General features: G+C 66.4%; 54 protein-coding genes (2 of these 54 only partly in view). 25 read left to right on the forward strand and 29 right to left on the reverse strand.

What is annotated here, in order from left to right; translation table 11 throughout:
- On the forward strand, positions 1–1031 hold the 3' portion of the coding sequence (gene yidC / locus ACZ5M6_RS03770) for a membrane protein insertase YidC (RefSeq protein ID WP_464159708.1). Its footprint begins 769 nt before the window's first position; the window shows 1031 of its 1800 coding nt (coding positions 770–1800); its start codon lies beyond the left edge, outside the window; its stop codon occupies positions 1029–1031.
- Complete coding sequence (gene yihA / locus ACZ5M6_RS03775; protein ID WP_464159709.1) at positions 1028–1681, forward strand: ribosome biogenesis GTP-binding protein YihA/YsxC; 654 nt, start codon at positions 1028–1030, stop codon at positions 1679–1681. The genes yidC and yihA overlap by 4 nt, the downstream gene beginning before the upstream one ends.
- Positions 1682–1690: 9 nt before the next feature.
- On the opposite strand, the gene hemW is transcribed toward yihA, so the two are convergent.
- Positions 1691–2863, reverse strand: coding sequence for a radical SAM family heme chaperone HemW (hemW, locus tag ACZ5M6_RS03780; protein WP_464159710.1), 1173 nt, complete (start codon positions 2861–2863; stop codon positions 1691–1693).
- Positions 2856–3473 carry an RdgB/HAM1 family non-canonical purine NTP pyrophosphatase gene (rdgB, locus tag ACZ5M6_RS03785; RefSeq protein ID WP_464159711.1) on the reverse strand — a complete coding sequence of 206 codons (618 nt, stop codon included), beginning with the start codon at positions 3471–3473 and terminating at the stop codon, positions 2856–2858. The genes hemW and rdgB overlap by 8 nt, the downstream gene beginning before the upstream one ends.
- 463 nt (positions 3474–3936) lie before the next feature.
- Between rdgB and ACZ5M6_RS03790 the strand changes: the two genes are divergently transcribed.
- From ACZ5M6_RS03790 to ACZ5M6_RS03800, 3 genes are read left to right on the forward strand one after another with little or no spacing between them, the layout of a single operon-like run.
- On the forward strand, positions 3937–4548 hold the full coding sequence (locus tag ACZ5M6_RS03790) for a DUF2975 domain-containing protein (protein WP_464159712.1): 612 nt from the start codon (positions 3937–3939) through the stop codon (positions 4546–4548).
- Between the two features lie 23 nt (positions 4549–4571).
- Positions 4572–4811 (forward strand): helix-turn-helix domain-containing protein, encoded by a 240-nt coding sequence (locus tag ACZ5M6_RS03795; protein WP_152949355.1) that lies wholly within the window; start codon positions 4572–4574, stop codon positions 4809–4811.
- Complete coding sequence (locus ACZ5M6_RS03800) at positions 4808–5419, forward strand: Smr/MutS family protein (protein WP_464159713.1); 612 nt, start codon at positions 4808–4810, stop codon at positions 5417–5419. The genes ACZ5M6_RS03795 and ACZ5M6_RS03800 overlap by 4 nt, the downstream gene beginning before the upstream one ends.
- 395 nt (positions 5420–5814) lie before the next feature.
- Here the strand turns inward: ACZ5M6_RS03800 and ACZ5M6_RS03805 are convergent, their stop codons facing one another.
- On the reverse strand, positions 5815–6456 hold the full coding sequence (locus ACZ5M6_RS03805) for a TetR/AcrR family transcriptional regulator (protein ID WP_464159714.1): 642 nt from the start codon (positions 6454–6456) through the stop codon (positions 5815–5817).
- Positions 6457–6659: 203 nt separating this feature from the next.
- Positions 6660–8495 (reverse strand): cation:proton antiporter domain-containing protein, encoded by a 1836-nt coding sequence (locus ACZ5M6_RS03810; protein ID WP_054764543.1) that lies wholly within the window; start codon positions 8493–8495, stop codon positions 6660–6662.
- Positions 8496–8650: 155 nt separating this feature from the next.
- On the opposite strand from ACZ5M6_RS03810, the gene ACZ5M6_RS03815 reads away from it, so the two are divergent.
- The gene (locus ACZ5M6_RS03815; RefSeq protein ID WP_054764544.1) at positions 8651–10771 is read left to right on the forward strand and encodes a M13 family metallopeptidase; all 2121 of its coding nucleotides are present in this window, start codon (positions 8651–8653) and stop codon (positions 10769–10771) included.
- A gap of 370 nt (positions 10772–11141) precedes the next feature.
- On the opposite strand, the gene hisS is transcribed toward ACZ5M6_RS03815, so the two are convergent.
- The gene (gene hisS, locus ACZ5M6_RS03820) at positions 11142–12629 is read right to left on the reverse strand and encodes a histidine--tRNA ligase (RefSeq protein ID WP_287105252.1); all 1488 of its coding nucleotides are present in this window, start codon (positions 12627–12629) and stop codon (positions 11142–11144) included.
- A 127-nt stretch (positions 12630–12756) separates the two neighbouring features.
- On the opposite strand from hisS, the gene ACZ5M6_RS03825 reads away from it, so the two are divergent.
- Positions 12757–12984, forward strand: coding sequence for a hypothetical protein (locus tag ACZ5M6_RS03825; protein ID WP_224761157.1), 228 nt, complete (start codon positions 12757–12759; stop codon positions 12982–12984).
- Entirely contained in the window at positions 12981–13562 is a 582-nt protein-coding gene (locus ACZ5M6_RS03830; protein WP_152949359.1) for a peptidase S14, read from the forward strand. Before ACZ5M6_RS03825 ends, ACZ5M6_RS03830 begins: the two co-directional genes overlap by 4 nt.
- A gap of 10 nt (positions 13563–13572) precedes the next feature.
- On the opposite strand, the gene hslV is transcribed toward ACZ5M6_RS03830, so the two are convergent.
- On the reverse strand, positions 13573–14127 hold the full coding sequence (gene hslV / locus ACZ5M6_RS03835) for an ATP-dependent protease subunit HslV (RefSeq protein ID WP_152949360.1): 555 nt from the start codon (positions 14125–14127) through the stop codon (positions 13573–13575).
- Positions 14128–14364: 237 nt separating this feature from the next.
- Here hslV and ACZ5M6_RS03840 point away from each other — a divergent pair, with 237 nt between their 5' ends.
- Complete coding sequence (locus tag ACZ5M6_RS03840) at positions 14365–14784, forward strand: BLUF domain-containing protein (protein ID WP_152949361.1); 420 nt, start codon at positions 14365–14367, stop codon at positions 14782–14784.
- Between the two features lie 51 nt (positions 14785–14835).
- Positions 14836–15573, forward strand: a complete 738-nt coding sequence (locus ACZ5M6_RS03845) for a HesA/MoeB/ThiF family protein (protein ID WP_464159715.1) — start codon at positions 14836–14838, stop codon at positions 15571–15573.
- Between the two features lie 10 nt (positions 15574–15583).
- Here the strand turns inward: ACZ5M6_RS03845 and ACZ5M6_RS03850 are convergent, their stop codons facing one another.
- Positions 15584–15835, reverse strand: coding sequence for a hypothetical protein (locus ACZ5M6_RS03850; protein WP_054764550.1), 252 nt, complete (start codon positions 15833–15835; stop codon positions 15584–15586).
- Positions 15836–15951: 116 nt separating this feature from the next.
- Positions 15952–16938: a 2-hydroxyacid dehydrogenase gene (locus ACZ5M6_RS03855; protein WP_054764551.1), complete on the reverse strand. Its 987-nt coding sequence runs from the start codon at positions 16936–16938 to the stop codon at positions 15952–15954.
- Between the two features lie 63 nt (positions 16939–17001).
- Here ACZ5M6_RS03855 and ACZ5M6_RS03860 point away from each other — a divergent pair, with 63 nt between their 5' ends.
- The 4 genes from ACZ5M6_RS03860 (at position 17002) to ACZ5M6_RS03875 (ending at position 21303) form a co-directional block, all read left to right on the forward strand.
- Positions 17002–17574 carry an SH3 domain-containing protein gene (locus tag ACZ5M6_RS03860; protein ID WP_224761158.1) on the forward strand — a complete coding sequence of 191 codons (573 nt, stop codon included), beginning with the start codon at positions 17002–17004 and terminating at the stop codon, positions 17572–17574.
- A gap of 78 nt (positions 17575–17652) precedes the next feature.
- Positions 17653–18189 (forward strand): 3-hydroxyacyl-[acyl-carrier-protein] dehydratase FabA, encoded by a 537-nt coding sequence (fabA, locus tag ACZ5M6_RS03865; RefSeq protein WP_464159716.1) that lies wholly within the window; start codon positions 17653–17655, stop codon positions 18187–18189.
- Between the two features lie 65 nt (positions 18190–18254).
- The gene (gene fabB / locus ACZ5M6_RS03870) at positions 18255–19472 is read left to right on the forward strand and encodes a beta-ketoacyl-ACP synthase I (RefSeq protein ID WP_464159717.1); all 1218 of its coding nucleotides are present in this window, start codon (positions 18255–18257) and stop codon (positions 19470–19472) included.
- A gap of 103 nt (positions 19473–19575) precedes the next feature.
- Entirely contained in the window at positions 19576–21303 is a 1728-nt protein-coding gene (locus ACZ5M6_RS03875; RefSeq protein ID WP_464159718.1) for an ATP-binding protein, read from the forward strand.
- An 86-nt stretch (positions 21304–21389) separates the two neighbouring features.
- On the opposite strand, the gene dut is transcribed toward ACZ5M6_RS03875, so the two are convergent.
- Complete coding sequence (gene dut, locus ACZ5M6_RS03880) at positions 21390–21848, reverse strand: dUTP diphosphatase (protein ID WP_183216163.1); 459 nt, start codon at positions 21846–21848, stop codon at positions 21390–21392.
- Entirely contained in the window at positions 21845–23068 is a 1224-nt protein-coding gene (gene coaBC, locus ACZ5M6_RS03885) for a bifunctional phosphopantothenoylcysteine decarboxylase/phosphopantothenate--cysteine ligase CoaBC (RefSeq protein ID WP_464159719.1), read from the reverse strand. Before coaBC ends, dut begins: the two co-directional genes overlap by 4 nt.
- Before the next feature lie 129 nt (positions 23069–23197).
- Between coaBC and ACZ5M6_RS03890 the strand changes: the two genes are divergently transcribed.
- Both ACZ5M6_RS03890 and ACZ5M6_RS03895 read left to right on the forward strand, forming a co-directional pair.
- A complete protein-coding gene (locus ACZ5M6_RS03890) occupies positions 23198–23704 on the forward strand; it encodes an S-type pyocin family protein (RefSeq protein WP_464159720.1) in 507 nt (168 codons plus the stop codon).
- A gap of 42 nt (positions 23705–23746) precedes the next feature.
- Positions 23747–24607, forward strand: coding sequence for a haloacid dehalogenase-like hydrolase (locus ACZ5M6_RS03895; protein ID WP_054764558.1), 861 nt, complete (start codon positions 23747–23749; stop codon positions 24605–24607).
- Between the two features lie 2 nt (positions 24608–24609).
- Here ACZ5M6_RS03895 and ACZ5M6_RS03900 read toward each other — a convergent pair whose 3' ends face one another.
- Positions 24610–24957, reverse strand: coding sequence for a PilZ domain-containing protein (locus ACZ5M6_RS03900; RefSeq protein WP_152949368.1), 348 nt, complete (start codon positions 24955–24957; stop codon positions 24610–24612).
- 99 nt (positions 24958–25056) lie between these two features.
- Complete coding sequence (locus ACZ5M6_RS03905; protein WP_054764560.1) at positions 25057–25377, reverse strand: 2Fe-2S iron-sulfur cluster-binding protein; 321 nt, start codon at positions 25375–25377, stop codon at positions 25057–25059.
- A 220-nt stretch (positions 25378–25597) separates the two neighbouring features.
- Here ACZ5M6_RS03905 and ACZ5M6_RS03910 point away from each other — a divergent pair, with 220 nt between their 5' ends.
- Together ACZ5M6_RS03910 and ACZ5M6_RS03915 are read left to right on the forward strand one after the other, a co-directional pair.
- Complete coding sequence (locus ACZ5M6_RS03910) at positions 25598–26605, forward strand: AAA family ATPase (RefSeq protein ID WP_464159721.1); 1008 nt, start codon at positions 25598–25600, stop codon at positions 26603–26605.
- Between the two features lie 19 nt (positions 26606–26624).
- Positions 26625–29084, forward strand: a complete 2460-nt coding sequence (locus ACZ5M6_RS03915) for a S8 family peptidase (RefSeq protein ID WP_464159722.1) — start codon at positions 26625–26627, stop codon at positions 29082–29084.
- 124 nt (positions 29085–29208) lie between these two features.
- Here the strand turns inward: ACZ5M6_RS03915 and ACZ5M6_RS03920 are convergent, their stop codons facing one another.
- The 5 genes from ACZ5M6_RS03920 to sdhC are packed head-to-tail and all read right to left on the reverse strand — an operon-like array spanning position 29209 to position 33090.
- The gene (locus ACZ5M6_RS03920) at positions 29209–29598 is read right to left on the reverse strand and encodes a gamma-glutamylcyclotransferase family protein (protein WP_464159723.1); all 390 of its coding nucleotides are present in this window, start codon (positions 29596–29598) and stop codon (positions 29209–29211) included.
- A gap of 24 nt (positions 29599–29622) precedes the next feature.
- Positions 29623–30420, reverse strand: coding sequence for a succinate dehydrogenase iron-sulfur subunit (locus ACZ5M6_RS03925; protein ID WP_054764563.1), 798 nt, complete (start codon positions 30418–30420; stop codon positions 29623–29625).
- A 12-nt stretch (positions 30421–30432) separates the two neighbouring features.
- Positions 30433–32217: a succinate dehydrogenase flavoprotein subunit gene (gene sdhA / locus ACZ5M6_RS03930; protein WP_054764564.1), complete on the reverse strand. Its 1785-nt coding sequence runs from the start codon at positions 32215–32217 to the stop codon at positions 30433–30435.
- Positions 32218–32224: 7 nt separating this feature from the next.
- Complete coding sequence (sdhD, locus tag ACZ5M6_RS03935; RefSeq protein ID WP_191554881.1) at positions 32225–32629, reverse strand: succinate dehydrogenase, hydrophobic membrane anchor protein; 405 nt, start codon at positions 32627–32629, stop codon at positions 32225–32227.
- A complete protein-coding gene (gene sdhC / locus ACZ5M6_RS03940; protein WP_464159724.1) occupies positions 32626–33090 on the reverse strand; it encodes a succinate dehydrogenase, cytochrome b556 subunit in 465 nt (154 codons plus the stop codon). Before sdhC ends, sdhD begins: the two co-directional genes overlap by 4 nt.
- Before the next feature lie 289 nt (positions 33091–33379).
- Here sdhC and ACZ5M6_RS03945 point away from each other — a divergent pair, with 289 nt between their 5' ends.
- Entirely contained in the window at positions 33380–34246 is an 867-nt protein-coding gene (locus ACZ5M6_RS03945) for a pirin family protein (RefSeq protein WP_464159725.1), read from the forward strand.
- Between the two features lie 43 nt (positions 34247–34289).
- On the opposite strand, the gene ACZ5M6_RS03950 is transcribed toward ACZ5M6_RS03945, so the two are convergent.
- Positions 34290–34592 carry a hypothetical protein gene (locus ACZ5M6_RS03950; RefSeq protein ID WP_152949374.1) on the reverse strand — a complete coding sequence of 101 codons (303 nt, stop codon included), beginning with the start codon at positions 34590–34592 and terminating at the stop codon, positions 34290–34292.
- A gap of 191 nt (positions 34593–34783) precedes the next feature.
- On the opposite strand from ACZ5M6_RS03950, the gene alaS reads away from it, so the two are divergent.
- Positions 34784–37432 (forward strand): alanine--tRNA ligase, encoded by a 2649-nt coding sequence (alaS, locus tag ACZ5M6_RS03955; RefSeq protein WP_464159726.1) that lies wholly within the window; start codon positions 34784–34786, stop codon positions 37430–37432.
- An 85-nt stretch (positions 37433–37517) separates the two neighbouring features.
- Here alaS and ACZ5M6_RS03960 read toward each other — a convergent pair whose 3' ends face one another.
- The 3 genes from ACZ5M6_RS03960 to ACZ5M6_RS03970 all read right to left on the reverse strand — a co-directional run bounded on the left by ACZ5M6_RS03960 (position 37518) and on the right by ACZ5M6_RS03970 (position 40127).
- Positions 37518–38069, reverse strand: a complete 552-nt coding sequence (locus tag ACZ5M6_RS03960; protein WP_054764569.1) for a DUF2939 domain-containing protein — start codon at positions 38067–38069, stop codon at positions 37518–37520.
- 45 nt (positions 38070–38114) lie between these two features.
- A complete protein-coding gene (locus ACZ5M6_RS03965; RefSeq protein ID WP_464159727.1) occupies positions 38115–38696 on the reverse strand; it encodes a DUF2939 domain-containing protein in 582 nt (193 codons plus the stop codon).
- Positions 38697–38906: 210 nt separating this feature from the next.
- Positions 38907–40127 (reverse strand): NADP-dependent isocitrate dehydrogenase, encoded by a 1221-nt coding sequence (locus ACZ5M6_RS03970; RefSeq protein ID WP_183216134.1) that lies wholly within the window; start codon positions 40125–40127, stop codon positions 38907–38909.
- 308 nt (positions 40128–40435) lie between these two features.
- Between ACZ5M6_RS03970 and ACZ5M6_RS03975 the strand changes: the two genes are divergently transcribed.
- Genes ACZ5M6_RS03975 through ACZ5M6_RS03985 form a run of 3 tightly spaced genes read left to right on the forward strand, consistent with a single transcriptional unit; the run spans position 40436 to position 42698 of the window.
- Positions 40436–40648 (forward strand): hypervirulence associated TUDOR domain-containing protein, encoded by a 213-nt coding sequence (locus tag ACZ5M6_RS03975; RefSeq protein WP_183216132.1) that lies wholly within the window; start codon positions 40436–40438, stop codon positions 40646–40648.
- Positions 40645–41793, forward strand: a complete 1149-nt coding sequence (locus ACZ5M6_RS03980; protein ID WP_464159728.1) for a DUF1176 domain-containing protein — start codon at positions 40645–40647, stop codon at positions 41791–41793. The genes ACZ5M6_RS03975 and ACZ5M6_RS03980 overlap by 4 nt, the downstream gene beginning before the upstream one ends.
- Entirely contained in the window at positions 41790–42698 is a 909-nt protein-coding gene (locus ACZ5M6_RS03985; RefSeq protein WP_263596137.1) for an NAD(P)/FAD-dependent oxidoreductase, read from the forward strand. Before ACZ5M6_RS03980 ends, ACZ5M6_RS03985 begins: the two co-directional genes overlap by 4 nt.
- Positions 42699–42708: 10 nt before the next feature.
- Here the strand turns inward: ACZ5M6_RS03985 and ACZ5M6_RS03990 are convergent, their stop codons facing one another.
- On the reverse strand, positions 42709–44544 hold the full coding sequence (locus ACZ5M6_RS03990; protein ID WP_464159729.1) for a DUF885 domain-containing protein: 1836 nt from the start codon (positions 44542–44544) through the stop codon (positions 42709–42711).
- A gap of 248 nt (positions 44545–44792) precedes the next feature.
- A complete protein-coding gene (gene glmM / locus ACZ5M6_RS03995) occupies positions 44793–46142 on the reverse strand; it encodes a phosphoglucosamine mutase (RefSeq protein WP_082382587.1) in 1350 nt (449 codons plus the stop codon).
- Positions 46143–46308: 166 nt separating this feature from the next.
- Here glmM and glmS point away from each other — a divergent pair, with 166 nt between their 5' ends.
- Complete coding sequence (gene glmS / locus ACZ5M6_RS04000; protein ID WP_152949383.1) at positions 46309–48123, forward strand: glutamine--fructose-6-phosphate transaminase (isomerizing); 1815 nt, start codon at positions 46309–46311, stop codon at positions 48121–48123.
- 15 nt (positions 48124–48138) lie between these two features.
- Here glmS and ACZ5M6_RS04005 read toward each other — a convergent pair whose 3' ends face one another.
- From ACZ5M6_RS04005 to ACZ5M6_RS04020, 4 genes are read right to left on the reverse strand one after another with little or no spacing between them, the layout of a single operon-like run.
- Positions 48139–48882 carry a Crp/Fnr family transcriptional regulator gene (locus ACZ5M6_RS04005; RefSeq protein WP_182713353.1) on the reverse strand — a complete coding sequence of 248 codons (744 nt, stop codon included), beginning with the start codon at positions 48880–48882 and terminating at the stop codon, positions 48139–48141.
- A complete protein-coding gene (locus ACZ5M6_RS04010) occupies positions 48879–49142 on the reverse strand; it encodes a DUF6894 family protein (protein WP_054764577.1) in 264 nt (87 codons plus the stop codon). Before ACZ5M6_RS04010 ends, ACZ5M6_RS04005 begins: the two co-directional genes overlap by 4 nt.
- 59 nt (positions 49143–49201) lie before the next feature.
- Positions 49202–50701, reverse strand: a complete 1500-nt coding sequence (locus tag ACZ5M6_RS04015; RefSeq protein WP_464159730.1) for a phosphomannomutase/phosphoglucomutase — start codon at positions 50699–50701, stop codon at positions 49202–49204.
- 56 nt (positions 50702–50757) lie between these two features.
- Positions 50758–51843 carry a glycosyltransferase family 4 protein gene (locus tag ACZ5M6_RS04020; protein WP_464159731.1) on the reverse strand — a complete coding sequence of 362 codons (1086 nt, stop codon included), beginning with the start codon at positions 51841–51843 and terminating at the stop codon, positions 50758–50760.
- 358 nt (positions 51844–52201) lie between these two features.
- Here ACZ5M6_RS04020 and ACZ5M6_RS04025 point away from each other — a divergent pair, with 358 nt between their 5' ends.
- Positions 52202–53056, forward strand: a complete 855-nt coding sequence (locus ACZ5M6_RS04025; RefSeq protein ID WP_082382588.1) for an FkbM family methyltransferase — start codon at positions 52202–52204, stop codon at positions 53054–53056.
- A 70-nt stretch (positions 53057–53126) separates the two neighbouring features.
- Here the strand turns inward: ACZ5M6_RS04025 and ACZ5M6_RS04030 are convergent, their stop codons facing one another.
- Entirely contained in the window at positions 53127–55343 is a 2217-nt protein-coding gene (locus ACZ5M6_RS04030; protein ID WP_227976034.1) for an AGE family epimerase/isomerase, read from the reverse strand.
- Positions 55344–55467: 124 nt separating this feature from the next.
- Positions 55468–55887: the 3' portion of an Lrp/AsnC ligand binding domain-containing protein gene (locus ACZ5M6_RS04035; protein WP_054764580.1), read on the reverse strand. It continues 42 nt past the right edge of the window; the window shows 420 of its 462 coding nt (coding positions 43–462); the start codon falls outside the window, past its right edge; its stop codon occupies positions 55468–55470.

Below are 55887 nucleotides of genomic sequence, written 5' to 3' on the forward strand. Positions count from 1 at the left end.
CGACCGGCGGCTGGCTGGGCATCACCGACAAATACTGGCTGGCGGCCCTGCTGCCGCAGCAGGACGAGGCGGTCGAAACCGAATTCCGGGTCCGCGAGGTTCCGGGCGGCCAGCCGCAGCTGGAAGCCAATATCCTGGGCGCGACCCGCACGCTCCAGCCGGGCGCAACCGCCACCGAGACCCAGCGCCTGTTCGCCGGCGTCAAGCGGGCAGAGGTGCTGAAGACCTATGAGGCGCAGCTCAACCTGCCGCGCTTCGTCTATGCGATCGACTGGGGCATGTTCTGGTTCCTGACGCGGCCGATCTTCTGGATCCTTGAGAATGTCTACGGCCTGGTCGGCAGCTTCGGCGTCGCCATCCTGGCCCTGACCGTCATCGTCAAACTGGTCATGTTCCCCCTGGCCAACAACGCCTACGCCTCGATGTCCAAGATGCGGAACCTCCAGCCCAAGATGGAGGAGATCAAGAAGAAGTTCAAAGACGATCCGCAGAAGCAGCAGCAGGAGACCATGGCCCTGTACCAGAAGGAGAAGATCAATCCGGTCGCCGGCTGTCTTCCGCTTCTGCTCCAGATCCCGGTCTTCTACGCCCTGTACAAGGTGCTGACGGTCACCATCGAAATGCGCCACCAGCCCTTCCTGGGCTTCATCCACGACCTGTCGGCCCGTGACCCCTCTGTGGTGTGGAACCTGTTCGGCCTGATCCCCTGGGATCCGGCGACCCTGCCGCTGCTGGGCGGCCTGTTGGTCGGGCCTCTGGGCATCGGCCTGCTGGCGGTCGCCTACGGCCTGACCATGTGGCTGCAGACGGCGATGAACCCGCCGGCGGCCGATCCGGTCCAACGCCAGATCTTCCAGTTCATGCCCCTGGTCTTCACCTTCATCATGGCGCCCTTTGCGGCGGGCCTGCTGGTCTATTGGGCCTGGTCGAACATCCTGACCATCCTGCAGCAGTACGTCATCATGCACCGCTACAAGGCCGAGAACCCGATCGACGACTTCATCGCCCGTTTCAAGAAAACGCCCGCGTGATCGAGGAAACCGAGTTCAGCCCCGAAGAGATCGAGGCCGCACGGATTCTGTTCGCGCGGCCGGCGACCTTCGTCATGGGGGCGGCCAAGATCGAGCAGCTGCCGGAGCCGGACCTGCCCGAGATCGCCTTCGCCGGCCGGTCCAACGTCGGCAAGTCCAGCCTGATCAACGGCCTGGTCGGCATGCACAAGCTCGCCAGAGCCTCCAACGAGCCGGGCCGCACGCGCGAGGTCAACTTCTTTGATCTGGACGGCCGGCTGCGCCTGGTCGACCTGCCCGGCTACGGCTGGGCCAAGGCGTCCAAGACCACGGTCAAGAAGTTCCAGGACCTGGGGCGCGACTATCTGCGCGGCCGGGTGACGCTGAAGCGGGTCTATCTGCTGATCGACAGCCGCCATGGGCTGAAGAGCGTGGACGCCGAGGCGCTGGACGCCCTGGATCTGGCCGCCGTCTCCTATCAGATCGTCCTGACCAAGGCCGACAAGCTGAAGAAGGGCGAGGGCGAGCGGATGCAGGAGGCCACGCTTAAGGCCATCTCCAAACGCCCCGCCGCCTTCCCCGTGGTGGCCCTGACCTCGTCCGAAAAGGGGCTGGGCCTGCCTGAGCTGCGGGCCGAGATCATGCGCACCACCGGCGCGACCCTGGACTGAGGCGCGGCGTCAGGTCAGCAGGGCCTTCAGCACTCCGTCCAGAACCGGCCGTCCGCGCGGCGTGGCGACCAGCCGCCCGTCCATGACTGCAAGAAAGCCGTCGGCGATCAGGTCCGCGGTCGGTTCCGCCTCGGGCGACAGGCCCAGGTCCCCCAATACGCCGACGGGCGCCCCCTCCACCGTCCTCAACCCCAGCAGCAGCCGCTCCTCCGCCGCCCCGGCGGCGTTCAGCCGTTCGACCTCGGCCCAGGGGGCGCCCGCCTGAACCCCTGCCGCATAGTCGCCGATGCGGCGATGGGCGACGGTTGCGGTGCGAACGCCGTCCAGGGTCAGTCGCCCATGCGCCCCCGGCCCCAGGCCCAGATAGTCCCCGCCGCGCCAGACATGCAGATTATGGGCCGACCGGGCCGCCACGCCCCGCGCATGGTTGGACACCTCATAGGCGTCGAAACCGGCGGCCTCCAGCACGGTCTGGGTGGTCTCGTACAGGGCCGCAGCCTGGTCCTCGTCCGGCGGGACCAGGGTTCCGCGCGCCAGGGCCCGGCCGAAGGCCGTCGTCGGCTCGAGCGTCAGCTGATAGGGCGAGACGTGTTCGAACCCCATGTCCAGCGCCGCGCCCAGCTCCGTCGCCCAGTCGGCGGGCGTCTGGCCCGGCCGGGCGTAGATCAGGTCGATGGACAGCCGGTCGAAGGCGCGTCCGGCCAGGGCGACCGCGCGCCGCGCCTCGGCCGCCGAATGGTCGCGCCCCAGAAACCGCAGGGCGGCGTCGTCCAGGGCCTGCACCCCCATGGACAGCCGATTGATCCCGGCCTGGGCCAGGGCGTCGAACCGGGCCGCCTCCGCATCGGTCGGATTGGCCTCCAGCGAAATCTCGATCGGTCCTGACGGCGGGAACAGGTCGCGGGCCTGGTCGATGATCCGCGCCACCGCCTCCGGCGCCATCAGCGACGGCGTCCCCCCGCCGAAGAAGACCGAGGCCAGCCGACGCGGCCCGATCAGGGCGCGCTGGCCCCGCAGATCGGCCAGGATCGCCTCGACCAGCCGCCCCTGTTCCTCGACCCGCCCCCGGTCGCGCACCACGTTGAAGTCGCAATAGGGGCAGATGCGCGCACAATAGGGCCAGTGGACATAGAGTCCGACGTCCGTTCCCGGATCGACCCAGGTCTGGGCGGGCTCAGTCAATCAGGGCGGCTCTCAGCTTGGCGAAGGCGCGGGTGCGGTGGCTGATCGCCTCCTTGGCCGCAGGCTCCATCTCCCCGAAGGTCAGGCCGCTTGCGTCATCAGGCGCCTCGTCCGGAATGAAGATCGGATCATAGCCGAAGCCCCGGTCGCCGCGCGGCGGAAAGGTCAGCCGGCCCCGCACCACCCCCTCGACCACCACGCTGGGCCCGTCCGGCCAGGCGACGGCCAGGGCCGAGGTGAACCAGGCGCTCATGTCCGTCGCCGCGATCTCCTCCAACCTTTCCTCGACCTTCTTCATCGCTACGGCGAAATCCTTGCCCGGACCGGCCCAGCGGGCGGAATAGATGCCCGGCGCCCCGTCCAGGGCCGCGACCGACAGGCCCGAATCGTCGGCCAAGGCGACCTCGCCCGACCGATCGGCCGCATGGCGCGCCTTCAGCAGGGCGTTGCCGACGAAGGTGGTCTCGGTCTCCTCGGGTTCAGGCAGATTCAGCTGCCCCGCCGTGAGGATCTCGTAATCTTCGCCCAGGAGGGCGGCGATCTCGGGAACCTTGCCTGGATTGTGGGTGGCGAGGACGATCCGCATCCCCTTGAAAAGCTTGAGACTCATTGCCGATCACAGTCCTGAAACAGTCTATTGCCAAAGTTTAATATCGTTAAACGATATGTAACGTGATTTTCCGCAGGACACGGCCTATCTATTGATTGTCAGGAACGAGGCCGCAACGTTCAAGGCGCCGGAAAAAACCGGCATGATCATGCGGAAAAAACACAAACCGGGCGATGATCGCCCAACAGGAAAAACGGAGACACATTATGCACACGATGAACCTCTCGCTGCTGCTGGACAAGGTCGGCGCCGCCTTCGTCAACACGGTTCTGATCGCCGCCCTGCCGACCGCCCTGGTCGCCATCCTGGTCCAAGCCTTCTGATCGTCCTCAAGTCCAGTCCTTATCGATCACGAGAGCTTTGACGACCTTGACGAAGATCGCGATGTATAGGGCTGCGTGCGGGTTCGCCGGACCCCGCGCAGCCGCCGCGTCCCTCCTTCCGGCCTGAGCACCGATCGACCATGCGCCTGCCCCTGCCCCATCTGCTGAAGCGAGGCGAGGGGCGCACGCCGCAGCTGTGGGCCCCGATCACCGCCCCGTTTCGCGCTCTGGGACCGGGTTCGGTCTCCAGCGTGCTGAAGGTGGCCCTGGACGTGGCCTATGTTCTGCTCTGGCTGGTCACCGGCCTTCTTCTTCTGCTGCTGATCGCGGCCGTCTTCATCCCGCTGGACAATGTGAACATCACCGTCAGCGGCGAGACCGGCGGCCGCCAACTGCCCCTGACCCGGCTGCTTCTGCTGTTCGGCCTGGGGGCGGCCACCGCCTATTTCGGCGGCTTCATGCTGATTCTGCGCAGCCTGCGCCTCATCTTCCGCACCCTGATCATGGGCGACCCCTTTCATCCGGCCAATGTGCGCCGCCTGCGCCAGATCGGCCTGATCCTGGCCCTGGTCACCGGCGGGGTCTGGCTGGCCCAGGGCGTCGTCGCCGCCCGCCTGGCGCCCGGCGTCATGGACCCGCAAGGGCTGGGCGAACTGCTGACCCCGGTGTTTTCCGTCCTGATCGTCTTCGTCCTTGCGGAGGTCTTTCGCGAGGGCGCGCGGCTGCGCCGCGAATCCGAACTGACGATCTGAACCGTTTCCGCTAGGACTTCCCCATGGCCATCCGCGTCCAGCTTGATCGCGTCCTTGTCGAACGCCGCATGTCGCTGACCGAGCTGGCCGACCGGGTGGGGGTCACGGTGGCCAATCTGTCGGTCCTGAAGACGGGCAAGGCGCGGGCGGTGCGGTTTTCCACCCTGGACGCCCTGTGCCGTGAACTGAACTGCCAGCCGGGCGATCTCCTGGCCCATGAACCCGGTCCCGCCGACCCGATCGAGGACGACGAAGCGGCATGAGGCGCAAGGGTTCCGGCCGGGACGAGAACGGCCTGACGCCCGAGGACCGTCGCATCTGGAACCGCATCACCGGCACGGTCTCGCCGCCCCGAACGCGCAAGGCCGCGCGGGTCACGCCCGGCGCCGAGGCGCCGGCCCATCTGATCGCCCCGATCCCGGACCGCCCTCTGTCGCGCGCGGAAAAGCCGCCGGCCAAGACCGCTCCGGCGCGGTTCGCCCGCCCCGAACCGACGTCCGAGCCGCGCCCCCCCGTTCGCCCCACGCCCTCTCGCCTCCGGCCCGCGCCCGAGGATCTGGAGCCTCGCCGCAAACAGCGGCTGTCGCGCGAACGCGATCCGATCGAGGCCCGGATCGACCTGCACGGCTTCGGCCGGTTCGAGGCGGAGGACCAGCTTCGGGCCTTTCTGACCGGATGCCAGGCGCGGGGCCTGCGGGCGGTCCTGGTCATCACCGGCCAGGGGCGGCTGGGCGGCGGGGTCATCCGCGCCTCCTTCGCCGAATGGATGCAGTCGCCGGCCCTGCGCGGCGTGGTCTCGGGCTTCACCTCGGCCCATCGGCGCCACGGCGGCGACGGCGCCTTCTACGTCACCCTGAAACGCTGCGGCTGAGGGGCGATCCTCGCAAATTCAAAGACAAGGTCCTGGCTTTTCAAGGGACAGGCTCCCACGGGCGGCTTCGACCCGGCGCCCCTCGAAACCGTGTTAGGCTTGCGGCCCGGTCTTTGACATTGTGCGGCTCTGGACGTCTCTCCACCTCCCGCCCGCCGGACGCCGATCGGACTGTCCGATACGATGCGCCAAAAATCCGCTTTGAAAACAAAGGGCGTCGGACACATCGGACAGTCTTTTTCGATGTCCGAAACCGCGACCGCGGCGTCGGACCGATGGGACTCATCGGACTGTTTTTTCTCGGTCCGATGCGAGGCCCGGCCCCAGACGGACGAAGGCCCGCCGGCGACGGGCGCGGGCGGGCCTGAAGGGCGCTCTGAAAAGGGAAAGGCGGCCTATTTGGCCGACAGGGCCCCGGCCAGGATGACGTCGATCTGGTTGCCCATATGGTCCGACAGGGCGGCTGCGTCCCATTCGTCATAGGCGGCGCGGCGATAGTTGGACAGATAGGCGTCCCAGATCAGCTCGACCAACAGGCGCAGATCGGCATCCTGGCGCAGCTCGCCCTTGGCGACCGCCTCCTGGAGAATATCGCCGATGGTCAGCAGCAGCTTCTTGGTCGCGGCCCGGGCGCGCATCTCGGCCGCCAGGGGCTGGAACCAGGATCGGGCGACGATGGCCTGGAACAGGGGCAGATGCTCCAGCGACGAATGATAGCCGGCGCTCAGCGCGCCCAGCAGACGCTGGCGGACCGGCTCGCCCTCGGGCGCCCCGGCCTCGACCACCTCGGCCAGGCGCGACATGTCCTCGGTCAGGACCGCCTCGAACAGCTCGGCCTTGTCCTGGAAGTTGGCGAAGACCGCGCCGGTCGACATGCCGGCGCCCTTGGCGATGTCGCGGATGGTGGCGGGTTCATAGCCCCGCTCAGCGAACAGGGAGCGGGCGGCGTCCAAAACCTTCTGGCGGGTCCGCACCTTGGCCGCCTGACGACGGTTCAGGCGGGGCGCAGCTTCGGTCGATAGGGCGGATTCGGTCATGAAATCAGGTTGAACTCTACGCAATTTCGGATGCGCCTAGGCGGTCCGAGTTGACTTTGGGTGAAGCGCCTTGAGCTGACGAGAGAGGCGTTGCGGCCCGGACCTCGTCATCGGCGCGATACTGAGGGACGGCTTGCATCACGGAACCATGACGAAAATGGGTCGGCCGATTTTTCTCCTGTGAGGCGAGAGAATATTCAAGGTTAACTTTCAAGCTTGGCTGTATTGATTTGGGACATTCTCAACGCGCGGGTGGTTCTACTGCGTCCTCCTGCGGGCATGGCGGCCTGGAAGGCTTTTCGGAATTGTTCGCGCTTCTCATGGATGGAGACCAGGACGCGGCCCATGGGCACGCCCAGATCGACCAGGGTGTTCTCGGCCAGCTGCAAACTGGCCTCGGTCGTCTCCGGCACGGCGTCCGTAACTCCCAGGGCGTAAAGGCGCGCCGCATGCTGATCGTCGCGCGCTCGGGCGATCAGGATCAGATCCTCGCGCAGGGCGCGGGCCGCCGTCACCACCTCATCGACCTTGCCCGGCGCGTCCATGGTGACGATCAGGGCGCGGGTGGTCTGAACCCCGCAATGGGACAGCATTTCGGGCCGGCCGGCGTCGCCGTAGAAGACGTCGAACCCGTCCCGACGCCCCGCCGCCACGGCCGCAGCGTCCGTGTCCAGGGCGATGAAGGGCTGGTCGTGCGCCTTCAGCAATTCGCCGATCAGGCGGCCGACGCGGCCGAAGCCGACGACGATCACCGCCCCGTCCGCCTGTTCCGGCGGCGCGGCGCCCTCTGGCGTGGTCGGGCGGTCGGGGGCCTTGGCGCGCGACAGCCTCTGGCCCAGCAGGGCCAGAAGCGGGATGGAGAAGATGCTCAGGGTCGCCGACAGGGCCACTGTGCTGGTCAGGGCGGGCGGGGCGATGCCCTCCACCATGCCGGTGGCGAAGACGACGAAGGCGAACTCGCCCGCCGGCGCCAGCACCAGGGCCGTCTCCAGGGCGGGCCGGGCGCCCATGCCCCACAGACGGGCCAGGGCGAAGATGACGCCGGTCTTGACCACTGTGACGGCCAGGGCCAGGCCGAACAGCAGGACCGGATCGGCCGCCACCGCGCCCAGGTCCAGCCCCAGCCCCACCCCGACGAAGAAGACCCCCAGCAGCAGGCCCTTGAAGGGCTCGATCGACACCTCCACCTCGCGCCGGAACTCGGTTTCGGCCAGCAGCACCCCGGCGACCAGGGCGCCGATGCTCATAGACAGGCCGACCGCCTGGGCCGCCAGGCCGGCGCCCACCACCACCAGCAGGCTGGCGGCGACGAACAGCTCCCCGCCCTGGGCCGCCTTGCGCGCCCGCGCCACCGACCGGAACATGGGCCGCAGCACCACCCGGCCCAGCAGCACCAGAAGGCCCAGGCCCATCGCCGCCGGGACCAGGGTGAACAGGGCGCGGCCCAGGACGGCGGGGTCCAGCGTTCCCCCGCCCTGGGCCAGGGCCGCCATCACGCTGACGGTGATCAGAATGGGGGCCACGGCCAGGTCCTGAGCCAGCAGGACGGCGAAGGTGGATCGGCCGACACTGGTCTTCAACCGTCCGCCCTCGGCCAGAACCGGCATCACCACCGCCGTCGACGACAGGGCCAGGCCCATGCCCAGGACGGCCGCGCTGACCAGGCTTTGGCCGAGCAGCATGAACAGGCCCGCCAGCACCAGGGTGCAGGCCGCCACCTGCATCAGCCCCAGGCCGAACACCAGCCGTCGCAGGGCCCGCAGCCGTTCCCACGACAGCTCCAGCCCGATCATGAACAGCAGGAAGGCGACTCCCAGCTCCGACAGCTGGGCCAGCTGGCCGGGGTCGCTGATGGTGAAATAGGACAACCAGGGCAGCCGGTCGGCGAAGCGCGCCAGGCCGTCGGGGCCCAGCACCACCCCTGCGGCCAGGAAACCCAGGACGGGGCTGATCTTCAGACGATTGACCAGGGGCACCATGACCCCGGCGGCCGCCAGAAACACCACCAGATCCTTATAGTCGCCGCCGTGCGTCTGCATTCGCCCTCCGAGCTCTGCCGGCATGTGACCCGGAACCGGCGCCTGTGGCGAGAGGTCGCGGCGCTTTCATGAACTTTTTTTAAGGCGACAGGCCCCGCGTCGGGTCTAGGGTCCGCTCCGACCCGCCCGTGGGGGGTGGAACCGAGGATAGAGTGATGAAAAGACTGCTTATCGGGGCCGCGGTCGGCGCCCTTCTGCTGCCGGCCGCCGCCCTGGCCCAGGACGTCGATCACGACCACGCCTGCCTGGACGAAACCTGCTCCGTCGTCTCGCTCTTCTCGGGCGAAGAGACCGCGGCGGGCTGGCAGGGAACCCAGGCGCCCAAGTACGGGACCTGGGGCTTCGACATGGCCGGCCGCGACACCTCGGTGAAGCCGGGCGACGACTTCTTCCGCTACGCCAACGGGACCGCGATCGACAAGATCGTCATCCCATCGGACCGCACCAGCTACGGCTCCTTCGCCCTGCTGCGCGAACTGTCCGACAACCGGATGAAGGAGCTGGTGCTGGGCCTGGCCGCGCGCACCGATCTGACGCCCGGCTCCGACGAGGCCAAGGTGGCTGACGCCTATCGCTCCTACATCGACGAGGCGCGGATCGAACAGCTGGACGCCCAGCCGCTGCAGCCCTATCTGGCCGCCATCCGCGCCGCCGACAGTCATGAGAAGATGGCCGTCTACATGGGCCAGACGGTCGGCCGTTTCGGCGGCTCCTTCTTCGGCAGCGGCATCACCATCGACGCCAAACAGCCGACGCGCTACGTCGTCTCCACCGGTCAGTCGGGCATCGGTCTGCCGAACCGCGACTATTATCTGGACGCCCGCTACGCCGACAAGAAAGAGAAGTACCAGGCCTATGTCGCCGACATGCTGGGCATGATCGGCTGGGCCAATCCGACCGAGACCGCCGCCCAGATCGTCGCCCTGGAGACCAAGATCGCCGAGGCCCACTGGAGCCCGGTCGAGAACCGCAACCGCGACCGCACCTACAACGAATACACCATCGCTCGCTTGGCTGAAGACGCGCCGGGCTTCGCCTGGCAGTCCTATTTCGACGCGGCCAAGCTGGGCGGCGTTCCGCGCCTGATCGTGCGTCAGGACACGGCCATGCCCAAGATCGCGGCCATCTACGCCGAGACGCCGGTCGAACTGCTCCAGGCCTGGGAAGCCTTCCACACCGCCGACGACATGGCGCCCCTGCTGTCCAAGCGGTTCTCGGACGCCCAGTGGGGCTTCCGCGCCCGCGACCTGTCGGGCCAGCCCGAGCAGCGCACCCGCGAGAAGCGGGCCATCTCCTTCGCCGAGGGTTCGCTGGGCGAAGCGACGGGCCGGCTCTATGTCGCCCAGTACTTCCCCGCCGAATCCAAGGCCAAGATGGAAGAGCTGGTCGCAAATCTGCGCACGGCCCTGTCGCACCGGATCGACAACCTGACCTGGATGGGCGACGAGACCAAGGCGGCCGCGCAGGAGAAGCTGCGCAAATTCACCGTCAAGATCGGCTATCCCGACAAGTGGCGCGACTATTCGGGTCTCGAGATCCGCGCCGACGACCTGGTCGGCAACGCCGAGCGTCGCGGCCTGTTCGAATGGAACTACGATCTGGCCCGCCTGGACGAGCCGGTCGACAAGTCCGAGTGGGGCATGACCCCCCAGACGGTCAACGCCTACTATAACTCGGCCAATAACGAGATCGTCTTCCCGGCCGCCATCCTGCAGCCGCCCTTCTTCGATCCGAACGGCGACCCGGCGGTCAACTACGGCGGCATCGGCGGGGTGATCGGCCACGAGATCGGCCACGGCTTCGACGACCAGGGCTCCAAGTCCGACGGCGACGGCGTGCTGCGCAACTGGTGGACGGCCGAGGACAAGGCCAATTTCGAAGCCCTGACCGCCCGTCTGGGCGCCCAGTACGCCACCTATGAGCCGATCGCCGGCTATAAGATCAATCCGGGCCTGACGATGGGCGAGAACATCGGCGACGCCTCGGGCGTGGCCGTGGGTCTTGAAGCCTATCACCTGTCGCTGAACGGCCAGCCGGCCCCGGTGCTGGACGGCACGACCGGCGACCAGCGCTTCTTCTACGGCTGGGCCCAGGTCTGGCAGTCGAAATATCGCGACGAGGCCCTGAAGCAGCAGGTCGCCACCGATCCCCACTCGGCCGCCCAGTTCCGGGTCATCGGCCCGCTGCGCAACGTCGACGCCTGGTACGACGCCTTCGACGTCCAGCCGGGGACGAAATACTATCTGACGCCGGAAGAGCGCGTCCGCATCTGGTAGGTCGCCGGATCGCAAAACGGGAAAAGGCCGGGGTTCGCCCCGGCCTTTTTTCATGAGCCCTTGGACACATCAGACTGAAAACTGGTCGATGGCCGCGACAGTTTCTGCAAATTTTCGATGTCGGCCTGGACTCCAGACGCGAAAAAGCCCGCTGCGGGGGATACATCGCAGCGGGCTTTCGCGCTCTTTAAAGAGCGGACGTTTCCTCCCCGAAACGCCTTCGAGTGCTGCGCGCTTGAGCAACGCTTGCCCTCGAGTGAGTTCATTTGACGCAACCCCCCCGAGGTCGTCAACGGGCTTCTCGGACGGAATCGAACTTTCTTCGACTTATCGTCGATAACTCACCCTGCTCAGAGTTATTTATCGAAGCTTATTCGATAATGGCTCGAAGGGCGCCGACCAGTGCCGTTCGGGCGACACGCATCTGCCCCGGCCGTTGCGCCTTCCAGGCGTCATTGTCGGCGATGGCGGCGGCGGCGGCGCGCCCGGCGTCCAGGTCCTTGATCGTGACCTCGCCGGCGGCGATCTCGTCCCCGCCCAGGATGACGACCGCAGGCGATCCGCGGCGGTCGGCGTATTTCATCTGGGCCTTCATCCCGGCCCGTCCCAGATAGAGTTCGGCCGCGATCCCCGCGCCGCGCAGTTCGGCGACGGCCGTCAGATAGTGGGCCATGTCCTCTTCGGAGAAGACGATGACCACGACCGGCCCGCGCACGGCGTCCTCCGCGCCGCGTCCGGCCGCGCGCAGGGCGGAGGCGAGGCGCGAGACCCCGAAGGAGAAGCCGGTCGCCGGGGTGCTCTGGCCGGTGAAGCGCGCGACCAGGTCGTCATAGCGGCCGCCGCCGCCGATGGAGCCGAATCGCACCGGCCGCCCCTTGTCGTCGGTCGTCTCCAGCAACAGCTCCGCCTCGAAGACGGCGCCGGTGTAATACTCAAGGCCCCGCACGATGGTGGGGTCGAACTTCACGGCGTTCTGGCCCACCGACATGGCGTTCAGCGCCCGGTCGATCGCCGCCAGTTCGCTCAGCGCCGCATCGCCCGCCGCCCCCAGGTCGCCGGACCGGGCTACGGCCTCCAAGGTCGCCGCCCGGGACAGGCCGGGCGTGTTGGCGGACGCCAGAAAGGCCTCGATTGCGCCCGTGACCTTTGGGGGCAGCCGCGCGCCCTTGGTGTAGTCGCCGGACTCGTCCAGTCGCCCTTCGCCCAGCAGCTGAACCACGCCTTCCCAGCCCAGCCGGTCGAACTTGTCGATGGCGCGAAGGGCCGTCAGACGCTGACCCGCGTCGGTCACGCCCCCCGCGTCGAACAGGCCGTCGAACAGTTTTCTGTTTGAGACGCGGATCTGGGCCTGGCCCGCGTCCAGGCCGGCGGCGCCCAGGCCTTCGCAGGCCATGGCGATGATCTCGGCGTCGGCCTCGGGCCGGTCCGAGCCGACGGTGTCGGCGTCGCACTGCCAGAACTCGCGGAACCGGCCCGGACCCGGCTTTTCGTTTCGCCACACCGGCCCATAGGCGTAGCGGCGGAACGGCTTGGGCAGGGTCTCCCAGGTCTGGGCGGCGAACCGGGCCAGGGGGGCGGTGTGGTCGTAACGCAGGGCCATCCATTCGCCCGGCTGGTCCGAACCCGCATCGTCCTGAAGGGCGAACACCCCCTCATTGGGCCGGTCGGCGTCAGGCAGGAACTTGCCCAGGGCGTCGGCGTATTCGAAGGCCGGCGTCTCCAGCGGCTCGAAGCCCCAGCGCTCATAGACTTCCGACACGCGCGCCACGATGCGGCGTTCGGCGGTCAGGTCGCGGCCGCGCTTGTCGGCGAAGCCGCGTGGATTGCGGGCGAGGGGGCGAGGAGGGGCGTCGGTCATGCCGGGCGCTTAAGCCAAGGGGCGGCGCGGCGCAAATGCTCCGGCGCCGAGTGGCGGCGCCGTCTTTGCCTCAGCCTGTGCAATATACTGACCTTAAAGGAAAAACGCCTACACAGACGGAACAGGCGTGGGCCGTCGCCGTTTCAGCGCCATGATCCCCCACGCCCTTGTCTTCACGCGGACCTGCAGAACCTCCGACCGGCGGACCATCCGGTGGTATGAGTGCGAACTGATCGACGACCAGGGCGCGCGCCGTCTGCGAAACCGGGCCTTCTTCTCGCTGGACGAAGCCAAGTCCTGGGCCTCGTCCGAAGGCTATCCGGTGGACGACGCCGACATCCAGGACGCGCGATGATCGGCGCCGCCCCCTCGGGTCCGCTCGACGCCTCGGCCTTCGACACCCCGCGCATCCTTCTGGCCGGCGCCGTAGACTACGCCATGTACGACCGGTTCCGCGACCGACTGACCCAGGCGCCCGACAGCGGCCTGGTGGTGATCGAACTGTCCACCCTGGGCGGCGATCCGGAGGTGGCGCGAATGATGGGCGAGGACGTGCGGTTTCAGAGCGACATCAACCCGGCGCGCCGTCTGGTCTTTCTGGGCAAGGCCGCCATCTATTCGGCCGGCGCGACCTTCATGAGCTTTTTTGCGGTGGAAAACCGCTATCTGACGCGCGGCGCTCGGGTGATGATCCATGAGCGAAAGATGGACAAGACGCTCCACATCGCCGGGCCGCTGACCACCTGCATCGCCTCGGTCAAGGCGATGCTGAACGAACTTGAGCACTCCATCGCCATCCAGAACGAAGGGTTCGAGAACCTGGTGCGCGGCAGCGCCGTCACCATGGACGAGGTGCTTCGGCGCGCGCCGGAGAACTGGTACATCGAGGCTCAGGAGGCGAAGGCCCTCGGCCTGGTCGCCGGCGTGCTGTGACCCCGCGGCGTCAGTCCCCCAGGGTCTCCACCGTCAGATTGCCGTTGGTGTAGACGCAGATTTCGGCGGCGATCTTCATGGCCTTGCGGGCGATCGCCTCGGCGTCCAGATCGGTTTCCTCGATCAGGGCGCGGGCCGCCGACAGGGCGTAGTTGCCGCCCGAACCGACGGCCGCGACCCCATGCTCCGGCTCCAGCACGTCGCCCACGCCGGTGACGGTGAAGATCGACGTCTTGTCCGCCACCAGCAGCATGGCCTCCAGCCGCCGCAGATAGCGGTCTGTGCGCCAGTCCTTGGCCAGATCGACGCAGGCCCGGGCGAGCTGGTCCGGGTACTGCTCCAGCTTGGCCTCCAGGCGTTCGATCAGGGTGAAGGCGTCGGCCGTCGCCCCGGCGAACCCCGCCAGAACCTTGCCGCCGGCCAGGGTCCGCACCTTTCGCGCCGCGCCCTTGACGATGGTCGGTCCCATCGAGACCTGACCGTCGCCGGCGATCACCGTGCGGCCGTTTTTGCGAACCGCCAGTATCGTGGTGCCGTGCCAGTCGGGAAAATTGGATTGGGTCATGGTCCGCAGATGGAGCGGCGGCCCGTCGCGATCAAGCCTCGCTCGCCTGTTGAGGGGTGTGTCACATTTCCTTGGCCTTACCTGGCTACCGCAGAGGTTCCGGCGTCCGTCAGCCTTAACCTAAGCGAGAGCGGCGCCGGCCGCAGTGTGCGATGGGTCGAACCAAGGGGGCTTCGTTAACCCTCTCGCTCCTAGAGCCTTTTTCGTCGGTCGAGTTGTTAAGCGTATGAGTACCCTATGAGTTTGTTTCGCATCTTCTATGTCAGCGACGCCGTGGGCGACGCGGGCGCGGGGCTTCTGCCCTTGATCGACATCATCGGGGCCTCGGATCGGAACAATCGGCGCGACCACGTGACCGGTTTCCTGCTGCGGCATCAGGACCGATTCTTCCAGCTGCTGGAAGGCGGGCGGGTTGATCTGGAGCGGTTGATGGGCCGGCTGGCGGCCGACCGCCGTCATCAGAATATTCGGGTCCTGGTCGATACGCCGGTGGACCGGCGTCTCTTTCCGCAATGGGCCATGGCCCAGATCGACCCCCTGCCCAGTCTTGAACCGATCTTGACCCGTTTGGCCGGGACGCGGCTCCTGTCGGAAGTGACCTTCGAAGTGGATCAGGTGATCGCCGACGCCCGTCTGGCCCTCGATGGGACGCGCTGACGGGGCCGCACGCGCCATTCCACCGCCCTCGCCGACGGTCTAGAGACGGGCATGGCCTTTTCTGACGATGAAGTCGAACGCTACGCCCGCCATCTGGTGCTGGCCGAGGTCGGAGGGCCGGGGCAGCAGGCGCTGAAGCGCGCCCGCGTCCTGGTCGTCGGCGCGGGCGGGGTCGGAGCGCCGGCCGCCCTCTATCTGGCGGCGGCGGGCGTCGGGACGTTGGGCCTGATCGACGACGACGTCGTGGCCCTGTCCAATCTTCAGCGTCAGATCCTTTTCGCCACCGCCGACGCGGGTCGGGCCAAGGTGGAGGCGGCGCGGGACCGATTGGCCGGCCTCAATCCGCATGTCGCGATCCAGACCTTCGCCGAACGTCTGACGCCCGAAAACGCAGCGCGCCTGATCGCCGACTTCGATCTGGTTCTGGACGGGACCGACGACTTCGCCACGCGCCATACGGTCAACGCCGCCTGTGTTGCGGCGGGCAAGCCCCTGGTCTCGGGCGCCCTGGGTCGGTGGAGCGGTCAGGTGGGGGTGTTTGCGGGTCGGCCCTGCTATCAGTGCCTGACGCCCGAGGTTCCGCCGGATGCGGAGACCTGCGCGCGTGTGGGGGTCGTCGGCGCCCTGGCGGGGGTGATCGGTTCGATGGCCGCCCTGGAGACGATCAAATGGATCGTAGGCGCGGGTCAGAGCCTTCAGGGGCGGCTGCTGATCTATGACGGCCTGGCGGGAACGGCGCGAACGGTGCGGATCGCGCCTGATCCCGCATGCCCGGTTTGCGGCGGCTGATTTGTCCGACTCAGGCGGCGGTTTCGAACCGCACGTCGTCCAGGGCCAACTCGGGCAGGGGAGCGGCGAAGCCCAGGGCAGGATTGCTGAGCACCGTCACCAGCCGCTCGCCGCAATAGAGGCAAAGAGTTTCGAATCCCGGCCAAGTCGCCGCCACATCGGCCAGGGCCCGGTCGGCGGCGCGATCGTCCTCGGCCTTCAGAACGCAGATGTCACGCACCGGAACACCCGGCAGGTTGACGATACAATAGTAGGAGTCCAACGCACGCTTCCCTTACAGGCCGCCGAAACGATCCCTGATCGCGGCGGTTCCTCCAGTGATCGGCGTTTTCGACAGGGGTGTGAGGCCCCCCCGACAGTCCTGTGAAATCGCAGGTCCTAAAGCATCGCCGGAATGACCCGGTCGGGCGGGCGATGGCCGTTCTGGAAGGTCATGACATTGGCGATGACCCGGTCGCCCATGTCCTGGCGCGCCTCCAGCGTCGCCGAACCGAGGTGGGGCAGGAGGACGACGTTGGGATGGCCCATCAGGCCCGGATGGATGGCCGGCTCATGTTCGAATACATCCAGGCCCACGCCGGCGATCGCCCGCGCCGCCACCGCCTGGGCCAGAGCCGCCTCTTCGATCAGTTCGCCGCGCGCGGTGTTGATCAGGATGGCATGGGGCTGCAGCCGCGCCAGGCGTTCGGCCGACAGAAGATGATGGGTCTCCCGTGTGGCTGGACAGTTCAAGGAGACGATGTCCATCCGCGCCAGCATCTGGTCTAGGTCGTCCCAATAGGTGGCGCCCAGCTCCTCGGCGATCAGGTCCGAGACGGGCTTGCGATTGTGGTAATGCACCTGCAGGCCGAAGGCCTTGGCGCGACGGGCCAGGGCCTGGCCGATCCGGCCCATGCCGACGATCCCCAGCCTCTTGCCCCACAGCTTGCGCCCGCACATCCAGGTCGGGGTCCAGCCCTCGAAACGGCCTTCGGCCACCACCTGGGCCCCTTCGACGATGCGGCGGCTGACGGCCAGGATCAGGCTCATGGCCAGGTCGGCCGTATCCTCGGTCAGGACGCCGGGCGTATTGGTGACGATGATGCCGCGCGCCACGGCCGCCTCGACGTCGATATGATCGACCCCGGCGCCGAAGTTGGCGATCATCTTCAGCTGTTCGCCGGCGCCGTTGATCAGGTCTGCGTCAATGAGGTCGGTGATGGTGGGCGCCAGGACCTCCGCCCGCTGAACCGCCGCCTCCAGCGCCGCCCGGTCCATCGGCTGGTCCTTAAGGTTCAGCTCGGCGTCGAACAGTTCGCGCATCCGCGTTTCGACCGCGTCCGGCAGGCGTCTGGTTAATACGACCTTAAGCTTGCGAACGGACATTGCGGGCCTTGGTTAGCGGGCGATGGTTCAGGATCGAAGCCCGCGCGACGGGTCGTTCCAACTGTGTCTAGCAAAGCCGCCGCCATCTTCCAAAGCCTGCGACGCCGCACCGCCGTCGCCCTGGCCGTTCTGGGCCTAGGGGTGATGGCCGGCGCCGGCGCGACCATGCCCGATGGGCGCCCCACCCCGACGGGGCTGGAGGTGCCGCGCTGGATCTCGCTGAAGTCCTCCCACGTCCGCGCCCGCCAGGGGCCGGGGCTGGATTATCCGATCCTGTGGGAGTATCGCGCCGCCGGCCTGCCGGTCCAGGTGATCGCCGAGACGACCGAATGGCGAAAGATCTGCGATCCGGACGGGGCCGTGGCCTGGATTCACCGCACCGTCTCTTCCGGCCGCCGCTATGTCTTCAACACCTCGGCCGAAGAGGTGATGATCCACGCCGGCAAGTCCCAGGCCTCGGCCGTCCGTGCGCGCCTGTCGCCCCGGTCCCTGGTGTCCCTGGACGAATGCGAGGACGGCTGGTGCCGGGTGCGGGCGCGCCGCCTGCGCGGCTGGATCCAGGAAAGGGCCGTCTTCGGCGTCCAGCAACGCGCGCTATGCAACGCCAACCGGCCTGCGGGAACCGGTCGAGGCTGAAGGTCGACGACCGCCGGTGTTGAGCGAAGCGGCGCGGTCGTGTAACCCGCAGGCAACAGCAGACCTGACGGAACCGCCTTGACCCAGTCCCAATACCCCTCGTCCTTCGATCACGAGGCCCTGCTCGCCTCCGGGCGCGGCGAACTGTTCGGTCCCGGCAACGCCCAGCTGCCCGCTCCGCCCATGCTGATGTTCGACCGGATCACCCAGATCACGGCCGACGGCGGCGCCCACGGCAAGGGCTATGTGGAGGCCGAGCTGGATATCCATCCGGACCTCTGGTTCTTCCAGTGCCATTTCATCGGCGATCCGGTCATGCCCGGCTGCCTGGGCCTGGACGCCATGTGGCAGCTGGTCGGCTTCTATCTGGGCTGGATCGGCGGCCCCGGCCGCGGCCGCGCGCTCGGCGTCGGCGAGGTCAAGTTCACCGGTCAGGTGACGCCCGACATCAAGAAGGTCGTGTACAAGATCGACCTGAAACGGGTGATCAATCGCAAACTGGTGATGGGCATAGCCGACGGCGTGCTGGAGGCCGACGGCGAGGTCATCTACACCTGCAACGACATGCGGGTGGGACTCTTCGGCGCCGGCAAGGACGAGCAGGCGGCCGCCTGAACCCCTATATAACCGCGGACAGCGCGGAAGACCCCAGGGTCGAGAAGCTAGAGTAAGGAAACACCATGCGTCGTGTCGTCGTCACCGGCCTGGGCATCGTCTCTTCCATCGGCCACGGCGCCGAAGAGGTGACCCAGTCCCTGCGCGAAGCCCGGTCGGGCGTCGTCCATGCCCCCGACCACGCCAAATACGGTTTCCGCAGCCAGGTCTGGGCCCCGCCCAAGATCGGCCCGTGGGAGGAGCTGGTCGATCGTCGCGCCGCCCGCTTCCTGGCCAACGGCACCGCCTGGGCCCACATCGCCTTCGAAGAAGCGCTGAAATCTTCGGGCATGACGGCCGACGAGATCAAGGACGACCGCATCGGCCTGATCGTCGGCGAGGGCGGCCCCTCGACCCAGGTCATTCTTCAGGCCGCCGCCACCACCATCGAAAAGACCTCGCCCAAGCGCATCGGGCCGTTCGCGGTGCCGAAGGCCATGGCGTCCGGCCCCTCGGCCGTGCTGTCGACCTGGTTCCAGATGCGCGGCGTCAACTATTCGATCAGCTCAGCCTGCGCGACCTCCGCCCACTGCATCGGCGCCGGGGTCGAACAGATCCAGTGGGGCAAGCAGGACGTGGTCTTCGCCGGCGGCTGCGAGGACATCGACTGGTCCATGTCGAACATGTTCGACGCCATGGGCGCCATGTCGTCGAACTTCAACGAGACCCCCTCGGTCGCCTCGCGCGCCTATGACGTCAACCGCGACGGCTTCGTCATCGCCGGCGGCGCCGGCATAGTGGTGCTGGAGGAATACGAGCGGGCCAAGGCGCGCGGCGCGACCATCTATGCCGAGGTCACCGGCTATGGCGCCAATTCCGACGGTTATGACATGGTCGCCCCCTCGGGCGAGGGTGCCCAGCGCTGCATGAAGATCGCACTGGAACAGGCCGGCAATCCGAAGATCGACTATCTGAACCCGCACGGCACCTCGACCCCGGTCGGGGATTCGAAGGAAATGGAGGCCGTGCGCGCCGTCTTCGGCGATCAGATGCCGATGATCTCCTCGACCAAGTCCCTGACGGGCCACTCGCTCGGCGCGGCGGGCGCTCAAGAGGCCATCTACTGCCTGCTGATGATGCAGAACGGTTTCGCCGCCGAGAGCGCCCATATCGAGACCCTTGATCCGGCCTTCGAGGGCATGCCGATCCTGCGTCAGCGCCACGAGGGCGAGCTGACCCACGTCATGTCCAACAGCTTCGGCTTCGGCGGCACCAACGGAACCCTGATCCTGTCGAAGGTGTGAGACGCGCAGGGGCGACCCTCCGACCCTAGGTAGTGTCCCTCGGCCCGGCGAAAGCCGCGGTTAGGGAATCCCGTGCATGCTGCAGGCCGGGAGAAACACAAGAATGCACGCGCGTTACGCACGGATCGCCGAGGCCAGGCAACGCGAAATTAAGGTCAGGGTCGGCTTCGCCGTCTTCATCGCCTGCACCGTCTGGGCGCTAGCGCCGTCGAAATGGCCGGCGATCTGGCTGGCGCTGGTCTTCGCCGGACAGTCGGCCGACTGGATCGTCTTCGGCGCCATCCGCAGGCTGGGAGGGGGAACGCCCTCGCGGGGGCTCAGGATCGCCGCCTGCATCAGCCTGTTCGTCAACAGCGTCTTCTATTCCGCCATCGCCGCCTATCTGTGGGCGGACGGGGGTGGGTCCCAGATGGTGTTCGGCAGCATCCTAATCGCAGGGGCGCTGCTTCATGTGACCATACACCTCTATCATGAGCGTGAAATCCTCATCAGCGCCGCCACGCCGCCCGTCGTTTATTTTCTGGCCCTGCCCGTCATCCACGGCTATGTCCTGGGCCAGCCTACCGATCTTCTCGTGGCCGTGGGTTGCGTCCTGTACATGACCCATCTGCTGGTCGCGGTGCGGCAGAGTTCACAGACCAACCGCGCCATTCAGATCGCCAACGACCGCGCTCAGGAGGAGCGCCGCAGGGCCGAGGTGGCCAGCGCCGCCAAATCCGACTTCCTCGCCGTGGTCAGCCACGAAATCCGCACCCCCATGAATGCGGTGGTCACTTCGGCCAATCTGTTGGAACGGTCCCAGCTCGATCCGGCGCAGAAAGAGCACGTGGTGATGCTCAAGGACGCCAGCGAGGTTCTGATCGGCCTGTTGAACGACGTTCTCGACTTTTCGAAGATCGAGGCCGGAAAGATGGAGCTGGAAGAGGCGCCCGTCGATCTGGTGGACAAGCTGAAGGCTCTCGAGCGGATGTGGGCGCCCAAGGCGCAGGCCGCCGGCGTCGCCTTTGAGGTCTCCCTGCCTGACGATCTGCCGCGCCACGTGCGGACCGATCCGCTGCGGCTGCAACAGATCCTGTTCAATCTCGTCTCGAACGCCGTCAAGTTCACGGCGACGGGACGGATCGAGGTCCGCGCCCGCTGGAACGCCGCCCTGGGCCGGTTGACCGTCGCGGTGACCGATACCGGATGCGGTATTCCCGACGACCGCCTGCCCTATGTCTTCGACGTGTTCGAACAGGTCGACGCGGGGGTGACGCGCCGGCACGGGGGCTCAGGCCTCGGCCTGGCCATCACATGCAAACTGGCCCAGCTGATGGGGGGGGCCGTGTCGGTCGAAAGTCGATTGGGAGAAGGCTCGATCTTCACGGTCGATCTGCCGATGGGGATCGCGGCCGCCCCCTCGGCGACCCTGGCGGTCAGCGCACCCTCGACCTTCGCACACGGGCTGGACATTCTGGCGGTGGACGATCACCCCGTGAATCGTCGGATCGTGGCCCTGCTGCTCGAGCCCATGGGGTGTGTCCTGACCTTCGCCGAAAACGGTCAGGAGGCTGTGGAGGCGGCGGCCCTGCGCCGGTTCGACGCCATTCTGATGGACATGCAGATGCCGGTTATGGACGGATTGACGGCGACGCGGGCCATTCGCTCGGACGGGCCCAATGCCGGCACGCCGGTCATCGCCCTGACGGCCAACGCCCTGGAGACCCATCGCGCGGCCTGGGCGACGGTGGGGGTGGACGACTTCGTCACCAAGCCGATCGACCCGGCGCGCCTCGCCTCGGCGCTGGAGGCGGCCGTGCGAGGCGAGGCCGCCGTGGCCGCGACGGCCTGAGCGGCGCGCAATCGGATCAGCGCGCCGGGACGGCGCCGTCTCCGACAAGGCCGGCCTGAGGCCGTGGTCCCGCCTTCAGGTGAGCCCTACCGCCCCGTCGAACCGAACCCCCCCGCGCCCCGCGCGGTGTCGTCCAGGGTCTCGACTTCGATCCAGTCCGCCCGTTCGTGTTTGGCGATCACCAGCTGGGCGATGCGTTCGCCCCGGCGAATGACGAAGTCTTCATCGCCGATATTGGCCAGGATGACGCCGCACTCGCCGCGATAGTCGCTGTCGATCGTGCCCGGCGCATTGGGGCAGATGATCCCGTGCTTCAGGGCCAGGCCCGAGCGGGCGCGGACCTGGGCCTCATAGCCCAAAGGCAGGGCAATCTTCAGCCCCGTTGGCACCAGGGCGCGCCGGCCCGGCGCCAGGGTCAGGGGCTGGTCCTCGGGCACGGCGGCGCGCAGGTCCATGCCCGCCGACCCGGCCGTCTCATAGGCGGGCAGGGGCAGGCCCTCGGCGTGGGGCAGGCGCAGGATCTGAACGGAGACGGCTTCGGTCATTGGGCGCTCTTGAAATGGTCGGCGATACGGTCGGCTAGGGCCTGGGCGACGGCGGTCTTGGATTGGCGGGGCCAGACCTCGGCGCCCTGGGCGGTGACCAGCAGAACGGCGTTGCCGTCGGATCCGAACACCTCGTCCGAGACGTCGTTGCCGACGATCCAGTCGCAGCCCTTCCTCGACAATTTGGCGCGGGCGTTGGCCTCGAGATCGGTGGTCTCGGCGGCGAAGCCGATGACCAGGGCGGGCCGGTTCGGTCCCGGCGCGGCGACCCCGGCCAGAATGTCCGGGTTCTCGATCAGGGCCAGGGTCGGCGGCCCGCCCGGCCCCTTCTTGATCTTGCCCCCGGCGACGGTGTCCACCCGCCAGTCGGCCACGGCGGCCGACAGAACGGCGATGTCGGCCGGCAGGGCGGCTTGCGTCGCCGACTGCATCTCCAGGGCGCTTTCCACCTCGATCCGAGTGACGCCGGGCGGAGCGGACAGGGCCGTGGGGCCGGACACCAGCGTCACCTCCGCCCCCCGCTGGGCCAGGGCGGCGGCGACGGCGTAGCCCTGTTTGCCGCTGGAGCGATTGGTCAGGCCGCGCACGGGGTCGATCGGCTCGAAGGTGGGGCCGGCCGTGACCACCGCCCTTCGTCCGGCCAAGGGTCTGGGGCACGTCAGCAGGTTCTGGATCGCCTCCACTATGGCCGCCGGCTCGGCCATTCGGCCGGGTCCGTACTCGCCGCAGGCCATCTCGCCCTCGTCCGGCCCGACCACGGCCGCGCCGTGGAAGCCGGGGAAGCTTTTCAGCCGCTCCATATTGGCCTGGACCGCCGGGTGGTCCCACATCCGCACATTCATGGCCGGCGCCAGCAGCACCCGCTTGTCCGTGGCGATCAATGTGGTGGAGGCCAGGTCGTCGGCGATCCCATTGGCCGCCTTGGCGATCAGCCCGGCCGTCGCCGGCGCCACGACCACCAGATCGGCCCAGCGCGACAGCTCGATATGGCCCATGCTGGTCTCGTCGTCCGGATGGAACAGGCCGGACCGCACCGGATGGCCGCTGAGCGCCGCCAGGGACAAAGGCGTGACGAACTCGGCCCCCGCTTCGGTCAGGATCACCCGGGTTTCGCCGCCCGCCTTGGCGATCAGACGCACCAGCTCCAGCGCCTTATAGGCCGCTATGCCGCCGCCGACGATCAGCAGCACCTTTCGGTCGGTAAGCGCGCGCATGTCCATGGCCCCGCTCTAGCGGTCTCAGGCGACGGCGTCGAGACGATCAAAAAGAACATTGTGCGAACAATCGAGTTGTGCTTACGTCGCCTTCAGCGAGTGTCGGAGGGGAAGATGATCGCGCTGAGGATAAGAGTGGCCGTTTCGGTCTCGTTTGGCTTGATGCTGTGCGGCCTCATGGGTCTGGCGGGCTGCGACAACAGTTCGGCGGTGCAGACGCGCGATCGAACGGCGTCGGCGCCCGTCGGGGCCGGCGATCCGTCGTCCGCGCCGGTCGAGGCGACTGCGGCGGAAACGGCCAAGCCGGTTTTGACCGCCAGCCGCCGGGAAACGGTGGACGCCAAGATCGCCCGCCTCTATGCGCGCAACGGCGCCGATTTCGGCGCGGCCTCGGCCGAAGCCTATCTGGACAAGGTGACCGCCTTCACCACCCGGCCGCCCGGCGACGCCGAGACGGTGAAACGGCCGAACGGCGACACCCTGATCTATCAGGCCTCGACCAACACCTTCGCTGTGGTGGCCAAGGACGGCACGCCCCGCACCATGTTCAAACCGACCACCGGGGCCGACTATTGGGCCGAGCAGAAGGCGGCGGCCCCGACCTTCGGCCAGAGTCGGAGATCGACGCAGGAGGCCGGCTGATATAGAGGGCGGGGTTCCCTGCCGATCTTCCGGACCTCGCCCATGGCCGACGCCCCCTCTGCCGCGCCCCCGCTCAAGACCGCCCTGATCTATGATTTCGACGGCACCCTGGCGCGCGGCAACATGCAGGAGGTCAGCTTCATCCCTTCGGTGGGCATGGACGTCGGCGCCTTCTGGGGCGAGGCCGAGGCCCTGACCAAGGACGCCGACGGCGACGGCATACTGATGTACATGCAGCTGATGTTGCACCATGCGCGCCAGAACGGCGCCCCTGTGACGCGCGAGACCCTGCGTCGCCACGGCGAGGCGGTGGCCCTGTTCGAAGGTCTGAAGGACCTCAGCTGGTTCGACCGGATGAACGCCTTCGGCGCCCGATACGGGCTGGAGATCGAACACTATATCGTCTCGGCCGGGCTGGAGGAGATGATCGACGGCACGCCGATCCGGCCCGCCCTGACACACGTCTTCGCCTCCCACTATGTCTATGACGAAAAGGGCGAGGCGGCCTGGCCGGCGGTCGGCGTCAACTACACCACCAAGACCCAGTATCTGTTCCGCATCAACAAGGGGGTGAAGAACCACTGGGAGCACGAGCGGATCAACCACTTCATCCCCGACGACCAGCGGCCGGTGCCCTTCGACCGGATGATCTTCATCGGCGACGGCGACACGGACGTGCCGACCATGAAGATGATGCACACCAAGGGCGGCTTTTCGATCGCCGTCTATGACCCGCGCTCGAACGAGAAGGACCAGAAGAAGGTCTATTCCCTGATCTCGGAGGATCGGGTCAATTTCGTCGCCGCTGCCGACTATCGCGAGGGCTCGGCCCTGGACCTGATCGTCAAGGGGCTGATCGGCCGGATCGCCATCAACGCCGGGGCCATGCCGGCGGGGATGTAGGCCTAGCGGCCCCCGGCCCTCACCCAGGCGTCGCGCGCCCCGGCCAGCCGGGCGGGCGCCAGGCCGCGCAGGGATTTGGCGCCCGTCTGTTTCAGACCCGCCTCCTGCCCCTTTTGCCAGACCAGGGTCGCCTCATAGGCCAGGCCCTCGGCCACATCGATCACCACCACCTGGGCCGGCAGGGCCGCGCTGCGGTCCAGCCTCAGCCGCATTCCCGTGTCCGACAGATCGACGATGACGCAGACCGTCTCCAGCCCCGCCGCGCTGACCACGCCGCGCGCATTGACGGTGCGACGAGCCTCGCCGCGTCGATCGGCGGGCAGGGCGGGCTTGGATCCGAACAGACGCATGGGGAAACTCGGCCTTGGAAACACTGCCGTCCTGCAACGCGCGCCGACGACAAAGGCGCCGGGCGGCCTGACCTCAGTACGGGGTCTTGGGGCGGGTTCTTAGTGCTGGTTTTGGGGCAGGCGCACGACCAGGCCGTCCAGCGCCTCCGACACCCGGATCTGGCACGACAGCCGGCTGTTGGGCTCGACCTCCTCGGCGAAGTCCAGCATCGACTCCTCCATGGCCGAGGGCTTGCCCGTCGCCTCGCGCCAGGCCTCGTCGACATAGACATGGCAGGTGGCGCAGGCGCAGGCCCCGCCGCAATCCGCATCGATCCCCGGCACATTGTTCCGGATCGCGCCCTCCATGACGGACAGCCCCGGTTTCACGTCGACCACGTGCTCGGTTCCGTCATGCTCGATATAGGTGATGCTGGCCATGGCCCGCTCATATCAAGCCGAGGGGATGGCGCAAGGGCGGATGGAAGGCGGGGGTGGTTGAAGCGAATGCAGGGAACCCGCGGCATCCTAGGAGGTTCGGGCCTCCATACGTCGATATTTGCGCTCATCGCACGTTGGTCGTGGAAACTCGACCTTGAATCACGGTAGGGTTGAGATAGAGAGCGACGTCGGCGGCCCCGCCGACAGTACGGGATCCATCATGCCATCAGCCAAGCAGGTCATCGCTCTGCTCGCCAGCCACGTCGACGGTGACGAGGAGCGGGTTCGAACGATTGCCCTGCAGATGGCGGCGACGGAATCGCGCCAGGGTCACGCTAATACGGCCAAAGCCCTACAGAAGATCGCGGAAGATATAGGGCGAAAGAAGTCTGCGTCGAGCACGGCCGCGATCGCCTCGATCAGTCGACCGCGCGGGGCTTTAGATGGCCTGATGACTGAGACCCGCAGCCGGGTCACGCTCGATGACATGACCCTTACGCCCGCGATCGCCGAACGGCTCGCCGGGCTCGTTGCCCAGCAGCAGCAGAGGGACATGCTTCGTCGCTACGGGCAGAGCCCCAACGCCCGCCTTCTGCTCGTCGGTCCACCGGGATCCGGCAAGACCCTGACGGCGAGCGCTTTGGCCGGCACGCTGCACCTGCCACTCTTCACTATACGCCTGGACACGGTAATCACCCGGTTCCTGGGAGAAACGGCGGCCAAGCTGCGTCTCGTGTTCGATCAGATCAATCAGATGCGCGGCGTCTATCTGTTCGACGAGTTCGACGCGATCGGGGGTCGTCGATCCGTCGACAACGACGTGGGTGAAATCCGCCGAGTGCTGAATTCCTTCCTCCAGTTCATGGAAGAGGCCAACGCCACCGACAGTGTCGTGGTGGCCGCGACCAATCATCCGGAACTTCTCGATCGCGCCTTGCTGCGGCGGTTCGACGATATCATCGAATATGGCCTGCCTAGCCCCGACGAGGCTATGGCTCTCATTCAGTCGCGGCTCGGAAAACTCAGGCCGCGTACGGGGAGCTGGAGCCGCGTCGCCGAACAGGCCGACGGCCTCAGCTACGGCGAATTGGCGCGCGCGGCCGACGAGGCGGTTAAGGTCGCTATCATGGGCGGTCGCCAAAAGGCGCGGGTGGCGGACGTCGAGGCGGCCTTGCAATCACGCCGGGCTATGCGGGATGTTATGACTGACGTATTCATCAACTCATAGTTGATGAATCGGGGGGCAAATGCCCAGTGCATATGATCGGCGCCATCTTCGCGTCGAGGCCTTCGCTAAGTCCGAAGCCTACAGACGGCCCAATCTGGCCGTGGTTCCACGAGACTACGCTCGGATCGCCGCTGCCCATGCCGAAACCCTCAGTCGGGAGTTTGCCTCGGCGATTGAGGCGGCGTCCAATCGGCTTCTAGGCGAGCGCGAAGACGTCGCAGGCCTGCCCGGCACCTATGTTGGGGTGGAGACGGCACCCAACGGCCCCGTACCGAACCTGGAGTGGAAGACCCAAGGTGTGCGTGTGAGCGCTTTGGATCGAACCGAGACCGGGTCGGTGCGCGGCACTCTTTTCGTGCCCGATGCGGCCCGGGACTTCGTCGCTGGCAAGTTGAACGAATACGGCGAGAAACGAACCGACGCCGACAAGCCGCGTCACGATGGACGCTTCGCACCGATCGAGCGCTTCTTCGAGGCGCGCCTCGAGGATCTCTGGACCGACAGTCGCGTCCTACCGGAGCTCGGGACGAACGCCTGGTGGGAACTGTGGTGCTGGCAGGACCGGGTCCAGAACGCCCTGAGCAAGGCGGAGGCGCTCAATCTGCCCGTCGCCAGCGATCGTCTCGTCTTTCCAGAGCGCGTTCTGATCTATGTCTACGGCGCACGAGATGCCATCTCGCGCTTGGTCGCCAGCTGCGATGCGGTCGCCGAACTCCGCATGGGACGTGATACCGCAGCCTATTTCATGGGACTGAAGCGGCCGGACCAACATGGATGGGTCGGCGAGGCCGTCGAGCGACTGGAGCTTTCCGCTGATGCGGACCAAACTGCCCTATGTATTCTGGATACCGGCGTGAACATCGCTCACGATCTGATCGCCCCAATTCTGCCGGCCGATCGCCGGTTCAGCGTGCGCCAAGCGTGGGGTATCGACGATCATGACGGACACGGTTCTGAGATGGCCGGGTTGGCCGCCTTCGGCGACCTGACCTCCGCCTTCCAGACCAATGCCGCCATCCCAATCGATTACAACCTAGAGTCGGTCAAATTGGTCCATCCGCCGGCTTTGCCAGCCACCGATCCCGGCAATTTTGGCCTCGTCACCGCCCAGGCAATCGCGCTTCCGGAGATCGCCTTTCCCCAGACGCGGCGAATCTACTGTCTCGCCGTCACCCAGCCCGGAGTCCACGGCCCGCGGGCGACCAGCTGGAGTGCAGCGCTGGACGCCGCAGCGTACGAATGCGCCGCCCCCGGCGCTAATCCGCCTGACCGGCTGATCCTGGTGTCGGCCGGAAACCTTCAGGACGAGGTGGGGCTGACGGATCTAGAACAGTGGGAAAATTTTGAAATTGAGGACCCCGCCCAAGCGTGGAATGTTCTGACCGTCGGGGGCGTTACCGACAAGATCGAGGTCGCCGACAAGGGCTACGAGAGCTGGAAGGCTGCGGCTGAAGTGGGGGCCTTGAGCCCCTACAGCCGGGTTTCCTCGGCCTGGAACCGCGGGGTGTCTCCGATCAAGCCCGAACTGGTAGTTGAGGCCGGAAATCGCGGCATAGACCCCGCCGATCAGAGCCTGTTAAGCGGCATGCCGTCGCTTTCGCTGCTGACCACAAGCGCTTCGCCCGTAAACGAGCCCCTTTCGGTCTCCTGGGCGACCAGCGCCGCGACCGCCTTGGGATCCAGGATGGGCGCGGGACTCTGGTCCAAACACGGCGACCTCTGGCCGGAGACCGTTCGGGCCCTGCTTGTGCACAGCGCGCGCTGGTCGCCTTGGATGGAAGCTCGGTTGCTGCAGACTAACAGCAAGGCCGAGCGGCTGCGTTGGCTCCGCCATTTCGGCTACGGCGTTCCGAGCCTGGAACGCGCGAGGGCTTCGGCCGGCAATAGTCTGGCCTTGGTCGCGCAACGCAGAATTCAGCCGTTCGTCAAAGAGAAGGGCGCGACCCATGCCACGGCCAAGGAAGCGGACTTCTATGAGCTGCCCTGGCCGAAGGCGGCTCTCCTTGCGCTCGGGGACCACGCCGCCCGGATACGCGTTACCCTGTCCTATTTCGTGGAGCCCAACCCCAACGCCGCCGGATCAATTCTGGCCGCGCGATATCGATCCGCTGGTCTGCGGTTCGGTCTTCAACTGCGCAACGAGACCGCGAAACAGTTCGCCGCGCGTATCAACCAGCTGGCGAGCCTGGACGATGACGACGCGGCGGATATCGCCGAGGCCGACGTCACGCGGGTGCTCGGCGAACGCTCGATTTCGGCGGGATCGCTTCACGTCGACGAGTGGCGAGGCTCTGCAGCGGACTTCGCGGACCGGAACGGTCTGGCCGTGTTTCCAGTCGGCGGTTGGTGGAAGGGGGTCAAGGACCGCGTGAACAACGGCATGCGCTACGCCCTGGTAGTGACCATCGACGCTGGCGACACCGAGGTCGACCTGCATGCGGAAGTGGCCGCCGCCGTGAATGTTGAGGTGGAGGTCTGACGGACAACCACTGGTCAGGGCTGGCGGAGGGCTGTCTGGCTATGGGGCCTCAGAGCCGTTGGCCCCTTCAAAGGTGTGCTTTCGGGCGTTCAACCAACGCTCGTTCTTGGCGCAAATCCGCCCCTCACCCCTCCGCCGCCACATACACCCACGCCTCCGCCCCCGCCTCCGTCGTCGCGCGCACCCGGCGATAGACCTCGCCCTCATAGGCGTCGGCGGCGGTCAGGTCGGCGGGGGTCAGGGGGTAGAGGCGGCCGGGGACGGGCGGGGCGGCGTCCGGCGTCGGGATCAGGATCGGATAGTGGGTCAGGCCGGTCTCGGCCGTGATCTGGGGGTCGTCGATGGCGGGATCTTCGACGGGGATGTGCGACAGGCGAAAACCGCTCAGTCGGTCGGGGGCGCCGGGCCCCAGGTCGCGGCCGAAGACGGCCGTCTGGACCGCCGGGTCCTGCAGCGTGCCATAGGCGAACAGCAGGCTCCCGGCGGTCATGGAGGCGGCGGCGGCGGCGGCCACGCCGTCTGGATCAGGCCGTCTGGATCAGGCCGCCTGTTTCTTGCGGCCGGGGGCGACCATCAGCTTCTTGGTTTCGGCGATGGCCTTGGCCGGGTTCAGGCCCTTGGGGCAGACCTGGGCGCAGTTCATGATGGTGTGGCAGCGGTACAGTTTGAACGGGTCTTCCAGGTCGTCCAGACGTTTCTGGGTGGCGTCGTCGCGGCTGTCGGCGATCCAGCGATAGGACTGCAGCAGGGCCGCCGGGCCCAGATATTCCTCCTGGTTCCACCAGTAGCTGGGGCAGGAGGTGGAGCAGCAGGCGCACAGGATGCACTCGTACAGGCCGTCCAGTTTTTCGCGCTCGGCCGGGGTCTGGAGCCGTTCCTTCTCCGGGTCGGGCTCGTCCGACTGGAGATAGGGCTGGATGGAGTCGTACTGGGCGTAGAACAGGCTCAGGTCCGTCACCAGGTCCTTGACCACCGGCTGGTGCGGCAGGGGGGAGATGGTGATGTTGTGCGAGGCGCACTCGTCCCAGCCCTTGGTGCAGGCCAGGGCGTTGCGCCCGTCGATGTTCATCGAGCAGGAGCCGCAGATCCCCTCCCGGCACGAGCGCCGGAACGACAGGGTCGGGTCGATGGTGTTCTTGATGTGGATCAGGGCGTCCAGCAGCATCGGCCCGTGATCGTCGGACGAGACCTCATAGACGTCCCAGCGCGGGTCGGCGTCGACCTCGGGGTCGTAGCGGTAGACCTTGTAGGTCTTGACGTTCTTGGCGCCGGCCGGGGCCTTGTGGACCTTGCCCTTGGTGGGCTTGGAGCCGCGGGGGAGGGAGAGTTGAACCATCTGCGTTCGACCTCAGTAAACCCGAGCCTTGGGCTCGATGTACGCGATGTCGTCGGACATCGTGTAATTGTGCACGGGGCGGTAGTCGATCTGGACCTGTTCGCCCGGGCGCTTCCACGCCAGGGTGTGTTTCATCCAGTTCGCGTCGTCCCGGTCCGGATAGTCCTCGCGGGCGTGGGCGCCGCGCGATTCCGTGCGGTTCAGGGCGCTCTCGATGGTGACGACGGCCTGGGCGATCAGATTGTCGTACTCCAGCGTTTCCATCAGATCCGTGTTCCAGATCAGGCCGCGGTCCGTGGTCTTGATGTCGGAACCGGCGGCGTCGATGGCGCGCAGCTTGTCCGTGCCCTGTTGCAGGGTGTCGCCGGTGCGGAACACCGCCGCATCGGCCTGCATCGCCTTCTGCATCGCCAGCCGCAGCTCAGCCGTCGGGGTGGAGCCGTCAGCGTTGCGGAAGCGGTCCAGTCGGGCCAGGTGGGCGTCGGTCTGGGCCTTGGAGGCGCTGGGCACGGCCGATGCCTTGTCCACCACCTCGCCGCAGCGCAGGCCGACGGCGCGGCCGAACACCACCAGGTCGGTCAGGGAGTTGGAGCCCAGGCGGTTGGCGCCGTGCACCGAGACGCAGGCCGCCTCGCCAACGGCCATCAGGCCGGGCACGACGCTGTCGGGGTTTCCATCACGAAGGGTCAGCACCTCGCCGTGATAGTTCGTGGGAATGCCGCCCATATTGTAGTGGACCGTCGGCAGGACCGGGATCGGCGCCTTGGTCACGTCCACGCCGGCGAAGATCTTGGCGCTTTCGGAAATGCCCGGCAGGCGCTGGTGCAGGATCTTCGGATCCAGGTGGTCCAGGTGCAGGAAGATGTGGTCCTTGTTCGGGCCCACGCCGCGGCCTTCGCGAATCTCGATGGTCATGGAGCGGCTGACCATGTCGCGGGGGGCCAGATCCTTCACGGTGGGGGCGTAACGCTCCATGAAGCGCTCGCCTTCCGAGTTGGTCAGATAACCGCCCTCGCCGCGGGCGCCCTCGGTGATCAGGCAGCCGGCGCCGTAGATGCCGGTCGGGTGGAACTGGACGAACTCCATGTCCTGCAGCGGCAGGCCGGCGCGCAGCACCATGGCGTTGCCGTCGCCGGTGCAGGTGTGGGCGGAGGTGGCCGAGAAATAGGCCCGGCCGTAGCCGCCGGTCGCCAGCACCACCATCTTGGCCCGGAACTGGTGAAGCTGCCCATTGTCCAGCTGAAGCGCCGTCACGCCGGTGCAGGCGCCGTCCTGCATGATCAGGTCCAGCGCGAAATATTCGATGAAGAACTTCACCTCGCGGCGCACCGACTGGCCGTAAAGGGTGTGCAGGATGGCGTGGCCGGTGCGGTCGGCGGCAGCGCAGGTGCGCTGCACCGGGCCCTCGCCGAAGTTGCGGGTCATGCCGCCGAAGGCGCGCTGATAGATCTTGCCTTCCTCGGTCCGCGAGAATGGCACGCCCCAGTGTTCCAGCTCATAGACGGCCTTGGGCGCGTTCCTGACCAGATATTCGATCGAGTCCTGGTCGCCCAGCCAGTCCGACCCCTTGACGGTGTCGTACATGTGCCACTGCCAGCTGTCCTCGCCCATATTGCCGAGCGAGGCGGAGATGCCGCCCTGGGCGGCGACGGTGTGGGAGCGGGTCGGGAAGACCTTGGTGACGCAGGCGACCTTCAGCCCCTGCTGGGCGGCGCCAAGCGCGGCGCGAAGGCCGGAGCCCCCGGCGCCGACGACGACGACGTCATATTCGTGATCGATCAGTTCGTAAGCGGCCATCTGGGGATCAGGCTCCGAAACCGGCGGGCAGGGGCGCAGAACCCAGCGCCAGCCGCACGATGAAGAAGACGCTGGCGGCCGCCAGCACGAGAAGGACCAGGTTCAGCAGGCCCGTCAGGGCCTTGCGGGCGCCGACCTGGGGCACATAGTCCTCAAGGATGACCTTCCAGGCCAGGCTGAGGTAGCCGAACAGCAGCACAGCCGTGACCGCCATCAGGCCGGCGTTCAGCGGCCTGGCGAACCAGGTCATGACGGCGTCATAAGAGGCGCCCGCCAGGGTGAAGCCGGTCGAGGCGACCCAGACGCCCAGCGGCAGCAGCGCCGTCAGCAGCACCCGCTCGGCCAGCCATTCGCCGGCGCCGTGGTGCTCGGAAATCTTGACGTTGTTCTTGAACTTGGCGGCGCCGCTCACAGCGAAACCCTCCCGACAGCGAACAGAACGACCCAGAACAGGATCGCCAGGGGGATGGGCGCCCAGACCGCGATATTGGACAGGGTCGTCGCCGATTTGATCGTCAGGCCGTTGCCGGTGTCGTTGATCGTGTGGCGGGCGCCGTTCAGGATGAAGGAGAACAGGACCACCGTCAGGCCGAAGCCGACGAACAGGCCCAGCGGCGAGCCCGCCAGGGCCAAAGCCGTCTCATAAGTCTCCGGCCCGAAGGCCAGGGCGCCCAGCCAGGCGACGACGAAGACCAGGCCGACGGTGCCGGCGATCAGGGTCGCGCGGAACAGGATCGAGGCGGCCATGGTCACGTGCCAGCGCCAGATTCCCATATGGGGCGAGAGCGGGGTCAGATGGCGGTTGGGCTGGATGACGAAACGACCGGTTCGGTCGCCCGATGCAACCCCCGGGCTCTGATTGGGCTGAGTCATGCGAATGGTTCTCAAAAACGAATGAATTCAATCGCCGTGTGCGGTTGCGAAGGCTTTTGTGACCCCAGAACGGCGGTGTCAACGCACGGCGGCGCACAAGTCGAATTCTTGGGCCGTATTGGGCGTCTGTTTGTCGTGATCTTCGGGGTTTGTGCATGATCGCGCTCGATCGCTTGGCGAGATAGGGGATTTACGTCCCGGCCGTCGCCTCGGATGACGGCTCCGCCGGTCCAGGGCCTGACGACAAAGGTCTCTCGAAATCCGCGATCCGCCACCCTATATGTAGCGAATGAGCTCGAGCACGCCCCGCCCCGTTTTGCGCCTTCATCCCGCCTATCGCGATGACATCGGCGACCTGACCACACGCCGCCCCGTGCCCGGTCCGGGCCTGAATCAGGTCGATCCCTTCCTGTTCCTGAACCACCACGGGCCCCAGACCTATCCGCCGAACAACGCCGGCCTGCCGTTCGGCCCGCACCCGCATCGGGGGTTCGAGACCGTCACCTTCATCCTGGACGGCGAACTGGCCCACAACGACTCCGGCGGCGGCGAAAGCATCATCAAGGCGGGCGGGATCCAGTGGATGACCGCCGGCTCGGGCCTGATCCACGCTGAACTTTCGCCAGCCGACTTCAAACGCGACGGCGGACCGATGGAGATCCTGCAGCTGTGGGTGAACCTGCCGTCCCGGCTGAAGATGACCAAGCCCGACTATGTGGGGCTTCAGGCCGCCGACATTCCGACCTTCACCACCGAGGGCGGGGTCACGGTCGAGCCGGTCTCCGGCGAATGGCTGGGCGTCAAGGCGCCGATCCAGTCCCTGATCGACATCCATCTGGCCGTCGTCCGCCTGCCCGCCGGCGCCCGGTTCGAAGTCCCGGTCGCCCCCGGCCGCACTGTCTTCTTCTATGCGATCAAGGGCCAGGTCTCCGTCGCCGGAACCCCCGTGCCCGAATGGAACCTGGCCGGCCTGGGCGACGGCGATAGGGTCGAGGTCACGGCGGAGACAGACGCTGTCGTCCTGCTGGGCCACGCCGAACCGATCAAGGAGCCGGTCTTCAGCCACGGCCCCTTCGTCATGACCACCCGCGAAGAAATCATCCAGGCCATTGAGGACTACCAGTCCGGAAAGTTCGGCCCGCCGCCGCGGGGGTGAGGCGCATGAAACAGGGGCGGTTCACCGAACCGCCCCTTGCCGATCAGTAAGGCCAGTCGGGCGGCAGATACGGGCCCATGCCAGAGCACACAAAGGCAGGTGTCTCATCGTAATAGGGCGTCGGAATATAGGGCTTAAGCACATACACGTTGCCGCCGCCTTCGCCGCACGTATCCCAAGCGTAGCCAAGCACTTCCGTCTTTGCTGCGTCAGCATAGTAGACATAGGAATAGGCTACGAGGCTGGGATCCCAGGATTCCCGAACCAAGGCTTCGGCGGGGCCGAACGCCACCGTGGTCGCCCCGACGGCAGCGATGGCGATTGCGAGGTTTTGAACGCGTTTCATTTCAGTCCTCTCCAGAGGCGCGAAATTGCGCACGCTAAATATGCGTACAGATCAACCTCTAGTTCAATCTGTATATTGCCGCCGAAGCATCCCTTTCGGAGCCGCCAAACAGCGCGCGGATGATGCGTTCCCCGACAAAACCCTATATGACGCCGGTTCCTTAGCGACCGCCGAGCCGAAGACACGCCCAAATGCCCAGCCTGAACGAGATCCGCGCCACCTATCTGAACTTCTTCGCGGCCGACGGTCACGAGAAGGTTCACTCGGCGCCGCTGGTGCCGCAGAACGATCCGTCCCTGCTGTTCGTCAACGCCGGCATGGTGCCGTTCAAGGACTATTTCACCGGCGCGTCCAAGCCGCCCTATCCGCGCGCCACCAGTTCGCAGAAATGCGTCCGCGCCGGGGGCAAGCACAATGACCTGGACAATGTCGGCTACACCGCCCGCCACCTGACCTTCTTCGAGATGCTGGGTAACTTCTCCTTCGGCGACTATTTCAAGGAACACGCCATTGACCGGGCGTGGAAACTGGTGACCCAGGACTTCGATCTGGATCCCAAGCGCCTGCTGGTCACCGTCTATATCGATGACGACGAGGCCGCCGCCATCTGGAAGAAGGTCACCGGCTTCTCCGACGACAAGATCATCCGCATCGCCGGCTCGGACAATTTCTGGGCCATGGGCGACTCAGGCCCCTGCGGCCCCTGCACCGAGATCTTCTGGGACCACGGCGATAAGATCGCCGGCGGCCCTCCCGGCTCGCCGGATGAGGACGGCGACCGCTTCGTGGAGATCTGGAACAACGTCTTCATGCAGTTCGAGAAGGAGAACGACCAGATCGTTCGCAACCTTCCCAAGCCCAGCGTGGACACCGGCATGGGTCTGGAGCGGATGACCACCGTGCTCCAGGGCGTGCATTCAGTGTTCGAGACCGACCTGTTCAAGACCCTGATCGCGGCGTCCGAAGACGCCACCTCGACCAAGGCCGACGGCGAACAGGCCGCCAGCCACCGGGTGATCGCCGACCATCTGCGCTCCTCCTCCTTCCTGATCGCCGACGGCGTCACTCCGTCGAACGAAGGCCGGGGCTATGTGCTGCGCCGGATCATGCGGCGCGCCATGCGCCACGCCCACCTGCTGGGCGCCGCCGACCCGCTGATGCACCGCCTGGTCCCCACCTTGGTCGATCAGATGGGCGACGCCTATCCGGAACTGGCCCGCGCCCAGCCCTTCATCGAGGACACGCTGAAACAGGAAGAGGTCCGGTTCCGCACCACTCTCGGCCGAGGCATGGCCCTGTTCGACACGGCGGTTCAGGGCTTCAAGCCGGGCGACATGCTGGACGGCCAGACGGCCTTCACCCTGTCCGACACCTACGGCTTCCCGCTGGACCTGACCCAGGACGAGGCGCGTCGTCGCGGCTTTTCGGTCAATGTCGACGGGTTCGAGGCCGCCATGGCCGAACAGCGCCAGCGCTCGCGCGAGAACTGGAAGGGCTCGGGCCAGTCGGCCAACGCCGGCGAATGGCTGGCCGTGCGCGACCGCATGGGGCCGACCGTCTTCACCGGCTATGACTCTCTAGATGGTTCGGGCGAGGTCCTGGCCGTCATGAACGGCGGCGCGCCCGTCGAGGCGGCCGAGGCCGGCGAGATCGTCGAGGTCTTGCTCGATACGACCCCCTTCTACGCCGAAAGCGGCGGTCAGACGGGCGATCAGGGGACGCTGGAATGGCCGGGCGGAGAGGCCGAAGTTCTCGACGTCAAGAAGCACGCCGGCGACCTGCACGTTCTGTCGGTCCAGATCACGGCCGGCCGGCTGGAGATGGGCGCCCGCGTCGCCCAACTGGTGGACGCCGACAAGCGTATGACCACCCGCGCCAACCATTCGGCCGCTCACCTGCTGCACACGGCCCTGAAGAATGTGCTGGGCCCGGCGGTCGCCCAGAAGGGCCAGCTGGTCGATTCTGAGCGCGCACGCTTCGACTTCAGCCACGGCGCCCCCGTGACCGAGGACGAGCTGGCCGCCATCGAGGCCGAGGTCAACGCGGTCATCCGCCAGAACGTCCCGGCGGAGACCAAGCTGATGGCCCCCGCCGACGCCATCGCCGCCGGCGCCATCGCCCTGTTCGGCGAGAAATACGGCGACGAGGTCCGGGTGCTGACGCTGGGCCGGTCGCTGACCAGCGACAACGCCCCCTATTCGGTCGAACTCTGCGGCGGCACCCACGTCGCCCGCACCGGCGACATCGGCCTGTTCAAGATTGTTCAGGAGACCGGCGTCGCCGCCGGCGTCCGCCGTATCGAGGCCCTGACCGGCGAGGCGGCCCGCCTCTATCTGGAAGGTCAGGCCGGCGTGGCCCGCAAGCTGGCCCGCGACTTCAAGATCCAGACCCCCGACGTGCCCGCTCGGGTCGAGGCCCTTCAGGGTTCGGTCAAGACGCTGGAGAAACAGGTCGCCGAGCTGAAGAAGCAACTGGCCCTGGGCGGAGGTTCGGGCGGGTCATCCGCGCCGGAAGAGATCGGGGGGATCAAGCTGATGGCCCGCGTCCTGGACGGGGTGGACGGCAAGGGGCTGCGCGGCGTGGCCGAGGACTTCCGCAAACAGGTCGGAACCGGCGTTGTCGCCCTGATCGGCGTGACCGAGGGCAAGGCCGCCGTCACCGTCGCCGTGACCTGGGACCTGACGGACCGCGTCAACGCCGCCGCCCTGGCCCGCGCCGCCGTCCTCGCCATGGGCGGCCAGGGCGCCGGCGGCAAGCCCGACTTCGCCCAGGGCGGCGCCCCCGACGGCTCCAAGGCCGAAGACGGCCTCACCGCCGTCCGCGAGGCGCTGAAGGCCTGAGCATACCCCGACCCTCTCCCGCCTGCGGGAGAGGTGTCGCGTCGATCGCGAAGCGATCCAGCGACGGAGAGGGCGATCGCCGCGCCTAGCCCATCGGGTCCGGCGTCAGATCCACCCCCGCCAGTTTCCAGCTCAACGGCCCCCGCCGCTCCATGATCAGCACCAGGGGGTCGTCGGGTCGGTCGTCGCGGGTCAGGGTGACGGCGAACCGGTTGACGCCTCGATAGGCCCAGGACTGATGAATCCGCTCCTTCGGAGCCGCCGGCGTGTCGGCCGAGGGGACCGGTTTTTCGGGCCGGGGCTTGTCGCCCGACCGGACCATGGCGGCTACGCCCTCCGGCGTGACCAGGCCGTCCACGGCACCCTCGACCAGGGACGGGGCCAGCATCATGCCCAGGGCGGCCAGAGCCCGGTTCTCGCCGGTCCGGTCGCGAATCTCCATCGCCGCCCGGGCGTTCAGCTCGGCCTTCAGACTGGCCCTGAAGGCCGGGAAGTCCACCGTCTGCTCCAGGCCGGCCACATCCCCCATCCGCGCCGCGCGGATCAGCCTTTGGGCCGCCACGAAGGGCGAGATGAAACAGGCGACCAGGGCCAGTCCCAGAATGGCCGCGACCAGACCAATGGCGATCTTCTTCATGGGTGCTCCTTCAGTCGAAACGTCGAGACGGGCGGGATGTTGCGTCTAGGGTTTCGACGAGGGCTTGGCCGGTGCGGGCGCGGCGGGCGCCGCCCCATCGGGCAGGCCGATCTGGACCAACACCCATTCGAACGGCCCCCGCCGTTCAAAGGTGAAGACGGTGCGCGATCCGCCCTGGTCCTGAACCGCCATCCGCGCCCGGTTAACGCTCCAGAACACCGGCTGAGGCCAGGGCTTGGGTGTGTCCGCCGCCGCCGGGTGCGCAACCGCTCCGGACCAGTGACTGGCGTAGCGCCCCTCGCCCCGCGTCAGGGCCGAGATGGCCGCCGGGGTCAGATAGGCGTCCACGTCTGGGGCGTTGAGCACCGGGTTCCGTTCCATCTGGCGCCTTACCGCCCCGATCGGATCTTCGAGGAAGGAGGGGGCCGGCGCCTGAACCGCGCCGCTCAGCTGCGGCCGCAACGACTGGCGAACGGCCTGGAAGTCGATCAGCCGGGTCAGGCCCTGGACGTCGCCCGCCTCCGCCGCCGACCGGATTGCGAAAAAGCCCACCGCCGGCGCCGCAAAAAAGGCCGCGACCGCCGTCACGAGCGCCAGAACCACCAGATTGCCGAACAGCCGTTTCACGTCGCTTCACCCACCCTGGGCCCGATCATGCACGGCCCACCGGAGGACGCAACGAAAAGCCCCGCCGGACGGATCCGGCGGGGCTGTCTCTCTCTCTCTCTTGGTGTCCTACCGCGCTTCGCTCTGCTTGAGGACGGCTGTTGTCCTGCCGCGCTTTGCGCGGCTTCAGGATGCTCGCTGTCCTGCCGCGCTGACGGCTTGAGGACGGGCTCAGCCGACGTCCGGCAGGGCGGCCTTCAGGTTTTCGGCGACCTTGTCGAGGAAGCCCTCGGTGGTCAGCCAGCCCTGTTGATCGCCGACCAGCAGGGCCAGGTCCTTGGTCATGTCGCCCGACTCCACGGTCTCGACGACCACCTTCTCCAGGGTGTCGGCGAAGACGCCCAGGGCCTCGTTGCCGTCCAGCTTGGCGCGGTGTTTGAAGCCGCGGGTCCAGGCGAAGATCGAGGCGATCGAGTTGGTCGAGGTGGCCTCGCCCTTCTGGTGCTGGCGATAGTGACGGGTCACGGTGCCGTGGGCGGCTTCCGTCTCCAGCACCTTGCCGTCCGGCGTCATCAGGACCGAGGTCATCAGGCCCAGCGAGCCGAAGCCCTGGGCCACGACGTCCGATTGGACGTCGCCGTCGTAGTTCTTGCACGCCCAGACGAAGCCGCCCGACCACTTGATCGCGGCCGCGACCATGTCGTCGATCAGGCGGTGCTCATAGGTCAGGCCGCGCTTCTTGAACTCCTCGGCGTATTCGGCGTCGAACACCTCCTGGAAGATGTCCTTGAAGCGGCCGTCATAGGCTTTCAGGATCGTGTTCTTGGTCGACAGATAGACCGGATAGTTGCGCGCCAGGCCGTAGGCGAAGGAGGCGTGGGCGAAGTCGCGGATCGAGTCGTCCAGGTTGTACATGCCCATGGCGACGCCGGCGCCCGGCGACTTGAACACCTCATGCTCGATCACCTGGCCGTCGTCGCCGACGAACTTGATCGACAGGGTGCCGGCGCCCGGCATCAGGAAGTCGGTGGCCTTGTACTGGTCGCCGAAGGCGTGGCGGCCGACGACGATGGGCTGGGTCCAGCCCGGCACTAGGCGCGGCACGTTCGAGCAGATGATCGGCTCGCGGAAGACCACGCCGCCCAGGATGTTGCGGATGGTGCCGTTCGGCGACTTCCACATCTTCTTCAGGCCGAACTCCTTCACCCGGGCCTCGTCCGGGGTGATGGTGGCGCACTTCACGCCGACGCCGTGCTTCTGGATGGCGTGGGCCGCGTCGATCGTCACCTGATCGTCGGTGGCGTCGCGGTTCTCCATGCCCAGGTCGTAATAGTCCAGCTCGAGATCCAGGAACGGGAAGACCAGCTTGTCCTTGATCATCTGCCAGATGATGCGGGTCATTTCGTCGCCGTCGATGTCGACGATGGGGTTTTCGACCTTGATCTTGGCCATGCGTGCGGTCCGCCTGTGACTGTTGGGAAGGGAATGTCGTGGCGGCGGTATAGCGAGGCCAAGCGCCCGCGCAAACCCCGCCGCCCATCGTCGCCGCGCGGAATAACGCAGATCCCGCCTGAACCCTTTGGCGCGCCCGGACTTCTCTTTGGCTCAGCAACAGACACGGACGTCAGGATGACGGAGGAAGAGCGCCGACTGGTGGATCAGTGGATCATCACCTTCTGCGAGGCGCCGCCGGTGGTCGATGCGGAACTGATGCGCAGGCTGATCGCTGAGCAGGAAACGATGCAGCAGGAAGCGAAACCATGTCGGACAAGACATTCAAGGCCGGCGACAAGGTGAAATGGGACCACAGCCAGGGCGTGACGACCGGCAAGGTGGTCAAGAAGGTGACCTCCGAAACCAGGATCAAGGGCCACAAGGTTGCGGCCTCCGAGGACAATCCGGAGTATATCGTCGAAAGCGCCAAGACCGGCGCACGCGCGGCGCACAGGCCGTCGGAGTTGAAGAAGGCATGAAGCTGAACGCACTGTCGCGCGGCGTCCCCCTGTCCTCTCTTGTTCTGGCTGCGCTCGCCGTCGCCGGGTGCGGCGACAAGGATGCGGCCCAGGCGCCCCCTGCGACCAAGGCCGCCAGTCCGGCCGCGTCCGCTCTCGCCGCGCCGGTGCTGAAAATTCGCCCCGAGACCAAGTCCTTCCGCGACTGGCGCGCCACCTGCGGCAATGACGGGACCTGCTGGGCCTTCGGCTTCGCGCCCGAGTTCGCCGCAGGCTGGGTCCGTATCGCCCTGGCGCCCGGACCGGACGCCCAGCCGCAAATCCTCTTCGGCTACTGGCCCGACGGCGACGCCAAGGGCGCCAACCCCCTCGGCTTGACCATCGACGGCCGCGCTTATCCGGCCGCGCTCAGCGAGGCGAGCAACGCCGACGCGCCCATCGGCGAAATCCGCACTGGGGTCCGCGGCGCCCTTGACGCCCTTGCCCAGGGAAAGGTCATGACCATTCGCGGCGCCTCCACCCAGGAAGTCTCGCTGCACGGCGCCGCCGCCGCCCTGTTGTGGATCGACGAGAAACAGGGCCGTCTGGACACGCCCACCGCCCTGATCCGACGCGGCTCCCGTCCGGCCGCCCTCGTCCCGGTCGCGCCGCCGCTGCCGACCGTCACCCCCGCTCCGGCCGTGGACCAGTCGGGGTTCGGTGATCAGAACCAGCGTGTGCCCGCCGCGCTGCGCGCCCGCACCGAGGTCGGAAACTGCCTGAAAGAGTCCGCCATGCCCGCCGTCAGCGACATGGTCATGTCAGCCCGACTGGACGCGCGGACCGAGCTGTGGGGCGTGCCCTGCGGCGCAGGCGCCTATAACGTCACTCACAACTGGTATCTGACGGGGCCGGGCGGTCGCGATCCTCGTCCTGCGATCCTCACCGGAACGGAAGGCCCTGGCTCCGATCCGGTCATGCCCGACAACGCGACCGTCAACGGCGCCTATGATCCCAAGACCCGCACCCTGTCGGCCTTCGCCAAGGGGCGCGGTATCGGCGACTGCGGCGCGGCCCAGACTTGGGCCTGGACCGGGCAGGGCTTCACCCTGACGCAGGAAAGCGTCATGGGCGAATGCGCCGGCGTGCCGTCCGATCTGTGGCCCGTCGCCTGGCGCACGCGGTGAACGACCCGGAGGTTCTGATCATCGGCGCCGGTCCGGCCGGCCTGACGGCGGCGACCTATCTGGGCCGGTTTCGTCGGCGCACCCTGGTGGCGGACGGCGGCGCGCCTCGCGCCAGCTGGATTCCGCTCAGCCACAATATGCCGGGCTTTCCGGCGGGCGTCACTGGCGCGGGTATTCTGAAGCGGATGCGCGAACAGGCTGAAGAATACGGCGCCGTCATCACGCCGGGTCTTATCGATCGCCTGACCCACGACGGCGAGCGTTTCATCGCAGAGAGGGCTGGCCGATCTGTTCGCGCCCGCGCCGTTCTTCTGGCGACGGGAGTCGTCGATCATCATCCTGACTTGCCGGGCGTCGAAGCGGCGGTGCGCAGGGCGCTGGTCCGCATCTGTCCGATCTGCGACGGCTATGAGGCCGTCGGCAAGGCCGTCGCGATCATCGGCCAAAGCGACAAGGGCGCCCGTGAAGCCGCCTTCATGCGCACCTATTCCGATCGGGTGACACTGATCCACATCGGGCCGCCTCACGCGCTCAGCCGTCCTGACGAGCTGGAACGGCTCGGCGTCGAACTGATCCTGGCGCCGTTGGACTCGATCGACATCGAAAACGACCGGGTGACGGCCCTGAGCTATGGCGGCCAGAGCCGCGCCTTCGACCTCGTCTACTCCGCCTTGGGCGCGTCGCCCAACGCCGATCTGGCGAGGGGGCTCGGCGCCCGGCTGGCCGCCGACGGCCGGCTGGAAGTCGATCTGCATCAGGCCGCCAGCGTGCCCGGCCTCTACGCCGCCGGCGACGTGGTGCGCGGCCTCAACCAGATCGCCGTCGCCACCGCCGAGGCGGCCGTGGCCGCCACTGACATCCACAATCGCCTGCGCCGGATCGACGGGCTGACGGTCGCCGACTAGGGTCCCTTACTTAAGCCTGGGTCGCGATCCAGCCGTCCACGATCCGCTCCAGCACCGACAGGGGCACGCCCCCGGCGGCCAGGGCCGTGTCGTGGAAACCCTTCAGGTCGAACTTGGCCCCCAGGCTGGTCTTGGCCTTCTCGCGCAGGCGGACCCATTCATTGTGGCCGACCTTGTAGGCGCAGGCCTGGCCGGGCCAGCCGCAGTAACGTTCGACCTCGGACACCGCGGCCCCTTCCTGATCGCCATAGGCCTCCATCATGTACTGGATGCCCTGTTCGCGGCTCCAGCCCTTCGAGTGGATGCCGGTGTCCACCACCAGGCGCGCCGCGCGGAACATCAGGGACTGGACATAGCCGATCTGGCCGATCGGATCGTTTTCATAGGCGCCCAGTTCGTCGGCCAGCTGTTCGGCGTACAGACCCCAGCCTTCCACATAGCTGGAGAAGCCCAGCAGGTTCATATATTTGGGCGCCGCCTCGCTCTCCTGCTGCAGACTGATCTGCAGATGGTGGCCCGGCGCGGCCTCGTGATAGGTAAGGGTCGGCAGGGTCCAGGACGGCCATTCCGCCGTGTCCTTCAGATTGATCCAGTAGATGCCCGGCCGCGACCCATCCAGACTCGGCGAGTTGTAGTAGCCCATGGGCGCGCCAGCCTCGACCGCAGGCGGGACGCGCTTGATCTGGACCGAAGCCTTGGGCAGGCGGCCGAAGGCGCCGGGCAGACGGGCCTGCATGTCGGCCATCTGGGCGTTCAGCTTCTCGATCAGCTCGGCCTTGCCGGCGTCGGTGTTCGGATAGACGTATTTCGAATCCTGGCCGAGCGCGCGGATCCGTTCCGCCACGGCGCCCTGGGTCAGCCCCTGGGCCTTCAGCAGGGTGTCGGCGCGGGCGGTCAGCTCGGCCATCTGGGCGCGGCCGGTGCGGTGGATCTCGTCCGCCGTCAGCCGGGTGGTGGTGATGTAGCGCAGGCTGTTGGCGTAATATTGCTGGCCCTGCGGCAGGCGGCGAACCGAGGCCTCATGTCCGGCGCGCGGCAGGGCGGCCTTCAGCAGGGCGTTCTGGGCCGACAGGGCGGGATAGACCTTTTGGGTCAGCAGGGCCTCGACCTGGGCGCCCCAGTCGCCCGACAGGCCCTTGGCCTGCGTCCTGTCCACCACCGAGGCGACCATGGGCGAGGCGGCGGCGGCGGTGCTCAGAATCCCGTCCTGCTGGGCGATGGCCTTGGCCAGGATGAAGTCCGGCGGGATCACCCCCAGGGCGTAGTCCTCGCGCAGACGTTCGGTCTCGGCGGTCAGGACGTCGGCGAAGGCGGAGATGCGGGCCACATAGGCGTCGGCGTCCTCGGCCGTCTGGATCGTATGCTGGTTGGCCAGGAAGTCCGGCGTCGACTGATAGGCCCCGCCCTGCTGGCTGACGCGGTAGGGATTGGGCCAGCCGCCCTGGCCGTAGGGGATGGCGAAGGTGGCGATCACCCCGTCCAGATTATCGGCGATTGTGTCGTAGTAGATGCCGTCCTGGGCGTCCATGGACGACCGATCCAGAGCGCCGAGTGCGGCCCGCTGGGCTCTGGTGAAGGCGCGGAACTTCTCCTCGTTCTCCGGAGTCGGAACGGTCAACTGCGACTTGGCGGCGGCGCGCGCGCCGGCGTCCAGGCCGAAGGCGGTCACGGTTTCGGGACTGAGGTCCAGGGTCTGTTCGAAGGCCTGGTCCATGAAGGCGGCCAGGGCGGCCTTGGACTGGGCGGCGTCGCCGGCCGGGGCGTTCAGCGCAAACGCCTGCCCGTGGGCGGCGGCGAGACCCGCGCCCGCGGCGGCGGACAGAAGAAGGCGGCGACGGTCGATCATGGAAGGCCCCAGCGAATATGTCTGACCCCAATGGAGCGCCGGTCGTCTCGACCCGCAAGTGAAATCGCGGACAGGCGCAGACCACCTTCCCCCGCTTGCGGGGGAAGTGTCAGCTCGTAGAGAGCAGCGAGACGGTTGACGATGGGGGAAGTTCCGCTTCTGCAAGAAAGAAGACTTCCCCCTCCGACCCTGGTTCGCTTCGCGAACGCCGGGCCACCTCCCCCGCAAGCGGGAGAGGGTCTTGAAAGTCACCCCGCCGCCTTCACCGCCGCCGAAACCTCCGACACCACCCGCTTCACCAGGGCCGCGTCGTCGCCTTCCGCCATGACCCGGATCAGCTTCTCCGTGCCCGAGGGCCGCACCAGCAGCCGCCCCGAGCCGTTCAGCGCCGCCTCGGCCTCAGCGATCGCCGCCTTGACCTTCTCGTTCTCCAGCGGCTTTGCGGCGGTGAAGCGCACATTCTCCAGCTTCTGCGGCACCGGGTCGAACTGGCGGGCCAGTTCGCTCATCGGCTTGCCGGACTCGACCAGAACCGCCAGCACCTGCAGCGCCGCCATCAGGCCGTCGCCGGTAGTGGCGTGGTCGTGCAGGATGATGTGGCCCGACTGTTCGCCGCCGATGTTGAACCCGCCCTCGCGCATCCGCTCCATCACATAGCGGTCGCCGACCTTGGTCCGCTCCAGCGTCAGGCCCTCGGCCTTCAGCCGCCGCTCCAGTCCCAGGTTGGACATGACGGTGGCCACCACCCCGCCGCCCGCCAGCCGGCCGCGCCGGGCCCAGTCCAGGCCGACCAGGGCCATGATCTGGTCGCCGTCCACCACCTGGCCCTTCTCGTCGCAGATGATGACCCGGTCGGCGTCCCCGTCCAGGGCGATGCCGATATCGGCTCGGTATCGCTTGACCGCCTCGACCAGGGTTTGCGGATGGGTGGAGCCGCATTCGGCATTGATATTGGTCCCGTTCGGAGCCACCCCCACGGGGAAGACCTCGGCCCCCAGTTCGAACAGGGTGGTCGGGGCGACCTTGTAGCCGGCGCCGTTGGCGCAATCGACCGCGATGCGCAGGCCCTGTAGCGACAGCCGTTTCGGGAAGGCCTGTTTGGCGATCTCGATGTAGCGGGCCTGGGCGTCGTCGATCCGCTTGACCCGACCCAGCTTGTTCGACGGCGCCAGCCCCTGGTCCAGGCCGTCGTCCATCAGGGCCTCGATCTTCAGCTCGATCTCGTCGGACAGCTTGTAGCCGTCCGGCCCGAAGAGCTTGATCCCGTTGTCGGCGTAGTCGTTGTGCGAGGCCGAGATCATCACGCCCAGGTCGGCGCGCATCGAGCGCGTCAGCATGGCCACCCCCGGCGTCGGCACCGGGCCGAAGGTGCGCACGTCCATGCCCACTGAGGCGAAACCGGCGACCAGGGCCGGCTCGATCGTATAGCCCGACAGGCGCGTGTCCTTGCCGATCACCACCAGATGGCGGCGGTCGTCGCCGGTGCGGAACAGTTTCCCTGCGGCCAGACCCACGCGCAGCGCGACCTCGGCCGTCATCGGATAGGTGTTGGCGCGCCCGCGAATGCCGTCGGTGCCGAAATATTTCCTGTCGCCCAAGGCGTCGTCCTTCGTTTCGGGTAACGTTCCGAAACCCCATTTTTGATGCAGTCCGCCTTAAGATTGCCTAGACGGCGGGTGGGGTCTGATGCGTGGCTTAGCCCCGGATCGCTGCCAGTGCAAAGCGGCGCCCTTCTGTTTCCTTTCTCTTCGGAGTTCCCAGCGCATGTGCGGCATCATCGGCGTCACCGGCAATGGACCCGTCGTTCCCCGGCTGATCGACAGCCTGAAACGGCTGGAATACCGAGGCTATGACTCCGCCGGAGTCGCCGCCGTTGTGGACGGCGCGGTCGAGCGCCGGCGCGCCCAGGGCAAGATCCGCAATCTGGAAGCCGTCCTGGCCGAAGCGCCGCTGAAGGCCACGGTCGGCATCGGCCACACCCGCTGGGCCACCCACGGCGCGCCCACCACCGCCAACGCCCACCCGCACAAGGCCGGCCGCGTCACCCTGGTCCACAACGGCATCATCGAGAACTTCGCCGAGCTGAAGGCGGAACTGGCCGCAGAGGGCCATGTCTTCGAAAGCCAGACCGACACCGAGGTCATCGCCCACCTGCTGGACGCCGAGCTCAACACTGGTCGTAGCCCCCTGGAGGCGTTCAAGATCACTCTGGACCGTCTGACCGGCGCCTACGCCCTCGCGGTGCTGATCGACGGCGAGGACGATCTGATCCTGGGCGCCCGCCGCGGCAGCCCCCTGGTCGTCGGCTGGGGCGAGGATGAAATGTATCTGGGCTCTGACGCCCTGGCCGTGGGGCCCTTCACCCAGAAGATCTCCTACCTGGAAGAGGGCGACTATGTCGCCGTCACCCGAACCGGCGCCCAGATGTTCGACGTCGCCGGCAAGCCGGTCGAACGCGCCGTCGTCCAGGTCTCGGCCTCCTCGGCCATGGTCGAGAAGGGCGAATACCGCCACTTCATGGAGAAGGAGATCCATGAACAGCCCGACAGCGTCCAGCACACCCTGTCGGAATACCTCGATCTGGTGACCGGAAAGGCCAAGACGAACGCCATCGACTTCGCCGCCGTCGAGCGGATTCAGATCGTGGCCTGCGGCACCGCCTTCTACGCCGGCCAGATCGGTCGCTATGCCTTTGAAAGGCTGGCGGGCCTGCCCTGCGACGTCGAGATCGCCTCCGAGTTCCGCTACCGCTCGCCGGCAGTGTCGCCCAAGACCTTGGCCGTCGCCGTCAGCCAGTCGGGGGAGACCGCCGACACCCTGGCCAGCCTGACCTGGTGCAAGGCCCAGGGGCTGAAGACGGCCGCGGTGGTCAACGTCCACTCCTCCTCCATGGCGCGTGAGGCCGAGGTGCTGTGGCCCACCCATGCCGGGCCGGAGATCGGCGTCGCCTCGACCAAGGCCTTCACCGCCCAGGTCGCGGCCCTGCTGGCCCTGGCCGTCGCGGCGGGCGTGGCGCGTGGTCGGATCGACGCGGCCCAGGAGGCGGAACTGGTCAAGGCCCTGTTCGAAAGCCCTCGCCTGATCGCCGAAGCCCTGCGCATGGACGCCAGCATCCGCGCCGTGGTCCAGGATCTGGCCAAGGCCGACGACATCCTGTTCCTGGGCCGGGGCGCCATGTTCCCCCTGGCCATGGAGGGCGCTCTGAAGCTGAAGGAGATCAGCTATATCCACGCTGAGGGTTACGCCGCCGGCGAGCTGAAGCACGGCCCGATCGCCCTGATCGACGAGGAAACCCCGACCATCGCCCTGGCCCCCCTGGACGATGTGTTCGAAAAGACCGCCTCAAACCTGCAGGAAGTCGCCGCGCGCGGCGGCCCCGTAATCATGATCGCCCCGGAAAACGCCCCCGACCCGCACGGCGCCGGCATTCGCCGTATCCACGCCCCGGACTGCCACCCCCTGATCGCGCCCTTGGTTTACGCCGTGCCGATGCAGCTTCTGGCCTACTACACGGCCGTTCAGAAAGGCACGGACGTCGATCAGCCCCGCAATCTGGCCAAGTCCGTCACGGTGGAGTGACGCGCGGGGCGCGGGTCACACCGGTTCTCGCTGCAGACGCAGATAGGCGGGATCGAATTCCGCGATCGCGGCCAGCCGCGGCCAATCCAGGATTTCGACTTGGCCGCCGGTCCAGTTGACCAGGCCCTGGGCGCGCAACTCGGCGACCAGACGATTGATATGGACCGTCGACAGGCCCAGCATATCGCCTAGTACGGATTGCGTCAGTGGAAGCCTGAAGCTTCGGTCTTCCGCCTGTCCCACGACCTCAAGGCGCAAATAGAGTTCGCACAACAGATGGGCCAGGCCGCCGAGGCCGCTGCGGCGGCCGATGACGGCCAGCCACTGCCGGTGGATCGCCGCGTCGATCAAGGTGTCCAGCCACAGCAGTCGGGCCAGATGCGGGTGATTTTCCGTAAGGGCGATAAGTTCCGCGTGCGGCGCCTGGGCGATGACGCAGTCCGTCAGGGCCTGCACGCCGTGATCCATCTGCTTCATCAGCAGGCTGTGCAGATCGACGAAGTCGCCATCGACATTGATCTCGGTGATCTGCCGGCCGCCGTCGGCGAGGGACACATGGCGCGCTGCGAAGCCGCTAATCAGAAGGGTGCTGTGGGTCGGATGGCCGTGGCGCTGGACGAAGTCCGCCCCGCTGCGGACCTCCCTCGGCGGACCGAGCACCTTGTCCAGGGCGGCGATCTCCTCGGGCGACAGCCGGTCGCGAAGCGCCAGCTTATCGACCAGGGTTCTTATGGTCGGATCGGTTGGGACGGCGTTCATTCGTCGGCGTCCGCCAAGGCCCAACCCTGGGGGGCCTCTTGGGACGCCTTGGCCGTAACGCTGACCACCGTCACGCCCTCTGCATCGGTGACGATGACGCTGAAGACGCCCGTGTCCCAAAATCCGGCGCTGCGATAGCGCAGAATTTCCCCCAGGATCGTGACCGCCTCCTCTCGTGCGGCGTCGACGTTCGGCAGGTCCTCGCCCTGGTCGTCGCGAATGCGGTCCCCGTTCTGGGTATGAAAGAAATAGCGCGGCAACCCCACCTCCAGCAGCAGACCTGCAAGAAGCGACGATCGGCCGGATTGGTTCAGCCTTTTTAGATTTCCTGATTAAAGGCGCCGATCTCGGAATAGGCGGCCAGGCGCGGCTTGATCTCCTTGCGGAACAGGTCGCGCATGTCGTCTTCTGAGCGCATGCTCTCGACCACCACGACCAGCTCCGGCTTGTTGGACGAGGCGCGGACCAGGACCCAGGAGCCGTCCTCCAGGTGCACCCGCACCCCGTTGACGGTGATGGCCTCGACGATCTTGCGCCCCAGGATCTCGCCGCCCGCTGCAGCCAGATCGGCGTATTCCTTCACGATCCGCTCCAGCACCCCGTACTTCAGCTCGTCGTCGCAATGGGGCGACATGGTCAGGCTGGTCCAGGCGTCGGGCAGGGCGGCCTTCAGCTCGCTGAGCTTCTTGCCGGGATTGCGGTCCAGCATGGCCAGGACTGCGCCTGCCGCCACCAGGCCGTCGTCATAGCCGTAGCCCAGGTCGCCGGCCATGAAGAAGTGGCCTGACTTCTCGAACCCGGCCAGGGCGCCCAGTTCGGCCGTCTTGCGCTTGATGTAGGAATGGCCGGTCTTCCAATAGACCACCTCGGCGCCGTTGGCCTTGAGGATCTCGTCGGTCTTGTAGAGGCCGGTCGACTTCACATCGACGACGAAGGTGCTGTTCGGGTGGACCTTGGACAGGTCGCGCGCCAGCATCAGGCCGATCTTGTCGGCGAAGATCTCCTCGCCCGTGTCATCGACCACGCCGCAGCGATCCCCGTCGCCGTCGAAGCCCAGGGCCAGGTCGGCGCCGGTCTCCTTCACCCGCTCAGCCATCTGCACCAGCATGGCGTGGTCTTCCGGGTTCGGATTGTATTTGGGGAAGGTGTAGTCGAGGTCTGTGTCCATCTCGATCACCTCGACGCCCATCCGGCGCAGGGCGTCGGGCGCGAAGGTGCCGGCCGTGCCGTTGCCGCAGGCGCACACCACCTTCAGCGGCCGCTTGATCTGAACCTTGGAGGCCACGTCGGCGACATAGGTCTCCCGGAAGTCCTCGACCCGGACGAGTTTGCCGTTCGGTCGCGCCACGCCCTCGCCGTTCAGCACGATCTGTTTCAGCCGCCCCATCTCGTCGGGGCCGAAGGTCAGGGGCTTGTTCGCGCCCATCTTCACCCCGGTCCAGCCGTTCTCGTTGTGGCTGGCGGTGACCATGGCCACGCAGGGCGCCTTGAGGGCGAACTGGCCGAAATAGGCCATCGGCGATAGGGCCAGACCAACGTCCAGGACCTCCATCCCGCCTTCCAACAGGCCGATGATCAGGGCCTGTTTGACGCTGAGGCTGTAGCCGCGGAAATCATGGCCGACGACGATCTTCGGCGCCACGCCGATCTCGTGGACATAGGTCGCCAGCCCCAACCCCAAGGCCTGAATCCCCAGAAGATTGATTTCCTTTTCCAGAATCCAGCGCGCGTCGTATTCGCGAAATCCCGTCGGCTTCACCAAGGGTTCTGTTTCATAGGCGGCCGTGTTCGGCTTCAGGTCCTGGCGGGGCTTGAGCATGGAGCGTCCTTGAAGGCGTAAGTTTATCGGTGGTGAGAGTTGCCGGCCGCGCAGAGCTAAGCGGCGGCGCGTTTGCGGATTCGGGCGATGCGGCGCAGGCGTCGCCAGAAACGGCCGCGTTCGGGCTCAGGATAGGCCTGCAGATTCTCCACGAACTGCTCGGCCGAAGCCCGCCAGCTGAACTTCTGCGCATAGGCCCGGACCGTCCCCCGATCCAGATCAAGGCATTTCAGGCAGGCGGTCTTCAGATCGTCGTCGATCACCCCGGCGTTTGACCCGGGAATGATGTCGATCGGCCCGTGGGCGGGATAGGCGGCGACCGGCGTGCCCGCCGCCATGGCCTCCAGGATCACCAGGCCGAAGGTGTCGGTCCAGCTGGGGAAGACGAAGACGTCGGCGTCCCGGAAGCACCGAGCCAGTTCGCCGCCGAAGCGCGCGCCCAGGAATTTGGCCTCGGGGTATTTTTCCTGAAGTTCCGCGCGCGCGGGGCCGTCGCCGACGATGATCTTGGTGCCGGGCAGATCCAGCTCCAGGAAGGCCTCGATATTCTTCTCAACCGCCACCCGGCCGACGTTCAGGAAGAAGGGGCGGGGCCAGTCCTTTGCGCCCATCTCCTCATAGATGGGCTCGAGGTCGGGCCGGAACACCTCGGTGTCCACGCCGCGCGACCAGGGCGAAACGTTCTTGAAGCCGTGCTCGACCAGTTCGTCACGCAAGGTCGGGGTCGCCACCATCAGACGGCCCGACGGCTTGTGGAACCACTTCATATAGGCGTAGCCGACCTGGACCGGGATCGGGAAACGCGCCGACACATATTCCGGGAATTTGGTATGGTAGCTGGTGGTGAAGGGCAGTTTCCATTCCACGCATATGCGGCGCGTGGCGATGCCGATCGGCCCCTCTGTGGCGATATGGACGGCCTCCGGCTCGAAGGCCCGCAGTATTTCGCGGATTTCTTCCTCGGCCCCCAGCGCCAGTCGGATTTCCGGATAGGTGGGGCAGGGGATGGTCTTGAACAGGCTGGGCTCGATGACCTCTACCTCATGGCCCATGCCGCGGCATTCCGCGACCGTGCGGGTCAGGGTGCGGACGACGCCGTTGACCTGAGGTTCCCAGGCGTCGGTGGCCAGAACGATGCGCATGGAGGCGGGCGGACCCTGAGCCGTTGAGTAAGAGCGGAACTTCTAGACGGTTCGAATGACGATGGCGAGACTGCAGAGGTCGCTACGCCGTCATTTGGTCAGTTGGCGACGAATGTGAGCCGCGCAGTCGGCACCCAAATTAGACGTGGATTTGCGACAGTGAATCTGGCTCGTGCAGAGTAAGGATGGTTGCCAAACATTCAGGGGCGCCGCGCCCGACCGCAATCTATGCCTATTCTACAGACAGTATCTAGCTATTTGCAGTTGTTTGATCTGTGTCAATCAGCTAAGCGGCCAAATTAGCCGAGGGGCGGGGTTGGGATCAGACGCCTGATCCGCATTTGAGCCGGAAAGCGCTATGAAAAAATCGTTGAAGTCATTGTTCCGGGCGCGAGGCTCGAAAAGAGTTGTCGAACGTAATTTGGCTACCGATAGGCCTTATTTTTACCTTGGAGAAGGTCTGGCTCTGACGAGACTTAAGAGTGGTCATTACATTTATGTTGATCCGCTTGAGGAGAGCGTATGCGCGCATCTCATTGCTCACGGAACTTGGGAGCCTTGGATTCAGAGAGTCGTATTGAGTTTACTCAGGCCTGGCGATCATGTCGTGGAGGTCGGTGGACACGTAGGATTCTACACGCTTGAGATGGCTCACCGGGTAGGGCGGCAGGGAAGCGTTCTCACTTTTGAAGCCAATCCAAGGCTTGCAACTCTATCCGCTCGATCAGTCAGATTGAACGGCTATGCGCCATGGGTGCAAATCGTTCAAAAGGCCGCAAGTGATGCTTCCGGTCTCGTCCGCTTTTCGACATCCAGGCAATACGGGGGTGGCGGCCACATTTACGTCGGAGAAAACACGCTTGGTAATGACACGCAGGTGCTCGAGGTGGAAACCGTTCGGTTAGATGATCTCAACCTGCCGACTGTCCGATTGCTGCGCATTGATGCCGAAGGCTCAGAACCCTTGATCCTGGGCGGCGCGGAAAATCTCTTAAGGCAGCCGGATATTATTCTCTGTATCGAGTGGGACGTAGTGCAGATGCGTTCGAGAGCTGACCCCCAAAAGTTCGCGGATCGTCTCAGCCAAATGGGGTTCAAATTTTGGCGGATTTCTGTTTCGTCTGAAATTGTGCCTGTCGAGTGTAATCAACTGGGTAATTTGAGCGCTTGTGATCTTGTGATTGCTCGATCAGAGCCAGTCATAATATCCTAGGTTTTATCTGGCGGGTTTATGTTTTCCTATTTCATATTGTTAGTGTCTTTCTTCTGTTCTTAGATCAAGATTATAGATCGATACTCTTGGAGTTAGGAAATTTTAGCACGGCCATGGTCCGCCGCAACTCACAATAAGCTGCCATAATGTGGTAGAAAGAGCTTGCTGGCGCGGGCTCGTCAATAAAGCTTCCATTTTCGAGCATCTTGTCGCGCCAAAGACCTTGCGGCGTTAAATACCGCCATAGCGCTCGCAGTGCGTGAGCTGCCTGTTCGAGGCAATCATTCCGTCGCCCCCCCTCGTTTAGTTCTGCAAGGATTAGAGACGCCTTTAGCCATTCGGTCTGGGGCCAAAGCCGAGAGCGTCCATTGCGAACGCTTCCGTCCATGTTCATTGCGTCGATGGCGACGCCTCGCTTGGCGGGGACGCCACGCAAGCCGGATTCGTAAAGCCGCCATGCATCCGAGATCGCCTTCGAATCCTTTCGAGCCTTACCATATCGCGCCAGTAGCCATGCCCACTCGAACTGGTGGCCGGGCTCGATCAGTTCACCGTCCTCGCCGCTGGCAGGCGACCAGTCGGAGTTGAAATACTCGCGCAGGCTGCCGGTTTCTGCGTCGATGAAACGGGTGCGTGCCAGGAGGACAATCTGATCGGCCAAAGCGCTCCAGAGCGGCTTGCCGCCGCTCTGCTCCCAGGCCAGGGCCGCCTCCAAAAGATGCATGTGGGCGTTGGACTGATATGGATGGCCTCCCGCTTCCTTAATCCCCCCTTGGGCGTCCGCTGTCTGGATCAGGAGATTGTGAATCTCCGCCGCCTCACGCTCCAACTCAACATTTTCCGTGGCCTCGGAGATGGCTGCTAGGGCAAAAATCAAAAATGCTTGATCGTAAACCATGGCGGTTTCGTCGAGCGGCCTCCCCTCAGGCGACAGCAGCGTGCGCATACGTCCGTCCGGTCGCAAGTAGGATAGCCTAAGACGATCAAGGCCGCTGGCTACGACAGATCTCCAAGGCCCACGCCAGCCCTGCCGACCTGCTTCGGCGTACACCTGCAACTGGCGGGCCTGGACGCGCGCGCGGCGTGGCGTAGCGATTTGGCGGCCGTCCAGCGCGAGGACCTCTTCAAACCCGCCCGCCGCGTCCTGGCCGAGCGTCGACCAGATCGGCAGGGCAGCCTGCCTCATCCAGGTGGCGAGGCGGGCGGCGCCGGCTTCTAAAGACTCAGGAGAAGGATCGGCCGGAAAATCGAGATGCTGCGGCGACGAGATCCTCAGTCGCTCGACGACACGCTTGACGTCCTGGCTTCGTTTGAGATCGGTGACCAGGACCGCGTCTCGTTCGACAATGACGCCGACATCTCTCAGTCCTATGGCCGCCACCATGACGCCGTCGCAAGCCCTGACCAAACAGCCTTCGGAATCTTCCAGTATATGAAGGCCCACATCGCCCTCGCCCGACGCATGCACGGCGTCCCAGGCGCCGAGATCAGACCATTCGAATTTGACAGGGAGGACAGACGCTCGGGTCGTCTTTTCCATGACGGCGTAGTCGATTGAAATTTTCGGAGCCGATTTGAAGCCGTCGCCTAGAGTCAAGCACGATCCGTCGCTTTCCGCCTGTTCCAAAGCGACACGAACCACTTCTCCGACGGCAGGCGCGCGATCAGCGATCTCTTGGGCCAAGACATCAGCACGAACAATGAAGTTGCCGCTGTTCCAGAGGTAGCCCTCAGCGATGTATCGTTGGGCGGTGATCGGATCGGGCTTTTCTACGAAAGCCAGCACGTTCGAAAGCCCGAGACCTGTCGGCGCTATATAGCCGTAGGCGGAAGAGGGCTCTGAAGGAACGACTCCCAAGGTGACGATGCGCCCTTCAGCCGCTGCGGCGACCGCCTCCGCAATGGATTGCCGGAAGGCTCCGGCGTCCGGGATATGATGGTCCGACGCGACGAAGAGGTTGACGGCGGTCGGTTTGCGTCCCGCCGTCCACAAGGCGGCGGCGGCCATGGCCGCAGAAGAGTCACGTCCCTCAGGCTCCAGAATCACGGCGGCTGTGACGCCAATTTCTTCGAGCTGATCCAGTATCGTCTGCTTGTGAGACGCGCCGCCCACCACGACCAGTTCCCCGTCTTCACCCGCAAGTTCGGCGACCCGGGCGGCGGTTTCCTGGAACAGCGACCTGTTGCCCGCCAGGGGGATGAACTGCTTTGGGCGCGAAGGCCGGGACGCGGGCCAGAGGCGCGTGCCGGAGCCGCCGCACATGATGACGGGATAGATGGTGGTCATGCGTCTACGCCGGGATTTGTCAGATGGTGAAGCCTTTTAAGGGAATCGTTTTCCACCGTCACGCCTTTTACCGATTCTCAGTTGTATCGTGTGGAGCCGGCTACCGGACTTCGATATCCCGATATCAAATCGGCAGCACCGTCGTCGATTTCACCTCTTCCAACACCGCATAGGTCCGGGTTTCCCGCACGCCGGGCATCCGCACCAGCACGTCGCCCAAAAAGGTGCGATAGGCGTCCATGTCGCCGACACGGGCCTTGATCAGATAGTCGAACCCGCCGGCGACCATATGGCACTCCAGCACCTCCGGTTGGCTGCGGACGGCGGCGGCGAAGGCTTCGAAGACGTCGCCGGTGGTGCGGTCCAGCAGGACCTCGACGAAGATCAGCAGGTCACGCCCGACCTTGGCCGGGTCCACCAAAGCGGCGTAGCCGGTGATGATCCTGCGCTCGCGCAGCCGCTTGACCCGCTCGAAACAGGCGGCCGGCGACAGGTTGCACTGGCGGGCCAGTTCGGCGTTGGACAGGCGGCCATCGGTTTGAAG

It is taken from the genome of Brevundimonas sp. Br13 (assembly GCF_055391505.1).

Coding starts and splice junctions, on each gene's coding strand:
- rdgB (WP_464159711.1), bottom strand. CDS start 3,473: ATGAGTCTCAAGCTTTTCAAGGGGATGCGGATCGTCCTCGCCACCCAC.
- ACZ5M6_RS03790 (WP_464159712.1), top strand. CDS start 3,937: ATGCGCCTGCCCCTGCCCCATCTGCTGAAGCGAGGCGAGGGGCGCACG.
- ACZ5M6_RS03795 (WP_152949355.1), top strand. CDS start 4,572: ATGGCCATCCGCGTCCAGCTTGATCGCGTCCTTGTCGAACGCCGCATG.
- ACZ5M6_RS03800 (WP_464159713.1), top strand. CDS start 4,808: ATGAGGCGCAAGGGTTCCGGCCGGGACGAGAACGGCCTGACGCCCGAG.
- ACZ5M6_RS03805 (WP_464159714.1), bottom strand. CDS start 6,456: ATGACCGAATCCGCCCTATCGACCGAAGCTGCGCCCCGCCTGAACCGT.
- ACZ5M6_RS03810 (WP_054764543.1), bottom strand. CDS start 8,495: ATGCAGACGCACGGCGGCGACTATAAGGATCTGGTGGTGTTTCTGGCG.
- ACZ5M6_RS03815 (WP_054764544.1), top strand. CDS start 8,651: ATGAAAAGACTGCTTATCGGGGCCGCGGTCGGCGCCCTTCTGCTGCCG.
- hisS (WP_287105252.1), bottom strand. CDS start 12,629: ATGACCGACGCCCCTCCTCGCCCCCTCGCCCGCAATCCACGCGGCTTC.
- ACZ5M6_RS03830 (WP_152949359.1), top strand. CDS start 12,981: ATGATCGGCGCCGCCCCCTCGGGTCCGCTCGACGCCTCGGCCTTCGAC.
- hslV (WP_152949360.1), bottom strand. CDS start 14,127: ATGACCCAATCCAATTTTCCCGACTGGCACGGCACCACGATACTGGCG.
- ACZ5M6_RS03840 (WP_152949361.1), top strand. CDS start 14,365: ATGAGTTTGTTTCGCATCTTCTATGTCAGCGACGCCGTGGGCGACGCG.
- ACZ5M6_RS03845 (WP_464159715.1), top strand. CDS start 14,836: ATGGCCTTTTCTGACGATGAAGTCGAACGCTACGCCCGCCATCTGGTG.
- ACZ5M6_RS03855 (WP_054764551.1), bottom strand. CDS start 16,938: ATGTCCGTTCGCAAGCTTAAGGTCGTATTAACCAGACGCCTGCCGGAC.
- fabB (WP_464159717.1), top strand. CDS start 18,255: ATGCGTCGTGTCGTCGTCACCGGCCTGGGCATCGTCTCTTCCATCGGC.
- ACZ5M6_RS03875 (WP_464159718.1), top strand. CDS start 19,576: ATGCACGCGCGTTACGCACGGATCGCCGAGGCCAGGCAACGCGAAATT.
- dut (WP_183216163.1), bottom strand. CDS start 21,848: ATGACCGAAGCCGTCTCCGTTCAGATCCTGCGCCTGCCCCACGCCGAG.
- coaBC (WP_464159719.1), bottom strand. CDS start 23,068: ATGGACATGCGCGCGCTTACCGACCGAAAGGTGCTGCTGATCGTCGGC.
- ACZ5M6_RS03895 (WP_054764558.1), top strand. CDS start 23,747: ATGGCCGACGCCCCCTCTGCCGCGCCCCCGCTCAAGACCGCCCTGATC.
- ACZ5M6_RS03900 (WP_152949368.1), bottom strand. CDS start 24,957: ATGCGTCTGTTCGGATCCAAGCCCGCCCTGCCCGCCGATCGACGCGGC.
- ACZ5M6_RS03905 (WP_054764560.1), bottom strand. CDS start 25,377: ATGGCCAGCATCACCTATATCGAGCATGACGGAACCGAGCACGTGGTC.
- ACZ5M6_RS03910 (WP_464159721.1), top strand. CDS start 25,598: ATGCCATCAGCCAAGCAGGTCATCGCTCTGCTCGCCAGCCACGTCGAC.
- ACZ5M6_RS03915 (WP_464159722.1), top strand. CDS start 26,625: ATGCCCAGTGCATATGATCGGCGCCATCTTCGCGTCGAGGCCTTCGCT.
- ACZ5M6_RS03925 (WP_054764563.1), bottom strand. CDS start 30,420: ATGGTTCAACTCTCCCTCCCCCGCGGCTCCAAGCCCACCAAGGGCAAG.
- sdhA (WP_054764564.1), bottom strand. CDS start 32,217: ATGGCCGCTTACGAACTGATCGATCACGAATATGACGTCGTCGTCGTC.
- sdhC (WP_464159724.1), bottom strand. CDS start 33,090: ATGACTCAGCCCAATCAGAGCCCGGGGGTTGCATCGGGCGACCGAACC.
- ACZ5M6_RS03945 (WP_464159725.1), top strand. CDS start 33,380: ATGAGCTCGAGCACGCCCCGCCCCGTTTTGCGCCTTCATCCCGCCTAT.
- ACZ5M6_RS03950 (WP_152949374.1), bottom strand. CDS start 34,592: ATGAAACGCGTTCAAAACCTCGCAATCGCCATCGCTGCCGTCGGGGCG.
- alaS (WP_464159726.1), top strand. CDS start 34,784: ATGCCCAGCCTGAACGAGATCCGCGCCACCTATCTGAACTTCTTCGCG.
- ACZ5M6_RS03960 (WP_054764569.1), bottom strand. CDS start 38,069: ATGAAGAAGATCGCCATTGGTCTGGTCGCGGCCATTCTGGGACTGGCC.
- ACZ5M6_RS03970 (WP_183216134.1), bottom strand. CDS start 40,127: ATGGCCAAGATCAAGGTCGAAAACCCCATCGTCGACATCGACGGCGAC.
- ACZ5M6_RS03975 (WP_183216132.1), top strand. CDS start 40,436: ATGTCGGACAAGACATTCAAGGCCGGCGACAAGGTGAAATGGGACCAC.
- ACZ5M6_RS03980 (WP_464159728.1), top strand. CDS start 40,645: ATGAAGCTGAACGCACTGTCGCGCGGCGTCCCCCTGTCCTCTCTTGTT.
- ACZ5M6_RS03990 (WP_464159729.1), bottom strand. CDS start 44,544: ATGATCGACCGTCGCCGCCTTCTTCTGTCCGCCGCCGCGGGCGCGGGT.
- glmS (WP_152949383.1), top strand. CDS start 46,309: ATGTGCGGCATCATCGGCGTCACCGGCAATGGACCCGTCGTTCCCCGG.
- ACZ5M6_RS04005 (WP_182713353.1), bottom strand. CDS start 48,882: ATGAACGCCGTCCCAACCGATCCGACCATAAGAACCCTGGTCGATAAG.
- ACZ5M6_RS04015 (WP_464159730.1), bottom strand. CDS start 50,701: ATGCTCAAGCCCCGCCAGGACCTGAAGCCGAACACGGCCGCCTATGAA.
- ACZ5M6_RS04020 (WP_464159731.1), bottom strand. CDS start 51,843: ATGCGCATCGTTCTGGCCACCGACGCCTGGGAACCTCAGGTCAACGGC.
- ACZ5M6_RS04025 (WP_082382588.1), top strand. CDS start 52,202: ATGAAAAAATCGTTGAAGTCATTGTTCCGGGCGCGAGGCTCGAAAAGA.
- ACZ5M6_RS04030 (WP_227976034.1), bottom strand. CDS start 55,343: ATGACCACCATCTATCCCGTCATCATGTGCGGCGGCTCCGGCACGCGC.